56 protein-coding genes (2 of these 56 cut by a window edge) are annotated in these 55,834 nt (G+C 58.0%); 30 read left to right on the forward strand and 26 right to left on the reverse strand.

From position 1 onward, the window contains the following. The 4 genes from ACIOYV_RS03820 to ACIOYV_RS03835 all read right to left on the reverse strand — a co-directional run. Positions 1-284 carry the 5' portion of an acyl-CoA dehydrogenase C-terminal domain-containing protein gene (locus tag ACIOYV_RS03820; protein WP_401320949.1) on the reverse strand. Its footprint begins 1,489 nt before the window's first position, so 284 of the gene's 1,773 nt are visible here — the first part of the coding sequence; its start codon is at positions 282-284; its stop codon lies beyond the left edge, outside the window. A gap of 60 nt (positions 285-344) precedes the next feature. After that, entirely contained in the window at positions 345-2,015 is a 1,671-nt protein-coding gene (locus ACIOYV_RS03825) for a cation acetate symporter (protein WP_401320952.1), read from the reverse strand. Further along, positions 2,015-2,341 (reverse strand): DUF485 domain-containing protein, encoded by a 327-nt coding sequence (locus ACIOYV_RS03830; RefSeq protein ID WP_213939546.1) that lies wholly within the window; start codon positions 2,339-2,341, stop codon positions 2,015-2,017. Before ACIOYV_RS03830 ends, ACIOYV_RS03825 begins: the two co-directional genes overlap by 1 nt. A gap of 126 nt (positions 2,342-2,467) precedes the next feature. Then, positions 2,468-4,090, reverse strand: a complete 1,623-nt coding sequence (locus tag ACIOYV_RS03835) for an acyl-CoA synthetase (RefSeq protein ID WP_401320954.1) — start codon at positions 4,088-4,090, stop codon at positions 2,468-2,470. Positions 4,091-4,319: 229 nt separating this feature from the next. Here ACIOYV_RS03835 and ACIOYV_RS03840 point away from each other — a divergent pair, with 229 nt between their 5' ends. From ACIOYV_RS03840 to ACIOYV_RS03850, 3 genes are all read left to right on the forward strand, one after another. Next, positions 4,320-5,768 (forward strand): sensor histidine kinase, encoded by a 1,449-nt coding sequence (locus ACIOYV_RS03840; RefSeq protein WP_401320956.1) that lies wholly within the window; start codon positions 4,320-4,322, stop codon positions 5,766-5,768. A 4-nt stretch (positions 5,769-5,772) separates the two neighbouring features. After that, on the forward strand, positions 5,773-6,408 hold the full coding sequence (locus ACIOYV_RS03845) for a response regulator transcription factor (protein ID WP_401320959.1): 636 nt from the start codon (positions 5,773-5,775) through the stop codon (positions 6,406-6,408). Positions 6,409-6,577: 169 nt separating this feature from the next. Continuing rightward, positions 6,578-7,720, forward strand: a complete 1,143-nt coding sequence (locus ACIOYV_RS03850) for a patatin-like phospholipase family protein (RefSeq protein WP_401322591.1) — start codon at positions 6,578-6,580, stop codon at positions 7,718-7,720. 10 nt (positions 7,721-7,730) lie between these two features. Here ACIOYV_RS03850 and ACIOYV_RS03855 read toward each other — a convergent pair whose 3' ends face one another. Then, positions 7,731-8,600 (reverse strand): LysR substrate-binding domain-containing protein, encoded by an 870-nt coding sequence (locus ACIOYV_RS03855; protein WP_401320961.1) that lies wholly within the window; start codon positions 8,598-8,600, stop codon positions 7,731-7,733. Positions 8,601-8,731: 131 nt separating this feature from the next. Here ACIOYV_RS03855 and ACIOYV_RS03860 point away from each other — a divergent pair, with 131 nt between their 5' ends. Together ACIOYV_RS03860 and ACIOYV_RS03865 are read left to right on the forward strand one after the other, a co-directional pair. Next, a complete protein-coding gene (locus tag ACIOYV_RS03860; protein WP_401320964.1) occupies positions 8,732-9,346 on the forward strand; it encodes a DUF1989 domain-containing protein in 615 nt (204 codons plus the stop codon). A gap of 82 nt (positions 9,347-9,428) precedes the next feature. Beyond that, positions 9,429-10,370: a LysR family transcriptional regulator gene (locus ACIOYV_RS03865; RefSeq protein ID WP_401320967.1), complete on the forward strand. Its 942-nt coding sequence runs from the start codon at positions 9,429-9,431 to the stop codon at positions 10,368-10,370. Here the strand turns inward: ACIOYV_RS03865 and ACIOYV_RS03870 are convergent. Both ACIOYV_RS03870 and ACIOYV_RS03875 read right to left on the reverse strand, forming a co-directional pair. Then, positions 10,338-11,702 (reverse strand): amidase family protein, encoded by a 1,365-nt coding sequence (locus ACIOYV_RS03870; RefSeq protein WP_401320969.1) that lies wholly within the window; start codon positions 11,700-11,702, stop codon positions 10,338-10,340. The two genes, ACIOYV_RS03865 and ACIOYV_RS03870, sit on opposite strands and share 33 nt — an antisense overlap. A gap of 36 nt (positions 11,703-11,738) precedes the next feature. Further along, positions 11,739-12,407, reverse strand: a complete 669-nt coding sequence (locus tag ACIOYV_RS03875) for an FMN-dependent NADH-azoreductase (RefSeq protein WP_401320972.1) — start codon at positions 12,405-12,407, stop codon at positions 11,739-11,741. A 333-nt stretch (positions 12,408-12,740) separates the two neighbouring features. Here ACIOYV_RS03875 and ACIOYV_RS03880 point away from each other — a divergent pair, with 333 nt between their 5' ends. The 3 genes from ACIOYV_RS03880 to ACIOYV_RS03890 all read left to right on the forward strand — a co-directional run bounded on the left by ACIOYV_RS03880 (position 12,741) and on the right by ACIOYV_RS03890 (position 15,621). Beyond that, positions 12,741-14,171 carry a purine-cytosine permease family protein gene (locus ACIOYV_RS03880; RefSeq protein ID WP_401320974.1) on the forward strand — a complete coding sequence of 477 codons (1,431 nt, stop codon included), beginning with the start codon at positions 12,741-12,743 and terminating at the stop codon, positions 14,169-14,171. Between the two features lie 38 nt (positions 14,172-14,209). Beyond that, the gene (locus ACIOYV_RS03885) at positions 14,210-14,761 is read left to right on the forward strand and encodes a VOC family protein (RefSeq protein WP_265038560.1); all 552 of its coding nucleotides are present in this window, start codon (positions 14,210-14,212) and stop codon (positions 14,759-14,761) included. An 80-nt stretch (positions 14,762-14,841) separates the two neighbouring features. Next, on the forward strand, positions 14,842-15,621 hold the full coding sequence (locus tag ACIOYV_RS03890; RefSeq protein WP_401320978.1) for a creatininase: 780 nt from the start codon (positions 14,842-14,844) through the stop codon (positions 15,619-15,621). A 12-nt stretch (positions 15,622-15,633) separates the two neighbouring features. On the opposite strand, the gene ACIOYV_RS03895 is transcribed toward ACIOYV_RS03890, so the two are convergent. Continuing rightward, positions 15,634-16,479 (reverse strand): LysR family transcriptional regulator, encoded by an 846-nt coding sequence (locus tag ACIOYV_RS03895; protein WP_401320981.1) that lies wholly within the window; start codon positions 16,477-16,479, stop codon positions 15,634-15,636. A 126-nt stretch (positions 16,480-16,605) separates the two neighbouring features. On the opposite strand from ACIOYV_RS03895, the gene ACIOYV_RS03900 reads away from it, so the two are divergent. Further along, positions 16,606-17,529: a DMT family transporter gene (locus tag ACIOYV_RS03900; RefSeq protein ID WP_290024108.1), complete on the forward strand. Its 924-nt coding sequence runs from the start codon at positions 16,606-16,608 to the stop codon at positions 17,527-17,529. Here ACIOYV_RS03900 and ACIOYV_RS03905 read toward each other — a convergent pair. After that, complete coding sequence (locus tag ACIOYV_RS03905) at positions 17,502-17,918, reverse strand: ester cyclase (RefSeq protein ID WP_401320984.1); 417 nt, start codon at positions 17,916-17,918, stop codon at positions 17,502-17,504. The two genes, ACIOYV_RS03900 and ACIOYV_RS03905, sit on opposite strands and share 28 nt — an antisense overlap. A 100-nt stretch (positions 17,919-18,018) precedes the next feature. Here ACIOYV_RS03905 and ACIOYV_RS03910 point away from each other — a divergent pair, with 100 nt between their 5' ends. Continuing rightward, positions 18,019-18,897, forward strand: coding sequence for a LysR substrate-binding domain-containing protein (locus tag ACIOYV_RS03910; protein ID WP_401320987.1), 879 nt, complete (start codon positions 18,019-18,021; stop codon positions 18,895-18,897). 4 nt (positions 18,898-18,901) lie between these two features. On the opposite strand, the gene ACIOYV_RS03915 is transcribed toward ACIOYV_RS03910, so the two are convergent. Both ACIOYV_RS03915 and ACIOYV_RS03920 read right to left on the reverse strand, forming a co-directional pair. Continuing rightward, positions 18,902-19,477 carry a chorismate mutase gene (locus tag ACIOYV_RS03915; protein ID WP_401320990.1) on the reverse strand — a complete coding sequence of 192 codons (576 nt, stop codon included), beginning with the start codon at positions 19,475-19,477 and terminating at the stop codon, positions 18,902-18,904. A 25-nt stretch (positions 19,478-19,502) separates the two neighbouring features. Further along, a complete protein-coding gene (locus ACIOYV_RS03920; RefSeq protein WP_401320992.1) occupies positions 19,503-20,498 on the reverse strand; it encodes a zinc-dependent alcohol dehydrogenase family protein in 996 nt (331 codons plus the stop codon). A gap of 115 nt (positions 20,499-20,613) precedes the next feature. On the opposite strand from ACIOYV_RS03920, the gene ACIOYV_RS03925 reads away from it, so the two are divergent. After that, the gene (locus ACIOYV_RS03925) at positions 20,614-21,519 is read left to right on the forward strand and encodes a LysR family transcriptional regulator (protein ID WP_401320994.1); all 906 of its coding nucleotides are present in this window, start codon (positions 20,614-20,616) and stop codon (positions 21,517-21,519) included. A gap of 1 nt (position 21,520) precedes the next feature. Here ACIOYV_RS03925 and ACIOYV_RS03930 read toward each other — a convergent pair whose 3' ends face one another. Continuing rightward, complete coding sequence (locus ACIOYV_RS03930; RefSeq protein ID WP_401320997.1) at positions 21,521-22,417, reverse strand: LysR family transcriptional regulator; 897 nt, start codon at positions 22,415-22,417, stop codon at positions 21,521-21,523. Positions 22,418-22,526: 109 nt separating this feature from the next. Between ACIOYV_RS03930 and ACIOYV_RS03935 the strand changes: the two genes are divergently transcribed. Beyond that, positions 22,527-23,945: an aldehyde dehydrogenase family protein gene (locus ACIOYV_RS03935; protein WP_401321000.1), complete on the forward strand. Its 1,419-nt coding sequence runs from the start codon at positions 22,527-22,529 to the stop codon at positions 23,943-23,945. Between the two features lie 18 nt (positions 23,946-23,963). Here the strand turns inward: ACIOYV_RS03935 and ACIOYV_RS03940 are convergent, their stop codons facing one another. From ACIOYV_RS03940 to ACIOYV_RS03965, 6 genes are all read right to left on the reverse strand, one after another. Next, complete coding sequence (locus ACIOYV_RS03940; protein WP_401321003.1) at positions 23,964-24,614, reverse strand: MliC family protein; 651 nt, start codon at positions 24,612-24,614, stop codon at positions 23,964-23,966. Between the two features lie 180 nt (positions 24,615-24,794). Beyond that, positions 24,795-27,080: an Orn/Lys/Arg decarboxylase N-terminal domain-containing protein gene (locus tag ACIOYV_RS03945; RefSeq protein WP_401321005.1), complete on the reverse strand. Its 2,286-nt coding sequence runs from the start codon at positions 27,078-27,080 to the stop codon at positions 24,795-24,797. After that, positions 27,077-28,486, reverse strand: coding sequence for a putrescine-ornithine antiporter (gene potE, locus ACIOYV_RS03950; protein ID WP_401321008.1), 1,410 nt, complete (start codon positions 28,484-28,486; stop codon positions 27,077-27,079). The genes ACIOYV_RS03945 and potE overlap by 4 nt, the downstream gene beginning before the upstream one ends. Positions 28,487-28,787: 301 nt before the next feature. After that, on the reverse strand, positions 28,788-29,762 hold the full coding sequence (locus ACIOYV_RS03955) for an NAD(P)-dependent oxidoreductase (protein WP_401322593.1): 975 nt from the start codon (positions 29,760-29,762) through the stop codon (positions 28,788-28,790). Positions 29,763-29,792: 30 nt separating this feature from the next. After that, entirely contained in the window at positions 29,793-30,173 is a 381-nt protein-coding gene (locus ACIOYV_RS03960; protein WP_401321010.1) for a hypothetical protein, read from the reverse strand. 306 nt (positions 30,174-30,479) lie between these two features. Further along, a complete protein-coding gene (locus tag ACIOYV_RS03965) occupies positions 30,480-31,358 on the reverse strand; it encodes a LysR substrate-binding domain-containing protein (protein WP_401321012.1) in 879 nt (292 codons plus the stop codon). A gap of 205 nt (positions 31,359-31,563) precedes the next feature. Between ACIOYV_RS03965 and ACIOYV_RS03970 the strand changes: the two genes are divergently transcribed. The 8 genes from ACIOYV_RS03970 to ACIOYV_RS04005 all read left to right on the forward strand — a co-directional run bounded on the left by ACIOYV_RS03970 (position 31,564) and on the right by ACIOYV_RS04005 (position 37,497). Then, positions 31,564-31,989, forward strand: a complete 426-nt coding sequence (locus ACIOYV_RS03970) for a VOC family protein (RefSeq protein WP_046054868.1) — start codon at positions 31,564-31,566, stop codon at positions 31,987-31,989. Positions 31,990-32,102: 113 nt separating this feature from the next. After that, a complete protein-coding gene (locus ACIOYV_RS03975; protein WP_401321015.1) occupies positions 32,103-33,362 on the forward strand; it encodes a cation:dicarboxylate symporter family transporter in 1,260 nt (419 codons plus the stop codon). Positions 33,363-33,472: 110 nt separating this feature from the next. Then, entirely contained in the window at positions 33,473-34,054 is a 582-nt protein-coding gene (locus ACIOYV_RS03980; RefSeq protein WP_123508338.1) for a TetR/AcrR family transcriptional regulator, read from the forward strand. A gap of 57 nt (positions 34,055-34,111) precedes the next feature. Continuing rightward, complete coding sequence (locus tag ACIOYV_RS03985; RefSeq protein WP_401321019.1) at positions 34,112-35,218, forward strand: alkene reductase; 1,107 nt, start codon at positions 34,112-34,114, stop codon at positions 35,216-35,218. 79 nt (positions 35,219-35,297) lie between these two features. Continuing rightward, the gene (locus ACIOYV_RS03990; protein WP_265038605.1) at positions 35,298-36,041 is read left to right on the forward strand and encodes an SDR family oxidoreductase; all 744 of its coding nucleotides are present in this window, start codon (positions 35,298-35,300) and stop codon (positions 36,039-36,041) included. 70 nt (positions 36,042-36,111) lie between these two features. Then, complete coding sequence (locus tag ACIOYV_RS03995) at positions 36,112-36,492, forward strand: nuclear transport factor 2 family protein (protein ID WP_401321022.1); 381 nt, start codon at positions 36,112-36,114, stop codon at positions 36,490-36,492. Between the two features lie 59 nt (positions 36,493-36,551). Further along, positions 36,552-36,938: a nuclear transport factor 2 family protein gene (locus tag ACIOYV_RS04000; RefSeq protein WP_163910187.1), complete on the forward strand. Its 387-nt coding sequence runs from the start codon at positions 36,552-36,554 to the stop codon at positions 36,936-36,938. 118 nt (positions 36,939-37,056) lie between these two features. Beyond that, complete coding sequence (locus ACIOYV_RS04005) at positions 37,057-37,497, forward strand: SRPBCC family protein (RefSeq protein WP_401321025.1); 441 nt, start codon at positions 37,057-37,059, stop codon at positions 37,495-37,497. A gap of 113 nt (positions 37,498-37,610) precedes the next feature. Here the strand turns inward: ACIOYV_RS04005 and ACIOYV_RS04010 are convergent, their stop codons facing one another. The 4 genes from ACIOYV_RS04010 to ACIOYV_RS04025 all read right to left on the reverse strand — a co-directional run bounded on the left by ACIOYV_RS04010 (position 37,611) and on the right by ACIOYV_RS04025 (position 41,743). After that, a complete protein-coding gene (locus ACIOYV_RS04010; protein ID WP_401321028.1) occupies positions 37,611-38,423 on the reverse strand; it encodes an oxidoreductase in 813 nt (270 codons plus the stop codon). 282 nt (positions 38,424-38,705) lie between these two features. After that, entirely contained in the window at positions 38,706-39,704 is a 999-nt protein-coding gene (locus tag ACIOYV_RS04015) for an NADP-dependent oxidoreductase (RefSeq protein ID WP_401321031.1), read from the reverse strand. A 97-nt stretch (positions 39,705-39,801) separates the two neighbouring features. Next, entirely contained in the window at positions 39,802-40,590 is a 789-nt protein-coding gene (locus ACIOYV_RS04020; protein WP_401321033.1) for an SDR family NAD(P)-dependent oxidoreductase, read from the reverse strand. A 52-nt stretch (positions 40,591-40,642) separates the two neighbouring features. Beyond that, the gene (locus ACIOYV_RS04025) at positions 40,643-41,743 is read right to left on the reverse strand and encodes an alkene reductase (protein ID WP_401321035.1); all 1,101 of its coding nucleotides are present in this window, start codon (positions 41,741-41,743) and stop codon (positions 40,643-40,645) included. A gap of 168 nt (positions 41,744-41,911) precedes the next feature. Here ACIOYV_RS04025 and ACIOYV_RS04030 point away from each other — a divergent pair, with 168 nt between their 5' ends. From ACIOYV_RS04030 to ACIOYV_RS04045, 4 genes are all read left to right on the forward strand, one after another. After that, entirely contained in the window at positions 41,912-42,511 is a 600-nt protein-coding gene (locus ACIOYV_RS04030) for a TetR/AcrR family transcriptional regulator (protein WP_401321037.1), read from the forward strand. Positions 42,512-42,545: 34 nt separating this feature from the next. Next, complete coding sequence (locus ACIOYV_RS04035; protein WP_401322595.1) at positions 42,546-43,187, forward strand: dTMP kinase; 642 nt, start codon at positions 42,546-42,548, stop codon at positions 43,185-43,187. 194 nt (positions 43,188-43,381) lie between these two features. Beyond that, positions 43,382-44,809 carry a hypothetical protein gene (locus ACIOYV_RS04040; protein ID WP_401321040.1) on the forward strand — a complete coding sequence of 476 codons (1,428 nt, stop codon included), beginning with the start codon at positions 43,382-43,384 and terminating at the stop codon, positions 44,807-44,809. A 37-nt stretch (positions 44,810-44,846) separates the two neighbouring features. Further along, the gene (locus ACIOYV_RS04045; protein WP_401321043.1) at positions 44,847-45,797 is read left to right on the forward strand and encodes a hypothetical protein; all 951 of its coding nucleotides are present in this window, start codon (positions 44,847-44,849) and stop codon (positions 45,795-45,797) included. A gap of 308 nt (positions 45,798-46,105) precedes the next feature. Here the strand turns inward: ACIOYV_RS04045 and ACIOYV_RS04050 are convergent, their stop codons facing one another. The 4 genes from ACIOYV_RS04050 to ACIOYV_RS04065 form a co-directional block, all read right to left on the reverse strand. Further along, positions 46,106-46,612 carry a cupin domain-containing protein gene (locus ACIOYV_RS04050; protein ID WP_401321046.1) on the reverse strand — a complete coding sequence of 169 codons (507 nt, stop codon included), beginning with the start codon at positions 46,610-46,612 and terminating at the stop codon, positions 46,106-46,108. A 169-nt stretch (positions 46,613-46,781) separates the two neighbouring features. Then, entirely contained in the window at positions 46,782-47,825 is a 1,044-nt protein-coding gene (locus tag ACIOYV_RS04055) for an alpha-xenorhabdolysin family binary toxin subunit B (protein ID WP_401321049.1), read from the reverse strand. A gap of 27 nt (positions 47,826-47,852) precedes the next feature. Beyond that, positions 47,853-49,052 (reverse strand): alpha-xenorhabdolysin family binary toxin subunit A, encoded by a 1,200-nt coding sequence (locus ACIOYV_RS04060; protein WP_401321052.1) that lies wholly within the window; start codon positions 49,050-49,052, stop codon positions 47,853-47,855. A gap of 201 nt (positions 49,053-49,253) precedes the next feature. Continuing rightward, a complete protein-coding gene (locus ACIOYV_RS04065) occupies positions 49,254-50,162 on the reverse strand; it encodes a helix-turn-helix domain-containing protein (protein ID WP_054614654.1) in 909 nt (302 codons plus the stop codon). 162 nt (positions 50,163-50,324) lie between these two features. On the opposite strand from ACIOYV_RS04065, the gene ACIOYV_RS04070 reads away from it, so the two are divergent. The 6 genes from ACIOYV_RS04070 to ACIOYV_RS04095 form a co-directional block, all read left to right on the forward strand. Continuing rightward, a complete protein-coding gene (locus tag ACIOYV_RS04070) occupies positions 50,325-51,683 on the forward strand; it encodes a glutamine synthetase family protein (protein WP_290023916.1) in 1,359 nt (452 codons plus the stop codon). Positions 51,684-51,822: 139 nt separating this feature from the next. Beyond that, the gene (locus ACIOYV_RS04075; RefSeq protein WP_401321055.1) at positions 51,823-52,911 is read left to right on the forward strand and encodes a polyamine ABC transporter substrate-binding protein; all 1,089 of its coding nucleotides are present in this window, start codon (positions 51,823-51,825) and stop codon (positions 52,909-52,911) included. Further along, a complete protein-coding gene (locus ACIOYV_RS04080) occupies positions 52,908-54,209 on the forward strand; it encodes an NAD(P)/FAD-dependent oxidoreductase (protein ID WP_401321057.1) in 1,302 nt (433 codons plus the stop codon). The genes ACIOYV_RS04075 and ACIOYV_RS04080 overlap by 4 nt, the downstream gene beginning before the upstream one ends. A gap of 201 nt (positions 54,210-54,410) precedes the next feature. After that, on the forward strand, positions 54,411-55,007 hold the full coding sequence (locus ACIOYV_RS04085) for a paraquat-inducible protein A (protein WP_163910206.1): 597 nt from the start codon (positions 54,411-54,413) through the stop codon (positions 55,005-55,007). Continuing rightward, positions 55,004-55,660 carry a paraquat-inducible protein A gene (locus tag ACIOYV_RS04090; RefSeq protein WP_265038635.1) on the forward strand — a complete coding sequence of 219 codons (657 nt, stop codon included), beginning with the start codon at positions 55,004-55,006 and terminating at the stop codon, positions 55,658-55,660. The genes ACIOYV_RS04085 and ACIOYV_RS04090 overlap by 4 nt, the downstream gene beginning before the upstream one ends. Then, positions 55,641-55,834: the 5' portion of an intermembrane transport protein PqiB gene (locus ACIOYV_RS04095; protein ID WP_401321060.1), read on the forward strand. The gene runs 1,462 nt beyond the window's last position; the window shows 194 of its 1,656 coding nt (coding positions 1-194); the start codon lies at positions 55,641-55,643; its stop codon lies off the right edge, out of view. Before ACIOYV_RS04090 ends, ACIOYV_RS04095 begins: the two co-directional genes overlap by 20 nt.

A 55,834-nucleotide genomic window follows, 5' to 3' on the forward strand; every position in this document is an offset into this window, starting at 1 on the left:
AAACCGACCCAGCCACCTTCGATGTACGTGGTGTAAGCCTGCTTGAAGCCGATCGGCGTAGTGACCTGGCCGTAGACCCAATGCGCGCCTTCTTCATCGCCGCTGCGATTGAGCGGCGCAATCAGGTGCGAGGTGACTTTCGCCGCTTCCTCGAGAATCGCGTCGGCAGTGTCGGCATCGACGCTGTCGGCCAGGGCCGGCAGGCGTGCCCACAGGGTCGGGGCGTCGAACACTTCATGCAGCACGAAGCGCATGTCGCGCAGGGGAGCGTTGAATTCGGGCATAACGTGAACCTCTTTGGGACGGTGGGCACGGCGCCGCAACGGCGGGCCGTGCTTGCTCAATCAGTGACTGGAAGCGCTGGCGGCGCCGAGGCCGGTCTGGGCACGCACGAACTGATCGGCGTAGGCATCGCGTTCCTTGTCGGCGCGCACGCTGCGGTCGAGTCGGGACACCACGACGATCACCAGGAACGCCAGTGGCATGGAGAACAGCGCCGGGTGGTCATACGGGAAAATCGCGTGGGCATGGCCGAGCACGGTGACCCACACCGCAGGCGACAGAATCACCAGCACCAGCGCGCAGATCAGGCCGGCGAAACCGCCGAGGATCGCGCCTTTGGTGGTCAGGCCTTTCCAGTACATGGCCATGATCAGCACCGGGAAGTTGGTCGACGCGGCGATGCCGAAGGTCAGGCCCACGAGGAACGCGACGTTCATCTTCTCGAACAGAATGCCCAGCAGAATCGCGATGATGCCCAGGCCCACGGTGGCCATGCGCGTGACGCGCATTTCCTGTTTCTCGCTGGCCTTGCCTTGCTTGAACACCGTGGCGTAGAGGTCATGGGAAATCGCCGACGCACCGGCCAGGGCCAACCCGGAAACCACCGCCAGAATGGTGGCAAACGCGACCGCCGCAAGGAAACCGAAGAACAGGTTGCCGCCCACGGCTTTGGCCAAATGCATGGCGACCATGTTGCCGCCGCCGATCAAGGCACCGCCGACTTCACCGTTGACGTAGTACTGCGGGTCGGTGCCGATGATCACCATCGCCGCGAAGCCCAGGGTGCAGACCACGAGGAAGAAGAAACCGATAAAACCGGTGGCGTAGAACACCGATTTGCGCGCTTCCTTGGCATTCGGCACGGTGAAGAAACGCATCAGGATGTGCGGCAGGCCGGCGATCCCGAACACCAGACCGAGGGACATCGAAGCGGTGTTGATCGGGTCGGCGAGCATCGCGCCGGGCCCCATGATGTTCCAGCCGCTGGCGTGAGCCTGAACCGCTTTGGCCGCGAGGGTTTCGTAGCTGAACCCGAACTGCGACATGGCCATGACCGCCAGGGTCGTGCCGCCGGCCAGCAGCAACACAGCCTTGATGATCTGCACCCAGGTGGTGGCGATCATGCCGCCGAAGATCACGTACACCAGCATCAGCGCGCCGACGATGACCACGGCCACCGGGTAGTCGAGGCCGAACAGCAATTTGATCAACTGACCGGCACCGACCATCTGCACGATCAGGTAGCAGCACACCACCGTCAGCGAACCGAACGCGGCGAAGACCCGCACTTTGTTCTGGTCCAGTCGATAGGAAACGATGTCGGCGAAGGTGTAGCGCCCCAGGTTGCGCAAGCGCTCGGCCATCAGGAACGTGATGATCGGCCAGCCGACAAAGAAGCCGATGGTGTAGATGAAACCGTCGTAACCCTTGGCAAACACCAGGCTCGACAACCCCAGCAGCGTGGCGGCGGACATGTAGTCACCGGCAATCGCCAGACCGTTCTGAAACCCGGTGATGCCACCGCCAGCGGTGTAGAAATCCGAGGTGGATTTGGTTTGCCGCGCCGCCCACCAGGTGATGCAGAGCGTGCCGAGCACGAACACGAAGAACATGCTGATCGCGTTCAGGTTGAGCGGTTGTTTCTCGACTGCGCCCGTCAGCGGCGCGGCGAATACAACAGAGGCCGGTAATAGACCCAGACCGGCGAAGGTCAGTTTTCTGAAGAAAGTCATCACTTGCTCTCCTCAAGAATCGCGGCGCCGAGTGCGTCGAAACGGGTGTTGGCGCGGTACACGTACCAACCCGTCAGCAGCCAGGAAAAAATGATGATCGCCGCGCCCACCGGCATGCCCAGGGTCAACATCCGGTTCTCGCCCAGTGGTGCATGCAGCCATTTGGGGGCAAACGCCACCACCAACATGAACAGGTAATACGTGCCGAGCACCGTGGCACTCAACGTCCAGGCCAGACGCGAGCGGCTGCTGACCAGTTGAAGGAATTTCGGGTTGGTGCGAATCCGTTCGCAGCGCTGGGTGTCGGTTGAATGGATGTCGATCATCGGTAGCTCCACATTGTTTTTGTTGTCGGTGTGTGGGGGCAGGGCCCGGCAGCCGAATTGGGCGCGCACGAGCCCGAAACGGCAGGTTCGCGACCTGCCGCTTGAAGGGTTTAACGTCGGTGAGGGTTAGAGGGCCTGGGCCCGGTCGCGCAGCACGTACTTCTGGATCTTGCCGGTGGAGGTTTTCGGCAACAGGGTGAAGATCACCGTGCGCGGCACTTTGAACCCGGCCAGGTGCTCACGGCAGAAACTGATGATGTCCGCCTCGCGCACGTCCGGGTGATCGGCCTTCAAGGTGATAAACGCGCACGGGGTTTCACCCCATTTCTCATCCGGCCGCGCAACCACCGCAGCTTCCATTACGGCAGGATGGCGGTAGAGCACGCCTTCGAGTTCGATGGTGGAAATGTTCTCGCCGCCGGAAATGATGATGTCCTTGAGCCGATCCTTGATCTCGACATAACCGTCGGGATGACACACCGCCAGGTCGCCGGTGTGGAACCAGCCGCCTTCAAAGGCTTCGGCGGTGGCGGTCGGGTTCTTCAGATAGCCCTTCATCACGGTGTTGCCGCGCATGAAGATCTCGCCGATGGTCTTGCCGTCTCGCGGAGTGGGTTTGAGCGTTGTCGAATTGGCCACCATCACGCCTTCGAGTGTCGGGTAACGCACGCCCTGGCGGGACTTGATCTGCGCGCGCTCATCCAGCGGCAATTCATCCCACTCGGCGTGCCAGGCGCACAGCGTCACCGGGCCGTAGGTTTCGGTCAGGCCATAGACGTGGGTGACCTTGATGCCCATTTCTTCCACGGCGCCGATCACCTTGGCTGGCGGTGCGGCACCGGCGACCATGGCATTCACCGGGTGATCGATGGCGGCTTTCGCCGAGTCCGGCATGTTGACCAGCGCATTCAGCACGATCGGTGCGCCGCACAGGTGCGTGACCTGGTGTTCGCGGATCAGCGTGAGGATTTTCTGTGGATCGACCCGGCGCAGGAACACATGCACGCCGGCCAATGCGGTGATGGTCCACGGGTAGCACCAACCGTTGCAATGGAACATCGGCAAGGTCCAGAGGTACACCGGATGGTTGCCCATGGCCCAGGTCATCTGGTTGCCCAATGCGTTCAGGTAGGCGCCGCGATGGTGATAGACCACGCCTTTCGGATTGCCAGTGGTGCCCGAGGTGTAGTTCAGCGAGATGGCTTGCCACTCGTCATCCGGCCACTGCCAGGCGAACGCCGGATCGCCTTCGGCCAGCAGCGCTTCATAGTCCAGGTCGCTGACGGCCTGGCCTTCGCCGTATTCCGGGTCGTTGACGTCGATCACCAGCGGCGGGTGGTCGAGCATGCCGATGGCTGCGTGAATCACGCTGTGGAACTCGCGGTCAGTGATCAGCACCTTGGCTTCGCCGTGTTGCAACATGAACGCGATGGCTTCGGCGTCCAGGCGCACATTGAGCGGGTTAAGCACCGCGCCAATCATCGGCACGCCGAAGTGCACTTCCAGCATCTCCGGGATGTTGGGCAGCATCACCGCAACGGTGTCGTCCTTGCCGATCCCGCGACCAGCCAAAGCTGAAGCCAGGCGCCGGCAGCGGCTATAAGTCTGCGCCCAGGTACGTCGGATCGAGCCATGGATGACGGCAGGATAGTCGGGGTAAACGTGGGCGGTGCGCTCGAGGAAGCTGAGCGGCGACAAGGCAATATGATTCACAGCCGTAGGGCTAAGCCCTTGTTCGAAGATCGACATGACGGGTACTCGGTGGCTGATTGTTAGCTCTATAGCTGACCTTTCAGCGTAGCCGCTGAGGTCAACTTTTATGTCCGGTGTGCTTTATATAACAATCTGCCAGAGATATGGAAGTACAACCTACGTTGTATAGTATATCTACTATAGTTTATTCTTCTGTCGCTGAATGAATGCCGCCAAAGCTCCAAGGCCGGTATATCCTTGGTTTCCCCCACGTAGCGGACCCGTGATGACTCCTGACTCGCCCCTGTTGAGCTATGACCCACAGCCGAGTGTGCTGCTCGACACCCAAGGTCAGCCGCTGGAGTTGAATGCGGCGCTGCTGGCATTGCTGGCGCAGCATCCGCACAGCTACGTGCTGGGCTTTTTGCCGAAGAATCATCGGGACCTGGTGCGTGCTTGTCTGGCGCAGCAACGCGCCATCGAAGGGGTCGAGGCCGAGTTCCAGGCGCAGATTCTGATCTGGACGTTTATCCCGGACCCGCAGAACAAGCGCGTGCTCGGGCGTTGCCATGTGGCGACCACGCAAGTCTTGGCCGAACGCGAGGCGGCCACCGCGCGGCGCCTGTATCGGCTGATCATCGAGAACACTACTGACCTGATTTCCCGGCATACCCCGGACGGGCGTTTTCTCGATGCGTCGCCGGCGTCCTGGACCTTGCTCGGTTATTGGCCCGAACAGTTGCGTGGGCAAATGGCCCAGGGCCTGTTTCACGGCCAGGACCTCGCCAACCTCGTGCAAACCGCCCGCGATGCGCTGGAGCAGGACGGTTATCACACGATGACCTATCGCATCCGCCATCGCGACGGGCATTACTTGTGGTTCGAAACCGCCAGCCGGGCGATTCGTGAGACCTACACCGGGGCCGTGGTGGAAGTGGTCTGCGTCTCCCGCGACATCACCGCCCGCGTGCAGTCCGAAGAAAACCGGCGGCGTCTGGAAGATGAACTGGCGCACACCGCGCGCCTGGTGACGCTGGGGGAACTGGCGTCGGGCATCGCCCACGAAATCAACCAGCCACTGGCCGCCGTGGTCAATTATGCCAACGCCAGCCAACGTTATTTGCAGGCGCTGGGCACCAATCCGCAAGCCGCCGAACGCGTGGCCCAAGGCCTGGAACGCATCACGTTGCACGCCACTCACGCCTCGGAAGTGATCCGTCGCCTGCGTGGTTTTCTGCGAAAAGGCCAGCGGCGCATGCAGGCGCTGAACGTTGCCGATGTCGCCCGTGGCGCCGTGCGTTTGTGTGCCTGGGAGGCGACTCAGTGCCACGTGACAATCGACGATCGGCTGCCGGATAATCTGCCGCCCGTTTACGCCGACCGGGTGCAGCTGGAGCAAGTGCTGCTCAATCTGTTGCGCAACGCTATCGACGCCAACCGCGAACAACACCCGGGCCGACCGTCACTGATCGTGATGGCGGCGGGGCAGGTCAGTGGCGCAACGGTGGAAATCAGCGTGCACGATCAGGGTCCCGGCGTCAGTGAGTCGCAGCTCGAGCAAATCTTCACTCCGTTCTACACCAGCAAGCCCGATGGCTTGGGCCTTGGTTTGTCCATGAGCCGCAGCATCATCGAAGGTTTCGGTGGCGAACTGCAGGCGCGTCGGCAACCGGTCGGGCTGCTGCTGTATTGCCGTTTGCCGCTGGCCGGCCCAACAAAACAACAACAGGAATAACGCAATGGCAGTTGTGACGGAACACGTGGTGTACGTGGTCGATGATGATCAAGGCATGCTCGATTCGACGGTCTGGTTACTGGAATCGGTCGGGCTGAAAGCCTTGCCGTTCACCAGTGGCGTTGAATTTCTTGAAGCCTGTGATGCAAAGCTCAATGCCTGCGTGCTGCTGGATGTGCGCATGCCCGGCATGGGTGGTTTGAACGTGCAGGAAGCCATGCGCGAGCGCGAGCTGAAACTGCCAATCATCTTCGTCAGCGGCCACGCCGATGTGCCCATCGTGGTCCGTGCCTTCAAGGCCGGCGCCCATGATTTCATCGAAAAACCCTACAACGAACAACTGCTGCTCGACAGCGTGCAACAGGCCCTGAGCAACTGTGCGACCCATCGTTCAGGCAATGTTGGCCATGAAGAATTGCAGGCCCGTCTGCTGACGCTGACGCCACGGGAGCGCGATGTGTTGCTGCCGTTGGTGCAGGGTTACACCACGCGGGAAATCGCCGAGCAACTGGGTGTCAGCGCGAAAACCGTCGACCTGTATCGCTCGCGGGTGATGAAACGCATGCAGGCCAGTACCTTGCCGGATCTAGTGGGGATGGCGATTGCGGCGGGGATGGTTGATCCACTGAAGTTGCGCTAAGCCAGACCGGACGTCCCGCCGACGTCCTGACTGCCCGGGCTTGAGCTAAATTGGAAGGTGTGCGAGCCACTCACCACCCAATAGTCGAGCGCGTTCTCTGTCAATTGCAGGGACCGGAGGAGGCGTCTTGAAACCCTTTCTGCCCAGGCCCAGCGCCTCAACACTGAACATGTTGCGCCAAGGTTGCCTGCAACGCCGTGATGCGGTGCCACAACCGTTGACCGAAAAAGCGCTCATCCCCGGCATCCCGAATGCGCGCTATTGGCTGGATAATGACCTGACGGCATTTATCCGCGATGCCAGTGAAGCCAACCTTCAAGAGTACGAGGCCTTCGCCAGTGTCGATGAGCCGGATGACAGGCTGCCGCTGGCCGATATGCTCGCCGTTTCTGGTGGTGGCGACGCCGGCACCTTCGCGGCGGGGATCATTGCAGGATGGACCCTGAATGGCACGAGGCCGGTGTTCAAGGTTGTCACCGGCATCAGCGCGGGCGCACTGGTCGCGCCGTTCGCGTACCTGGGGCCCGAGTACGACGCGGTGATTCAACGGATCTGCAACGGCATCGGCCCAAAAGACGTGTTCCATTCGCGCAACGTGCTGACCCGCCTGGCGAGCGACGGCATTGCGGACAGCAAGCCATTGTCGCGGTTGATTGCCAAGTACGTCGACGCGGAGTTGCTGGCGGCCATCGCCGGGCAATACGCCAAGGGACGCCTGCTGATGATCGGCACCACTGACCTGGATGCAGGGCGCCCGGTCACCTGGAACATGGGCGCTATTGCCGCAAGCGAAGCACCGGGGGCGCTCGACCTGTTTCGCAACATCATGGTCGCGTCGATGAGCATTCCCGGCGCTGTCTCGCCGGTCATGATCGATGTGGAGGTCGACGGCAAACAGTTCCAGGAAATGCACGTGGACGGCGGTGTCCTCACGCAAGTGTTCCTTTACCCGCCGGCCACCGTCATGGAACTGAGCAAAGTGCCTGGCGCGCGCCTGCGTCGGGAGCGACATTTCTACGTCATTCGCAACGGCAAACTGGAACCGCAGTGGTCCGGCACCAAGCGCCGCACCTTGAGCATCGGCGGTCGCGCCATCAGCACACTGATCCAGACCCAGGGGATCAGCGACCTGGACCGTATCTACCGCATTGCGCAGCAGGACAGCGCGGACTTCAACCTGGCGTACATCGGCTCTGACTTTCTGTGCCCGCGTAATCATAAATTCGATGGCGAGTACATGAAGCGCCTGTTCGATTACGCCTTTGAAGTCAGCTCGAAAGGCTATCCATGGCACAAATCGCCGCATACCTGAACGCGCGGCGTTAAAGGTGTTGCCTGAGGAACCCGGCAAACTCTCGCGCCAGTTGCGAGGGCTCTTCCTGTGTAGGCAGCAGCAGGGCGATTTCATACTTGATCGCCGGTGAGAAGGGCCTCAGGACCAGATTTTTGCTGAATGGCCGGCTGACCACCGGGTCGATGATCCCGACACCTATGCCGGCGCCGACCAGTTCGCAGGCCGTGGAGAAGAACTCAGTCTCGGCCACCACGTTCCAGGCGGCCCCGTATGTCGAAAAAGCCATGGCCAACTGCTGGTAGATCGGATCGCCCTTGAACAGCGAAACGAACGGCACGCCATCCAGGTCTGCGGGCGTGATCACGTCCAGCGCTGCCAACGGGTGTCCCATCGGCAGCATGCACTGGCATTCGTATGAAATGACCTGCATGTTCGAGGTCGGATAATCGAGGGGCAGTTCCGCGATGGCCAGGTCGAATTGCTGGGTCGACATCAGCTCACGAACGGCCTGGGAGTTGCGGGTGATGATCTTGAGCTCAAGCCCCGGACGCTCTTGCGCGAATTCGGCCATCAAGCGTGGCAACAGGTTGATCGAGATACTGGCATAGGCGGCAATCGCCAAGTGGCCGCGCTTCCCGGTGCGGATTTCCTTGGCGATGCGCTGGGTTTTCTCCACGGCCTCCAGCGCTCGTTCAGCCTCGACAAAGAACAGCCGGGCTTCGGGAGTGGGTTGCAGGCGGCCACCTTTGCGTACGAAGAGTTTCAGGCCGGTCTCATGCTCCAGATTGGCGATGGTGCTGCTGATGGCCGGCTGAGAAATACCCAAAAGCTCCGCTGCACGGGTCATCGTGCCGTGGATCATCAAGGTTCTGAAGCATTCAAGTTGCCGGATCCGCATGGTCCACCCTATAGATTTCACTTATACCGGGCCGACTTTATATTATTGGTTTGAGGTTTTCCTGTGTGTTTTCCTTGATGGCAGGTACCCGGCCTCCGGGCCATCAGCGTGCGACAGGAGAACAACACAACATGACTGCCATTACGTCCGTTTATCCCGGTGAACTGGTCCGCTTGCCTGCCCGGCGCGGTGTTGCCATCCGCTTGAAGCGGGGGCAGACCCTCAAGCTCATCAACACCCATGGCCAGCAGGTCGTCGACACGTGGGCGTTCAACCCGGACGACCTCCGCGAGGCGATGTCGATGGAGCACAGTCGTCCCTACTGGCTGAAGCTCAACCCCCGGCAAGGCGACAGCCTGGTCACCAACAAACGCCGGAAAATCCTGACGCTGATCGAGGACACCTCACCGGGCGTCCACGACACACTGGTGGCTGCTTGCGACCCGACGCGCTATGAGCAGCTGGGCGTTATCGGCCATCATGACAGTTGCAACGAAAACCTGTTTCTGGCCCTGGCTGCCATTGGCCTGGTGACGCCTGACACACCGAGCCCGTTGAACCTGTTCATGAACGTGCCGGTGCATCAGGACGGGCGTATCGAGTTTGCGGCGCCGATCAGCGAACCCGGGCAATACGTGACCCTCAAGGCTGAAATGGATGCGATCGTGGTTTTATCCGCCTGTCCGCAGGACATTACCGCCGTGAATGGCATGCGCCCCCAAGACGTTCACTACAGCGTCATCTGACAGACAACCATTGCCGGCGGGCACTGTCTGCCGGCAATACACTGAACCTTTGGTTAGCGAAGACAGGTGCCCGGAGTAACCCATGCGCAAAATCCCCCCATTGAATTCCGTGCGAGCGTTTGAAGCGGTCGCACGTCACCAGAGTTTTTCCGCGGCGGCCAACGAACTCTCGGTCACGGTGGCGGCGGTCAGTCATCAGGTCCGTCAACTGGAAGACGGGTTGGGGCAGAAGCTGCTGGAGAGGGGCCGCACGGTGACCCTCACCCCGGCAGGCAAAACCCTCTATCCGCTGTTGCGCGACGGTTTTGACCAGATCGCCCAGGCGTTTGCCCTGATCAGTGCGCCCAAGGAAGGGGATGCGATCCAGGTTTCCACCACGCGCGCATTTGCCGAGCGCTGGCTGATGCCGCGCCTGGCAAAATTCAACGGGATTTATCCAGATATCATGGTGAACATTCATGCCTCGGAGAAGGTCGTGGACTTGCGTTCCGAGACTGTCGACCTGGCCATTCGGTACGGCCCGGGCGATACCGGTGAGCGGGGGCCGGTGTTGTTCCGCGATGAGTACATCGCCGTCGCGGATCAGAGCATTTGCCCTGTCGGTCGCCAACCCGTGATCAGCGACTTTCACAATCGCTCCTTGCTGGCGTTCAAATGGAAAAATCAGGCGCTGCAGGCGCCGTCCTGGTCCGCGTGGCTGGCCGAGGTCGAGCACGATACGAGCCGGGATTTCCGCATTTCCTGGTACAGCGAAGAAACACTCGCCCTGCATGCGGTCGAGCGAGGGTTGGGGCCGCTGCTGTGCAGCAACGTGCTGATGGACGATGAGCTGCGCTCCGGTCGCATGCGCCGAGTGACGGGACCGACCTTGCCAGGTTTTACCTATCACCTGATCGAGGACACAAGGACCGATCCACGCCGCAGCCTTTCGTTGTTTCGCGACTGGCTCCTGAACGAAGCCAAATCGTTCAGGGAAACCGCGCTGGATGGATCATCCGGCAGTCGGCGGGTGCTCACTTCCTGACAGGGCCGCCTCGATCGCCAGGCAGACACTGAGCAGTTGATCATCGCGGCCCCGCGTCGTGGAAAACAGGGTTGATGTGGCCAGTCCATCGCTGTCCGTGCCCGACGGAATGGCCACCCCCGGCATGTCCAGCAAACTGCCAACCATGGTGAGCGACAGGGTGGCGAGATTGACGGCAGCAAACAGTTCGTCATCGTTTTCCAGCGGGGCCAGTGGTGGCGCCACGTGTTTCACCGTGGGCATGACCAGGATCGCGCCCTCAAGCTCTTCCTCCATCGCAGACATCAACTCAAGGCGCAGACGCCGAATCTTGCCTTCGGCAGCCGCATCGATCTGCCGGGCAGAGAGAAGGCGCGCACGCACGCGTCTGTCCATGCGCAACCCCTGCGGGCCTTCCACAATCTCACCCAGGAGTCGCCAGGCTTCGATGGCGCCCAACCATCCCGTCTCGGCAATCAGCTCGCGGGTACGCGTGACGGCGGCGACCGGACGCCGCTCAACCTGCGCTCCCGCTGCATGCAACTGCGACATCATCGAGAGCAGGTTTTCGCGTACCGCTGGCTGTAACGCTGGATCGGACATCACACCGTCATCAACGACAAAGCGCAGACCGGCCAGGTCTGCAGGCTGGATCGCCACGTCCTTGAACCCGCGCATTGCCGCATCGAACGCCACGCAATCGGCCACGGTCAGGGCCAAAGGCCCCAGGCTGTCCAGCGACATGGCGAGCGGGTGCACGCCCGCCATGCTGTAGCGGTCGGTGGATGCCTTGTATCCCACCAAACCGTTGAATGCCGCCGGAATTCGAATGGAACCCGCCGTGTCAGTGCCGATGGCAACGCTAACGATGCCCCTTTGCACCGCGATGGCCGAGCCTGAGGAAGAACCGCCGGGAATACGGGCTTCTGCGACCTGAATGTCCGCAGTTGGTGTACCGAAATGCGGATTCAGCCCCAGACCCGAATACGCGAATTCGGTGAGATTGGTTTTACCGATCGGGATCATCCCCAGCGACGCCAGTGCGCCGACCACCTCGGCATCCGCAAGCGCAACGGGCGCATCAATGCGCGTGATGGAACCTGCGGTGGTGCGGCTGCCGGCCACGTCCAGCAGATCCTTGACGGCATAGGGTATGCCGTCAAAAGGACTGAGTGGCGTCCCTCGGCGCCAGCGCTCGGTCGAGGCTTTTGCGGCATCGATTGCCTGATGATCCAGCACGGCGATGAACACATGTTCCGCGCCCATGGACGCGGCCAGTGCGGCCTCGATCAAGGCATCCGGCGTGGTGAGGCCTTGTTCCAGGCGCTTGGCGGTTTCCAGCATCGTGATCATGGTTTCTCCAATTCGTTGGGCGGCTGTACCGGTCAATCAAGCAGGCAGCAGCTCACTTTGACGCGCTTCAATCATCTGTTTTACCAGCACTGGAACGGCATCGAACGCATCCGCGATGGAGGCCTCATGGCGAGCATCGCCAAATTCCTGGAAATCAATGGTGATGACGTGGGTTTCGTTCACGCCCAGATAGTGCGCACAGGTCTGGATGTGAGTCTCCAGGTGATTCATCTTTTCGCGAACACCGCCCGGGCCAAAGCCGAATTCGCCGCGAGAAGACAAAATCACCAGTTTCTTGCCGCTCATTATGGGTTCCAGAGGATAGTCGCCGCGCGCCAGGTCAAAGGTGAAGGTCTTGCCGATACGAATCACTTTATCGAACCACGATTTGAGCGAGGCGGGCATGCCGTAGTTGTACATCGGTGCGCCAATGACAATGACGTCGGCCTGATCGATTTCATCGATCAACTCGTCCGAGAGCCGGATCTCCTCACGCTTTTCAGGCGTCAACTGCGACTCGGGGGTAAACACTGCGGCGATCCATTCCTCGGTCACAAAGGGTGGAGGGTTATGGCCTACGTCGCGGGTAATGACTTGAGTCTTGGCATCTCGCTCAATCCAGGACTCGACAAAGGCTTTCGAGAGTTTGCGGCTCAGGGAGCGATCGGATCGTGCGCTGGCATCAATGTGCAGAAGAGTGGTCATGGTGAGTTTCCTGTTCAAGCCTGAGGCGGAATGACCTCGGCAACTGGAACAAGTGGGCCACGAGCATTGATGCTTCAGCTATTGATATTTATTTGAAGACGGTCAAGTAAAACTCAACCAGCGAGTTTTATTGGGGTGCGAGCTTTTAAAGTTGTCTTGTTTGGGGTTTTTGGTAGAAATTACATGTCTCGCCAACCTGCGCAATTGATGTTTCCTCAATCGCACAATATTTCTAAAGTGTCTTTTAGTTATTATCAATTACGTAAATTGGCATACCTCGCTTTAATGGTTTCGGGCGATACAAGTGGTCGCCGCACAGCGAGGAAAATAATAATGTCAACGCGTCGTGATTCTGAAAAAAGCGTAATGAACGAGGCCGATTATGATGCTCTGGGCATTGAACCTGTGCCTGACAGCCATCGTACTTCGAGCCCGCTGGACCAGTTCTGGATATGGGCGGGGGCGAATGTGGCGCCCATCAACTGGGTGCTTGGCGCCATTGGCATCCAGCTGGGCTTGAGCCTGATAGAAACCCTGCTGGTGATTGTGGTCGGCAATCTGTTGGGCGCCGCGTTGTTTGGCGGCATCTGCATCATGGGCCATCGCACCGGAGTGCCGCAGATGGTGCTCTCGCGGTTAGCGTTTGGCCGGCGCGGCGCCTATTTGCCCACCCTCATGCAAGTGTTGATGCCCATGGGATGGGTCGCCACCAATACCTGGATCGTCCTCGATCTTGCGGTGGCCGCCCTGGATAAAATCGGCATCAGCGGCGGAATGGAGCTCAAATACGGCGTCGCGTTGGTGGTGATGGTTCTCCAGGTGGGTATCGCGGCGTGGGGCTTTAATGCCATCAAGTGCTTCGAACGCTACACCATGCCGGTGATTCTGCTGATCATGGTGGTGATGACCGGGCTGGCCTTCACCCATGTGGACATTCAATGGCAAGCCTCGGCCACCGAGGGCATCGGCAAGCTCGCGGCGATGAGCAGCCTGATGACTGCGATCGGCATTGGCTGGGGGATTTCGTGGCTGGTATACGCCTCGGACTACACCCGCTTCACTCAAAGCAAACTGTCTGACGGCCAGGTATTTCGCTCGACCTTCCTCGGCATGTTCCTGCCCACCGTCTGGCTGGCATTCCTGGGCGCGGCCATTGCGTCCGCGGGCGGCGGCTCAGACCCTGCGCAACTGATCATCGCGGTGTTTGGCACGATGGCGCTGCCGGTACTGCTGGTGTTGTTGCATGGCCCGGTCGCGACCAACATCGTGGTCATCTACTCGGCGGCACTGGCCACGCTATCGCTGGATATCCGCGTTCCACGCTGGGTTGTTTCGATGATCTCGGGGGTGGTGGCGCTGTTCATGCTCTACCTGTTCCTGCAATCAGGGGAATTTGTGCACGCCTTTGAAAACCTGATGGTGTTCTTTGTGGTCTGGATCAGTCCGTGGGCCGGTATCACCCTGGTTGATTTCTTCCTGATCCGTCGTGGTCAAGTTGATCTGAAATCACTTTATTGCCATCACTCCGAAAGTGCCTGCAACGACGTCAATTGGCGAGGCGTGTTTGCACTTGCAACAGGTGTATTGGCGGCGTGGTTATTTCAAGTCGGCACGATTAAATCCTTGCAAGGACCACTTGCCATGGCACTGGGCGGAATTGATCTGTCGTGGTTGGCCGGATTCGTGGTGGGTGGTGGGATTTACTATCTGTTGCACCGTTCGCGGCGAACGGAAGTTGCCCAGTCATCCATCCTGGCAAAGTAATCCAATAACTTTTAATTGATTGTAAGAGGAGTAAACCGATGTCTCATCTTGAACAACTGAATGTCCTGACCGCATTGAATGCGGGTGCTGAAGTCGATGGGTTCCTGGGCAACGTCGTCGAGATCGCGATTGTGACGCGTGACCACAAACGGACCATGGATGGCTTGCTCAAGCTGGGCATCGGTCCATGGCGTGTCTACACCTTCAGCCCGGAAAACACCCGGAACCAGACCTATCGGGGCGAGCCGGCGGAGTTTGTCCTGAAAGTCTGCTTCGCGCAGTCGGGAAACATGGTCTGGGAGTTGATGGAGCCGGTTTCCGGGCCGACGATTTTCGCTGACTTCCTCGAAGAGCATGGCGAAGGCATCCAGCACGTCGCTTATGACTGCAACAACATCCCGTTTGAAGAGCGTATCGCCGAGCTGGAACGACGCGGCTACCAATGCGTGCAATCAGGTTCCTGGATGGGCGTGAATCATTTCGCGTTCTTTGGCACCGAGGCCGACACCACCACTGTGTTTGAGACCTATGCCTTTCCTGCGGATTGGGATTACCCGGAGCCGGAACAATGGTATCCGCCGCGAGCATAAGGCTACGGCGACACTGCCTCAGCGCGGACGCCCTGCGCTGAGGCTTTCACCACAGAGAACGACGCCCGGAGTACAGCCTCATGAACAGCGTTCGCATGGATAACATCAGTTGGGTCGACTACGAGCGCCGGGTGCAATCCGGCGCCGTGGTGTTTCTGCCAATCGGCGCGACTGAACAACACGGCCCTCACTTGCCCCTCGGCACCGACGCATTGCTGGCCAGCGCTATCAGTGAAGACGTGGCCAGGGAAATCGACGGGATCGTCGCGCCGGCGCTGTCCTATGGGTACAAATCCCAGCCGAAATGTGGAGGCGGGCAGCACTTTTGCGGAACCACCAGTGTGGATGGCGCCACGCTGATCGCCATGGTCCGGGACGCCGTACGTGAGTTTCACCGGCATGGCGTGAAGCGTCTGGTTCTGGTGATCGGTCACTACGAAAACCAATGGTTCGTGACCGAAGGCATCGAGCTGGCCATGCGTGATATCGGCGCGAATGCCGGTCTGGAGGTCATGCGCCTGGAGCATTGGGAGTTCGTCAAATCAACCACGCTGGACACAATCTTTCCCGACGGTTTTCCGGGTATCGCGCTGGAACATGCGGCGGTCATCGAGACGTCGATGATGCTGCACTATCACCCGCAGATGGTGGCCCTGGACCAGATTCCGGACCACGGTCCCGCCGAGTTTCCGGTGTACGACATGTACCCGACCCGCACGGAGTGGGTGCCGGAGAGCGGAGTGCTGTCCTCTGCGCTGGGCTCCAGCGCAGAGAAGGGCAAGCTGCTGATCAACGATGTCATCAGCGGAATCGTCCACTCCGTGCAGTTCGAGTTCAGGCTCGATCACACGGTGAAGTAGCCCACAGGTGATTCAGCGTTCAAAGCAGGACACCAGAAAACTCATCACCGCCTGGACCGCCGGGGTGTGCCGAATGTCGTTGTGCACCACCAGCCACACATCACGGGTCAAGTCCGCACCCACGGACGGCACCGCTTGCAGGCCGTAGCGTTCGCCAAGGAAACCGGGGAGTGCCGCGACACCGGCGCCGGCCTGGGCGGCAGTCGCCTGGATATTCAGGTCATTGCTGCGCAGCAGGATCGGTCGATCATTCGCTTGCTGCTTCAGCCAGGCCTGTTGCGGGGATTGCTCCATGGTTTCGTCGTAGGCGATGAAGACCAGGTCTTGCGCGGCGGTCGCGGTTAAGTAGTCCGCCGAGGCGTAGAGGTAAAAAGGTATCGTCGCGACCTTGCGGGCCACCAGGTCCGGTTCCGTGGGGCGGCTCAGGCGCACGGCAATATCGGCTTCGCGCCGCGACAACGACGCGCTGCCCAGACTGCCAATCAACTGCAACGACAACTGCGGATAGTTCGCCCGCAATTCATTCAGGTGCGGCGCAATCAGGGCGCAGGCCAGCGCGGGCGGGGCGCTGACCGTGACTTCGCCGACGTAGTTGTCCTGTCCGGCCAGCGCGGTGCGTTGTACCGCGAAGGACTCGTTTTCCATGCGCCGCCCCAATTGGGCAATGCGTTCGCCGTCCTCGGTGATGACATACGCGCGCGGGCGCCGGTCCACCAACTTGAGGTTCAGCGAACTCTCCAGTGCGCTGATGCGGCGCGCCACCGTGGCGTGGTCGACCTTGAGCGCGCGTGCTGCCCCCGATAGCGACCGTTCGTGGGCGAAGACGATGAAGTAGCGCAGATCCTCCCAATCGAACATGGGCGTTTTCTCACATTGAAGGTGAATGAATGGGGAATTTTGCCCCATCGGCAAGCCTGCAAGAATCCTTCAAAACCTGATGGGCAGGTTTGAATGTTCATCGCACGCTTTGCCGAGGAAACCACCATGTCTAAATCCACGCCGCTCGCGTATGCCGGCATTGTCGGTGCCACGTTTTTCTGGGGCACCAACTTCAATGCCGGCGCCTACATCATCAAGAGCATGGCACCGATCAGCGCCTCCATTGAACGCTTTGCTATCTCGACGTTGTTGCTGCTGCTGATTTTCAGTCTGGCCGGAAAGCTGCGGCTCAGCACACTGAAAAACAATCTGCTGGCCTTCATTGGCCTGGGCCTGCTGGGGTTTACTGCGTTCAGCCTCGCGACCTTCTTTGGCCTGCAAACCACCACGCCGATCAACGGCGCGCTGATCCTGGCGACTACGCCGCTGTGGACGATGATCTTTGCGGTGCTGCTTGAAGGAGAACGCATTGATCGCGGCCGTGCCATCGGGCTGATTTTGGGCCTGCTCGGTGTTGGGCTGGTGATCACTCGCGGGGATATTCAGGTGCTGCTGGGGCTGAAAGTCGCCAGCGGTGACGCGATGATCCTCGCCGGCAGCATGGCCTGGGCGGCAAACATGGTCGGCACCCGGCGCTTCGTCAAAGACTCCACGCCGCTGGAAACCACGAGTTTTTCCATGTTGTTCGGGGTCATCGGCCTGATCGTGCTGGGCTTCATCTATGAAGATCCGCTGGCCGACATCCGCAACGCTTCGCTGGCCATTCACGGCGCGGTGATCTATCTGGCAGTCTTCGGTTCGTTGATTGCGTACTTGCTGTGGTTCAAAGGCATCCACGCCATAGGCGCCGCACGCACTTCGATTTTCTTCAACCTGGCGCCGGTGTTCACCATGCTGGTGTCGTCGATCCTCGGTGTGTTGCCGAACGTCTGGCAATTGCTCGGTGCGGCTGGGGTCATCCTTGGGGTGGTGTTCGCGTCGGGGATGGTCTTCAGCCCGGCTCAACCCAAGCCGATCATGTCCCGGTGAACTTCCAGGGCATTACGCTCGACCCAGTTGTGCGCCAGCAAGCCGTCCGGGCGCACTTCCCAGACGGCGGTGCCGAGCATTTCAAACGGGCTGTTGCAGGAGCGGCCACCGATAAACCCCTGATTTTTTCCGGTCAACTTCCAGCGCGAGGCAACGCGTGTGCCTTGGGCATTCTGGAAGGTCTCGATGGCGCCGAATTCGAAGTCTTCGATGGTCGAGAGGAAGGCGCCAATCCAGCGAATGAAGGCTTCGCGGCCAACAATATCGACACCACCGGACGTGATCACGAAGTCTTCGGCAACGAAGCGCGCGGCGGCTTGCGGGTCTTTGGCCTGCCAAACCTCGCGCCAGAAGCTTTCAACGATTTTTACGGCTGTTGTATCGGTCATTTCAAACACCTCGTTTCAGATTGAGAACGATGTTCGGTGCTTGCTATCCAGAACTCAAACGCATAAATCTTATGGCATCCAGTTGAAAGGCGAATTGACCATGCAAGCCAGTGACCTTGAAATCGACCTGCTGCGGGCGTTTATCGCGGTGGCGGAGACGGGCAGTTTCACGGCGGCAGCGGACGTGATTGCGCGCTCGCAATCGGCGGTCAGCCAGAAGATTATTCGCCTGGAAGACATCCTCGGTTTGCGTGTGTTCGAACGCACCAGCCGCACACTGACCCTTACGGCCGACGGCGAACGTCTGTTGGTGGGCGCGCGAAAGTTGATGGTGCATTTCGATACCTTCATCCGCGAGATCAAGGCGCCCACCACCGTGAATCTGCTGCGCCTGGGGATCTCCGAGAACTTGGTGCTCACGCAACTGCCGACGTTGTTATCGCGCTTCAGCAAGGCGTATCCCGAGATTCAACTGGAACTCACCACCGGCCTGAGCCACGACCTGCTGGCCGACCACGAAGCAGGGTTGCTGGACGTGGTGATTGCCAAGCAGAAGGCCAGTGCCACCGCGCAACGGGGGCGGGTCATCTGGCGCGAGCCTTTGGTCTGGATCGCCGCGCAGGACTTCGACATGCAAGCCTCAAAACCCGTACGACTGGTGATGATGCGGCCGCCGTGCGCGTACCGGGCCATCATGATCGAGGCGCTGGCGTCGGTCCGGCGAGAGTGGGTGTCGGCCTGCCTGGCCAGCAACTTGATGGGGGTTCAGGCCGCCGTCGCCGGCGGATTGGGCATCACCGCGCTGGGAACCTCGTTCCTGCAAGAAGGGATGCGGATTCTGCAACCTTCGGAAAAGTTGCCGACCTTGCCCAGCACCGAAGTGGCGGTGATCGGCGACGACGTGCGCACTCAGCATCTGGTCCAGCCCTTGGTGTCGTTGCTGACCGAAGGGCTGATGTCAGGTGCTCGGCTGACCTGAGGATTTACCGGGGCAGAGCCGCCGTACACAACTCCCCGGTAGCACGAATCAGCGCCAGTTCATGCAACTTGTCCTTGGCCAGACGGGGGCGAGCCTGGGCAATCCAGCTCGCGCAGTGGGGATCATTTCGATAAGGCGCAAAGTCCGCGTATTGCTGCAACAGACGGTTTTGCAGCTCATCCAGGCGCGGACGAATTTGCTTGGCCAGATCCGGGCGTGGAGTGTCGGGTGCCTTGCCGGCGGTTTGCCATTTGGCCAGCAGGCCGTACTGCACCAGTTTGTTGGCTTCCATCTGCGCCGCAAGTAACTGGCCGACGTCTTCCGGGTCCAGTTTGCGGTCGGTGGCCAGTTGCCTGGCGTTGGCGATCACTTGCGCTTCGCGCGGGCTGTCCTGGATCGGTTTGCCGCTGTCCCATTTGGTCAGTGCAACCAGATCGCCAATGTTCAGGCGTTCATTCAAGGTCACCAGCAACGGTTGCAAGGCCTGGGGCGGGGAGGCGGGCGCGCTGGCCTGGGCGGTGAGGACGGCCAGGCCGAGGGCGGCGCAGCAAAGCAGTTGGAGTGTCGGTTTAACGCTCATTCATGAATATCCTGGGCGGGATCGGTCAGATGTCGATGACTACTTTACCGATTGCCTGCCCGGCGGCAACGATTGCGTGGGCGTCATTGACGTTTTCCAGGCTGAAGCGCCGATCATCCAGCAACACCCGCAGTTGTCCCGCTTCAGCCATGCGCGTGGCTTGGGCGAGGATTTCGCCGTGGTGCTTGCGTCCTTTGCCGGTGATCAGCGGCAGCAGGGTGAAGACTCCGGAGTAAGTAGCGCCTCGGAACGACAGCGGTGCGAGTTTGTGTTCGCCCCAACCGAGGCAGCTCACGACATGCCCGGTGTAGAGCTTCAACACGCCGAACGAGGCATCCAGTGTCGCGCCGCCGACGGTGTCGTACACGATGTCGAACCCTTCGCCGTCGGTGTATTGCGCAAGGTAATCGGCCGGCGCCTGACGGCGGTAATCAATCGCCGTGGCGCCGAAGCTTTCGATGATAGCCAGGCTATCGGCGCTCCCGGTCGCGAACACGTCGGCCCCGCGAGCCTTGGCGATCTGCACGGCAACATGCCCGACGCCACCGGCACCACCTTGCACCAATACCTTCTGCCCGGCCCGAACATTGGCCCGGTCTACCAGTCCTTCCCAGGCTGTGATGAAGATCAGCGGCAGGGCGGCGGCTTCGCGCATGCTCAGGTTATTCGGCTTGCGTGCCAGCAAGTCGGCATCGACGGCGATGTATTGCGCCAGCGAACCCTGATTGCCGCCAATCCCGCCGGCCATGCCGTAGACCTCGTCGCCAACGTTGAATGCGCTGACGTCCGCACTCACCGCTGCGACGACACCGGCCAGATCCATCCCCAAAACAGCGGGCAATGGTTGCCGGGCATGTCCACCCTGGCCGCTGCTGATCTTCGTATCCAGCGGGTTGACGCCACTGGCGATGATCTTGACCAGTACTTGGCCTGCCTTGAGTTCAGGCAACGGCAGGTCTTGCACTTGCAGTGCGGCGCCAGCGTTTACAGCGATGGCGGCGCGCATGGTGGTCTGGTTCATGGGGAACTCCTGAGGACGATGAGGTTGATGACCACAGTTTCACGCCGCCAATGGATTCCGATAAGACGATAAATGCCTATAGTATTCATTCCAAATCATCGCCAAGCAGGCAGCCATGGACACGTTGGACGCGATGTCGATTTTCACGCGAGTGGTGGAGCGGGGCAGCTTCTCAGCGGTTGCCCGAGAGCTCGGGCTCAGCCAGCCGACGATCAGCAAACAGATCGGCGCACTGGAAAAGCGTCTGGGCGGCCAACTGTTTGCTCGCAGCACGCGCAACCTGAGCCTGACAGACGAAGGCCAGCGCTATTACGACCATTGTCGGCAGATCCTCGCGGCGGTGGACAACGCCGAACACAGTTTCCAGACCGGCCAGGAACGGGTCGCCGGGCCGCTGCGCATCGCTTCTTCCGGCAGTTTCGGGCGGATACAGATCGCGCCGCGACTGCACGGCTTCCTTCAGCAGCACCCCGAGGTGACCATCGACTTGCAGTTGAGCGATGAGAACGTCGATCTGGTCAGTGAGGGGATCGATGTCGCGGTGCGCATTGGCGAGTTGAAGGACAGCAGTCTGGTTGCCCGTCAGGTCGGACTGACAAAACGTCGGGTTTTCGCGGCGCCCGGTTATCTCGAACAAAACGGTGTACCCGCCACACCGGATGAGCTGAGCGCGCATAACTGCCTGGTGTTCAATCAGCTGGAGCACTTCGACAGTTGGCGCTTCGAACACGCCGGCGAATGGCAGAGCGTGCAGGTCAAAGGCAATGTGCGCAGCAACAATAGCGAAGCTATTCGGCAAATGGTCCTGAGTGGTTTGGGCCTGTCACTGTCGCCTTCATGGTTGTTTCACGAGGATCTGCAGGCCGGGCGGGTGGTGGCGGTGCTGGACGGGTACACGCCATCGTCGCTGCCGATCCATGCCGTGTTCCCGCCGGATCGCCGGCAATCGGCACGGGTGCGGGCGTTTACCGACTATCTGCGGGATGCGTTTGCGGTGGATGGTGATGTTTGTATTGCTTGAGCTAAAGGTCGGCTACTTCATGAATCACGCCTATCAGCGCACGCAGCCCGGCAGGCAAGTGACGATGACCGGAGTAGTAAAGGGAAAGCCCGGGAGCCGGCGTAGTCCATTGCTGCAAAACCCTTGTCAGGCGTCCGCTTGCCAGATCATGCGTGACGTACCACTCGGGCAACTGCACCAGCCCCAAGCCTTGCCTCGCGGCCTCCAGCATCAGGATGGGACTGTCCAGAACCAAGGGGCCCAGCACTTCAACCTTCAGCAAATTGTCTTCGCGCACGAACTCCCACGGTGAGGCAATCCCGCTCGGAAGCCGGGCGCGGATGCAGGTGTGCGCCGCAAGGTCATCGAGCGTGTCTGGCGCGGGATGTCGGCTCAAATAGTCGGGCGAAGCCACTACGACCATTGAGATGTCTTCACTGATGGGCACGCGGATCATGTCCTGCGGGATGCGTGAACTGGCACGCAGGCCGGCGTCGAAACCCTCGGCAATAATGTCCACCATCCGCCCGTCAGTCGCGATGTCTACCGTCATGCCGGGATAGCGACTCAGGAACGTCAACAGGATGGGTTGGAGAATCATCAGCGCCGCGCCGAGGGAACTGTTGATGCGCAATGTGCCGGTAGGCAGGGCATTGTGTTCCGACAGCGTGGCCATCGCCTCTTGAATGGTGATGACCGATGGGCCGATTTGATTCACAAAGGTCTGGCCCGCCTCGGTCAACGAGACACTGCGGGTGGTGCGGTGAAACAGTCGCACACCCAGCCGGGCTTCCAATCCAGCCACGGCATTGCTGACGGCGGTGGTCGACATCTCCAGTTCTACCGCTGCCGCGCGAAAGCCGTTGCGCCTGGCCACGGCCAGTACCACTTCCAGTTCAGTCAGGCCACTTTTATACATAGTCCCGGTTTCCGAAATAACTCATCCGTGTTTGATCATATTATTAAAACAGTGAGGAGACCTTAGATTGTGGGGGACCGAACTCGGACACACTCAGGAATTCCTCATCATGTGGCACATCAATCAGGCTTATATCGACGGCAAGTTCGTTCCCGTGCAGGGACGTGAAATCGTGGAGTGCATCAATCCAACGACAGAAGCGCTCATGGGCACCGTCACACTGGCCAATCGTGACGATGCGAAACGCGCAATTGCGGCGGCCCATCGTGCTCAGGTCGCAATGGGGCGCACCACCAAGGCGGAACGTATCGACATGCTCAAGCGCCTTCAGGCGGCCGTGCTGGCCAGCACCGAGCAGATACGCGACACCGCCATCGAAGAATACGGCGCCCCGTTTGCCCGCGCTCAATGGGTCAGCCAGTATGCTTCGCAGTGTTTTGCCAACGCAGCGCAAACCCTGGAGGCCTACGAACTGGTTCGCCCGATGGGAGCCGCAAAGGTGTTTATGCAACCCGTCGGCGTTGCGGGCTTGATTGCCCCCTGGAACAGCACCGCCGGCACGATTTGCAGCAAATTGGCCTCCGCGATTGCTGCCGGTTGTGCTTCGGTCATCAAGCCAAGTGAGTTGAGTGCCCTGCAGGCCCACACGCTAGCCCAAGCCCTTGATCGCGCAGGTTTGCCTGACGGTGTTTTCAATATCCTGCTGGGTCGAGGCGGCGACGTGGGCGACGAAATCAGCACCAGTCCCCAGATTGCCAAAATCTCATTCACCGGATCGACACCGACGGGCAAGTTGATTGCTCACGCCGGTGTCGAGACCCTTAAACGGGTGAGCCTGGCGCTCACGGGGAAATCCGCCTCTATCGTCCTCGACGACGCAGACTTCGACACCGCCATACCCTTGGCTCTGAATGCCGCCTTCATGAACAACGGCCAGGCCTGCGTCGCCGGTACGCGCTTGTTGGTGCCGCGTGCACGCTTGAAGGAAGTCATAGAACGGGCCAAGACGTTAGTGGCTGCGTTGGTCGTGGGAAACCCTCAAAATCCGGCAACGGACATTGGGCCACTCGTCAGCCGGGCCCAATACGATCGGGTGCAAGGTTTCATCCGCCGGGGGCAAGAGCAAGGCGCGACGCTGATTGCAGGTGGGGAAGGCCGACCCTTCGGGCTGGAAAAGGGTTACTTCGTGCAGCCCACGGTATTTGCTGACGTTAGCAACGACATGGACATCGCGCGTGAAGAAATTTTCGGTCCGGTGCTGTCGATCCTTGCGTATGACAGCGAAGCGCACGCCATAGAAATCGCCAACGCCACAATTTACGGTTTACAGGCGTATGTGTTTTCGCAGCGACAGGAACGCGCGAACGGCATCGCGTCCCGATTGGAGGCCGGCACCGTACTGATCAACAGAATGACTCCGGATCTTCTCGCCCCGTTCGGCGGCGTCAAGCAGTCCGGGATCGGCAGGGAGTTTGGCATTCTTGGGCTTGAGGCATTTCTGGAAGCAAAGACGGTTGCATCGCAATAAAGGCTGCCGGTACCAACATCAGCCGACCGGCTCTGCCGTACAACTCATGGCCCCCGAGCCTGGCTTCTGGAACAGCACCCCATTGTCGGTTTGCCAGAAGCTGTAATCCCCCTGGCGATCCTTGCCGGTGTAGCGGGTGCCCGAATTGCTCGGTACCTGGTTCAGGGTGATCGAGGCGTTCGCCCATTTCAGGTACACGGCACCGGGTTGCGTGAGAAAGAACGTGGCGGCAATCAGCGCGTTCAATCCGGTACAGCGAAACGCCAGTGGGCCTTCGGTGAGGCGGTCGGGATCCTTGGTCCGCACAATGGCCGAGCCCTGGCGCAGTTGGTGGGCGCGCTCGGCATAACTGCGGATCACGCACGCCTTGGGCTCCGGATCGGTGCCGCACTGATTGCGCGCGGCCATCCAGAATCGCTGGTCGATGACGATTTTGTCCGGCCGCGGGACGGCACGTTCATCCGTGAGCGCCAGGCGATACAGGCGCATGAGTTCCATATCCATCTGCTTCAATTGCGGGTCGCGACAGATCAGCTTCTCGACAGAGGCCTTTGCCAAGGTGCAATCGAAGGTGGTCTTGATGGGCGTTGGGGGCTCGGCACTGGGAGGCGTCGCCGCGCAGACGTTGGCAGCGAGCAGACAGGTGAAAAGGGCCATGACCGTTTTCATGTGGGTTTCATCCAGTGTCAGCAACTGTGATTAAACGGGTTAGAGCTTGGCCGGTAGTTGACTCAATGTCTACTCCGCCCGGGCCATCGTCACCTGATCACGCAGATACAAAAACGCCCCGACATGTCGTCAGGGCGTTTTTATGTTCAGGCCCACAGGCAGCGGTGAACCCCACTTACCTCATTTCAACACCAGCAGACGATAAACCCCGGCCTCGCTTTCGATGCCGTGGGTGTCATGGGTGAAGCCCGGGAAGGATTTGTCGAACGCTTCCAGCGCCTTGAGATACGCCAGCAACGGCCCGTCCGCAGGCCCGGCGTTCTCGCCCGGCATCAACAATGGAATGCCCGGTGGATACGGCACGATGCCCGTCGCGACGATGCGGCCGGCGGCTTCTTCGAGGGTGACCAGTTCGATGTCGTTGCGCACCAGTTTCTCGTAGGCCTCCACCGGGCTGAATTCGGCTTTGGGCAGCATGCCGAACGCCTGGGCCATATTGGCGGTGGTCTTGTGTTTTTTCATGGCGGCGAAGATGTCGTCGGCCAGGTCCTTGAGGCCCATGCCTGTGTAGCGCGCCTGATTGGCGGCCAGCAGGTCCGGGAGGCACAGTTCCAGTTCGACGTTGGCGTCGTAGTCGCGCTTGAAGTCGAGGAGGGCGTTGACCAAGGTGCCCCATTTGCCTTTGGTGATGCCGATCGAGAACAGGAACAGGATGGTGAAGTCGGTGGTTTTCTCGACCACGATGCCCTGGCGACCGAGGTAGGCCGTCAGCACACAGGCCGGGATGCCGGATTCCAGCAAATTGCCGTCATCGCCCATGCCGGGGCTGAGCACCGAGACCTTGATCGGGTCCAGCATGCAGTAGCCTTCCTCGATGTCGCCGAAACCGTGCCACACCTCGTTCGGGTGCAGGACCCAGCAGTTCGGCTCGGTTTTCAGCAGTAGCGGATCGACTTCATGGAACGGCACCGTGGCGTTGCCCACTTGTACAGTCGGCGGCTGCCAGCAGGTGAAGAACCAGTCGTTCTTGCTCAGCATCTCGTTGTGCATGCGCGAGATGACCTGGCGGAACGCGACGGCTTCTTCGATGGATTCGCTGGTGAGGATCTGCCCGCTAGGGGCTTCCATCATCGCCGAGCTGACATCGCAGGAGGCCATGATCGCGTAGTTGGGCGAGGTCGAGGCGTGCATCATGAACGACTCGTTGAAGCGCCCGTGTTCGATGGGATTGCGCCCGTTACGCACGTGGATCATCGAGGCCTGGGACAGGGCGGCCAACAGTTTGTGGGTCGATTGGGTGGCAAAAACGGTTGGCTTCGACGCGTCGTGATCGTCCGGGCTGCCGTGCATCGCAAAGCGCTCGCGATACAACGGGTTGAACCGCGCGTAGCCGTACCAGGCTTCGTCGAAATGCAGACGGTCGACGCTCTGGCCCAACAGCTCTTCGACGCGGGTGACGTTGTAGGTCAGGCCATCGTAGGTGGAGTTAGTAATGATCGCGTGAATCGGCGTCGGGTCGATCCCGTCCTTGACCAGCGGGTTGTTGGCGATGGCGGCTTTGACGCCTTCGGCGCTCAGGGTTTGCGGCAGGATCGGGCCGATGATGCCGAAGCGGTTGCGGGTCGGCACCAGGTAGGTCGGGATCGCGCCGGACAAGGTCATCGCGTGTTCGGCGGATTTGTGGCAGTTGCGGTCGCACAGGGCAATCTGGTTGCGCGTGACGCTGGCCATGAGGATGACGCGGTTGGAGGTCGACGAGCCGTTGGTGACGTAATAAGTACGATGGGCGCCGAAGACCTTGGCGGCATAGCGCTCGCCCTGGCCGATCGGGCCGCTGTGATCAAGCAGCGAACCGAGTTCGCCGACCGAGATCGACAGGTCGGAGCGCAGCAGGTTTTCCCCGAAAAACTCGTAGAACGCCCGGCCCGCAGTACTTTTCAGGAACGCCGTGCCGCCGGCATGCCCCGGCGTGTGCCAGGAATATTCATAGGTCCGCGCAAACTTCACCAGCGCACCAAACATCGGTGGCAGCGCGGCTTGGCGATAGCGTTCGATGGCAGCCAGGATGCGGCCGCTGAGGAACCGACTGGTGTCCTCGGGCAACCAGATAAAGTCGTCGGCGTGTTGCATGACCACCAGCGGAATACTCGACGCGGTGCTGCGGTCGCTGATCAGGAACACCGGTACGCGAGTATTGCGTTCGCGCAGGCTGACCAGCAGCTGGATGCATTCCTCGTGGCCTTCACTTTTGTCCATTTCCCAGCTGAGCAGCACGCATTGCACGGCCGGATCCGAGCGCAGGATCGACGTGGCGTCGCTCAGGGTTTCCGACGCAATAACGTGCACCGCGCGTTCTTCCACATCATTGATCAACTGATCCAGGGCGCGACCGAATACGGTGCGTTTGTCCGGCGGGTTGCTCACCAACAGCGTGAGCATCCCGAGCGTGTGTCTATATTCCGTCATGATTGAGGCTCCAGAGTGGCGGATTGCAAGTGGTTGACCGGCACCGGCTCGCCCTTGATGTGCTGCGCACTGACAGTCTGGGTCGGTACGCTGTTATTCAGTGCTTCGAGACGGATCAGGCGGTTATTGACGAAGCCGAACAGCGTGTAGCCGAAGATCGTCGCCACGCCGCCGAGCATCAGCGCTTGCTCGCCCGAACTGTAGAGCGCGAGGTAGCTGTAGGCCGCCGCGACCCAGGCAATGATGTTGGTGGCCAGCGCTTTGCCGGCCGGTACGTTGGAGACTTTTTGCATGGTCGCCAGCGCCGCCATGGACAGGATGTACGGCACCAGGTTGGTCACCACCGCCAGGTTGACGAGGGTGTCGAATTGCTTGCTCAGGTCCGGACTGATGGTGAGCAGGCTCAGCGCGGTCTGGCCGGCGAGGAGGATCAACATGCCGACAATGGGCGTGCCAGCCTTGTTGGCCTTGGCGAAGATCGGCAGGAAATAGCCGGTGTCCGCCGAGCTTTTGAACACCTGGGCAATGGTGAACTGCCAACCGAGCAGCGAGCCGATGCAGGCCAGAATCATGGCCGCCATCACGATATCGCCGATCAGCGGCGTGAACATTTTGGCGAACACCAGCCCGAATGGGGCGGTGGAGGAGGCCAGTTCCGGGTTGGAGACGATACCGGCGATGACGTTTGTGGAAACGATGTAGATCACCGCCGCCCCCAAGGTGCCGCCGAGTACCGCAATCGGTACGTTCTTCTCGGGGTTTTCAACCGCGTCGGTGTTGGCGCACGCCGATTCCAGCCCGAGGAAGGCCCACAAGGTGATCGCCACCGAAGCCCCGGCGGCTTCGAACCAGCCCTTGTCGTGCGGGTTCCAGCCAGCGGCGTAGACACTGCTGTCGAACCAGAACCAGCCGACCGTCGACACCAGCACCACAGGCGCAATCACGCCCCAAACAGTCACCGCGCCGATCCGCCCGGTAATCCGCGCGCCGCCAAAGTTGGCGAACGTGGTGATCCACAGCAAGGCAATGGTCGCCAGGCCCACTTGCAGCGAGTCCAGCTTCACGTCGAACAGCACCTGGATGTAACCCACCGCAGTGATGCTGATCGCCACATTCGCAATCAACAGCGATACGCCATAGGTGTAGTTGGTCAGGTAGTTACCGGCCTTGCCGAAGGTGTATTCGGCATAGCCACCCATGCCGCCGGTCTTGCGACTGAGCATCCCGCACCGCGCAAAGGCATACGCCAGTGCCAGCGAACCGGTGGCCGTGATCAGCCAGGAAAGAATGGAAATAGCGCCGACCTCGGCGAGTTTGGTGGGTAACAACACAATGCCCGAGCCCAACATGTTGACGGCCGTCAACATCGTCAGTTGCCCCACACTCATTTTCTTCGCGACTGACATTCCGTTGCCTCATTAGATTGCGTGGTGGACTTTTAGATATAGCAAAGGATGGGGAGGGTGCAAGGAATGGAGGTGTTTAATCACGATTTGGAATAAGCCGAAGGTGCGGACATCAATGCTTTGGCCATTAGCTCAAGCTGGGAAGGCATAGACACAGGATAGCCGCCGGTCGGAACCTGACCTGAGAAAAACGTCTTCGTCCGGCAAATCGTGATCGCCGCCGATCATCTTTGAGCCAGTGTTGAAGCAAGAGGAGTGATGACACTTGGCTCCTCTTGCTTGATTGCCCCGTAGGTTCGGCTCAATCAGATACTGATTGTCCCGCCGCTGCCAATGTGCGCCTTTCCTCGACTTCGGCCAGTACGGCAAGATCCTTATCGCCTTCACCATGTGCGATGGCATCCAGCAGGTTGGCGCGGATCAGGTCCGCTGTCGGCAGCTGGATCGATACGTCGGCAGCGGCGGCGAGGATCAAGTCGACGTCTTTAAGCCCGAGGGACGCCTTGAAAGCGGCCGGCTCATATCGGCGCTCACCGATCAGGGCGCCGTAGCCTTGATACACCGGGCCGGTGAAGATAGTGGTCGATACCAGGTCGATCAGCGCGGCGGAGGGCAGATCGTGACGGGTTACCAACACCGCCGCTTCACTCATGGCTTGCACCGCCGACACCAGCAGGAAGTTGGTGGCCAACTTCATGGCGTTGGCGCTCGCGGCTTTATCACCCAGGCGCCACGTTTTTCGCCCGATCAGATCAAGAAGCGGCTGGACGCGATCGATAGCCGCCTCCGGTCCGGCGACCAGGATGTTGAGTTGAGCCGTGGCCGCGACGTTGGGGCGACCCATCACTGGCGCGGCGATGTAGTCGATGCCCTGCGCTTCGTGCAAGGCGGCCAGCTCCTCGGCGAAGGCGACGGCAATCGTCGCCAGGTTGACGTGGATCAGCGGGCCCTTGAGCTGGGCCAGCAACCCGGAATCCAGTAACACCGCACGCAGTGCCTTATCGTCAGCCAACATGCTGAACACGATATCTGCGTTAAAGGCCTGTGCCGGGGTCGTCGCGGTGTGGGCGCCAAGCTCGACCAGTTTCTGCGCCGGTTCCGGTGAGCGATTCCACACCCACACTTCGTGACCACTTTTCAAAAGATTGGCAGCAATCGCCTGGCCCATGCTGCCAAGCCCCAGGAAACCGATTTTCATAAGCTGTGCTCCTTGTCTGCGAGAGTCCAAATGAATCTGCCGAGGTGATCGTTCATAACTACAGAAGCTTCGCGCCACAGTGTCGGCTTTGCGGATATAAGCGGGCAATCAATACCGCTGATATTTCGAACCGAACTCAGGGCGGTTTTCGGCGACGACCACACCGGCTTGCACGGCATTGCCTGGGCTGAACAGCGCGACACGTTCGCGCAGTTCTTGCAGGCGATCGGCGCCGCCTTCGGCCACACGATTCTGGATCAGGCGATCCGAACCACCCTCGGCGACACGATTCTTTTGCAGGTTTTCAGAGCCATATTCCGCGACGCGATTCTGTTGCAGCCGATCCGAGCCGCCTTCCACCAGCAGTTGCTGGGCCGAGCTATGGGCGGCAGCGCTCAGGGTATTGGCCGAGGCCAGGTTCGACAGGCCGAGGCCGCCAATCAGTGCCAGACCGAGTGCCAGGGACGAGACTTTCGAGAAGTTGAACATGGGTGATGCTCCGTGCGTTTAGTTTGAGTGGGTCGGTAGCTGCTGCTATCCGGTGAACACAGTTAAACGTTCGGGTGTATCGGTGATGTGTGCGTGGACGCCGCGAAGTCGGGTGTTGCGTATCTAGCGCGGGGTTTTATACAGACGGATACAAATCCTTTACCCACACCTCAAAGCCAGCGGGGAGGGCAGGGTCATTAACTTCGCCTCGTTGGCCGGTGTGATCGGCTTGCAGGGATACGCCCCTTACAACATGGCGAAGGAGGCAGTACGCACCACCAAGTCAGGCCTTTTTCCTGTGTGGATTTATTCAGAACCGGTCCTGACTTGCTCATTGATAAGTTGGGCCAGTATCCGCACCGGTTCGGTAAGGCTCTGTCGAGACCTGTGCACGAGCCCGATATCACGGTGGAAGGTGTGCTGTCCGAGATCGATCGCTCGTACACCGGCGGGCCATTCCTGATCGGTTGCGGTCTGCGGCACCAGCGCTACACCGACGCCGTTCTCCACGAGCTTAATGATCGCCTCCAGTTCATCCAGCTCGCAAACTTCGCGCAAGGTGAAATGCATCTGCCGAAGGAAGCGATCCACCTGCCGGCCCCCGAAGGATGATCGGTCGTACCGAATGAATGGTTGGCTTGAAAGCAGTTTTGGCCAATCGTCTCCCGGCACGTCGCGCGGGACGATCAGCCGGTAGGGCTCAAGCGCCAGGGTCGTCCAGCGTAGATCGCTCTGGAGCGAGAAGGGTGGGCGAATGATTGCGGCCATGTCGATCTCGCCGGCATCCACGAGGTTCACCAACTCCATCGATAGCCCCGGGATTACGCGGGTTCGGCACTGCGGGCATTGTTGGTGAAACCTGGCCAGAGCATCTGGAAGATAGGATCGCTGTACGGAAGCGATGGCACCGATGTTCACCAGCACGCTCGCAGGAAGTCCGACCGTGGTGGAGCCCAGATTGTCGTAAAGCCGAAGCAGCTCTTGCGCTTGCAGGAGTATTTGATGGCCCATCCTGTTCAGGTGGGCCGAGCGTCCCTTCCTGTCGAATATCTCAAAGCCGAGCTCGGCCTCCAGACGCTGAATCTGGGCGCTCACCGCTGCCTGGGTGAGGCCGATTTTATTCCCGGCAGCGGCAAACGTACCTTCCCGTGCAACGGCGATGAGTGTTTTGAGTTCTTTGATCATTCACAAATATTAATTGTGTTTCTAAGAAATTTATATTGATTTTTTTGTTTTGTGGGGCGCCCTACGATGTGCCTGTCCCCCCGGCAACAGCCCGAACCCATGAGCCGATGTCGGCGGGATGACGGAACTTGAAGCGTCGCGAAAAACCAACGGCCAGCATTCATGCACTCCGTCCTTTACCAACAAAAACTGTATTGGAGTTCTGATGAGCCTATCGCCTTTCCACCTCGCAATCCCCGTTTACAACCTCGCTGGCGCACGCACGTTTTACGGCGAAGTGTTCGGCCTGGAAGAAGGTCGTTCCAGCAACCAGTGGGTCGACTTCAACTTTTATGGCCACCAGTTGGTTATTCACGAACACCCAAAAACCGCGTCCCAGGAAAGCGTCCATAGCAACCCGGTAGACGGCCACGACGTACCTGTTCCGCACTTCGGCATCATTCTGGGCTGGGAAGAATGGGAAGCGCTGGCCGAACGCCTGAAGTCGTTTGGCACTGAGTTTGTAATCGAACCCTACATTCGTTTCAAAGGGCAGGTCGGCGAGCAAGCCACCATGTTTTTGTTTGACCCTTGCGGTAATGCCCTTGAATTCAAGGCCTTCAAGGATATGAGCCAACTTTTCGCCAAATAAGAACCGTGTTGGCACAACAGCGTTGTGCCATTTGAACTCAAGTGAGCTGGAAGCTCATGAATCTAGCAACTGCCTATTAATGCAGTCCTTTCATTCCAACAAGAAGGCTAGACATGAAACGTATTCCCTTGGTGTGGCAAATCATTGCCGGGCTGTTGCTTGGCGTGCTCGTCGGTTGGTATTTCAATACCCATCCGCAGTATCAATTGTGGGTTAGCGCGGAAATCCTGAAACCGCTGGGCGATATCTTCATCAAGATGATGAAGATGGTCGTTGTTCCGATCGTGTTTTGTTGCATGATCCTGGGCATCGCAGGAGGCGGAGATAACAAGTCATTTGGTCGCATGGGCATCAAGTCGCTGGGGTACTTTTTTGCGATCACCGGCCTGGCGATTGTGATGGGGCTTTGCTTCGCGAATGTATTCGCGCCTGGCACAGGCACTGATATTTCCGGCATTACGCATAGCGCTGCGTCCATCACGATGGAGCCTTCGAAGGGCGCTCTCGTGATTGTGCAGAACATCGTTCCGGACAACGTCTTTGTGGCGATGTCGGAAGCGAAGTTGCTGTCGGTGCTGTTCTTCGCTGTCCTGTTCGGCATGGCCTTGAACTCGCTACCCAGAGAGAAAAGCGCGCCAGTGGTCGCGGTGGTTCAGGGTATATCCGATGCGATGTTCAAAGTTGTCTCAATCGTCATGGCTTACGCGCCAATAGGCGTGTTCGGCATGATCGGCGCTACCGTCGCAACCTTCGGCTTTGCCTCGCTATTGCCTTTGCTCAAGCTGATTGGCGTGGTCTACCTGGCACTGATTGTCTTTGCATTGGTGGTACTTGGCGGTATTTGCTATCTGATCGGCGAGAACATTTTCAAGCTGATCAAGTATTTCCGGAATGAGCTGATTCTTGCGTTCTCGAGTGCCGCATCGGCAGCAGTCATGCCGCAGTTGATGAGCAAGCTGGAGAGCTATGGAGTCCCGCGCCGAATCGTCAGTTTTGTGGTGCCGGTGGGGTATGCGTTCAATCTGGATGGCGCATCGATTTTCCTGGGCGTTGCGACGATTTTTGTCGCTCAGCTTTATGGCATTGATCTGTCGTTATCTCAGCAGATCTTGCTGGTGGTCACGATGGTGCTTACCTCCAAAGGTGCTGCAGGGGTGCCTGGATTCGCCATCATTATCTTGTCTGCGACGTTGGCTTCTGCCGGTCTTCCATTGGAAGGAGTGGCGCTTATCGCGGGGATCTTCAGGATTATCGATAGCGGAACCACCACGCTGAACGTGCTGGGTAATGCCATCGCACCCTTGGTGATCGCCAAGTGGGAGAGGGCGGTCCTTGAGCCTTCACGAATCAATCAGGTAGTGCAAAAAGCGTAGCGATCCGCGAGAAGACGTTCGACAGGAAACGCTAACGGCTGAGTCGGTTGATCAGGTGCAGGCAGGAGTTTCTAGACGACCGGTCTAGTTTTGTGTAGGCTGCCTTCCCTATGAAGAAACCTATCCAAGACATGCGACAGCACATCATCGATGTGGCCAAGTCGCTGATGACCAACAAGGGTTACACCGCCGTGGGGCTGTCGGAAGTGCTGACAACCGCTGGCGTACCCAAAGGGTCGTTCTATCACTACTTCCGCTCGAAAGAAGAATTCGGCCAGGCACTGCTCGAAGAATATTTTCAGGAGTACATCGGGCGCGTCGATATCGTCATGGCCGCAGAAGGAACCGGAGCGGAGCGGCTGCTGGGCTATCTGCACTACTGGGCGAAGACGCAAGCGTTCGATCATCCCGAGGAGAAATGCCTGGTGGTGAAGCTGGGCGCTGAAGTCTGCGACTTGTCAGAAGACATGCGCACGGTGCTGGAGGAAGGCACCGCGCTGATCATTCAGCGGATCATGCGTTGCGTCGAGCAGGGCATGGCCGATGGTTCCATCTCGCCGACTCAGGACGCGGCGATATTAGCCGAATCGCTTTATCAGCTATGGCTGGGCGCTTCGCTGTTGGTCAAGGTCAAGAAAACCATGGCCCCGTTTGAAACCGCACTGATCACAAGTAAACGCCTGCTGGCCTAGGGGCGTTTTTTTTAACCAAATTACTAGACGACCGGTCTAATATTTGAGGTATTCAACATGATTGATAACAGTCATAACACCGACCTTTTTTCGCCCACGCAGATGGGCGCCTTGCAACTGGCCAACCGTATTGTCATGGCTCCAGTGACACGCAGCCGGATGGCGGAGGACGGCGTGCCGAATGAGCTGCACGCCACTTACTACGCCCAACGTGCCGGCGCAGGCCTGATCATCGCCGAAGCCACGAACATTTCTGCCCAGGGCCGCGGCTATGCCATGACGCCGGGTATCTGGTCGGAAGAACAGGTGGCAGGCTGGAAAAAAGTCACTGACGCGGTACACGCGGCGGGCGGCAAGATCGTCAGTCAGCTATGGCACGTAGGCCGATTCTCCAGCGTCGAGTTACAGCCAAACGGCGAGGCACCGGTCGCTCCCTCGGCAATCAAGGCCGAAGGCACGACCTACACCAACAATGGCATGGTCGAAGTGTCCATGCCTCGGGCACTTGAGACTTCAGAGATCCCGGGGATCATCGAGCAGTACCGGCATGCGGCAGAAAATGCAAAGCGAGCCGGTTTTGATGGTGTGGAAGTCCATTCTGCCAACAGCTATCTGCTTGATCAGTTCCTGCGTGATTCCACCAACCAGCGTACTGACCAATACGGCGGCTCCATCGAGAACCGGACGCGGCTGACGCTTGAAGTCACCGAAGCCGTGGTCGCGATCTGGGGCAGTGACCGGGTCGGCATCCGTCTTTCGCCGGTGACACCTGACGCAGGTAATACGCCCCCTGACAGCAACGTCATGGCGACTTACGGCTACCTCATTCAGCAGCTGAACAGATTCAACCTGGCCTATCTGCACTTCGTCGAAGGCGCCACCGCCACTTCTCGCACCGTTCCGGAAGGGGTGGATCTGGACGCGCTGAGTGCGCAGTTCGAAGGGCCGTTCATTGGTAACAACAACTACGACCTGGATATGGCGCTCGAGCGCCGGGCGCAAGGCCGGATTGACGCGGTAGCGTTCGGTCGTTTGTTCATTGCCAATCCAGACCTTGTAGAGCGCCTGCGTCGTGGTGCCGAACTGACCATCGCGCCACGTGAGAGCTATTACGGCGGAGGCGCCAAGGGTTACACCGATTGGCCAACGGCCAACGCCAACTAATCACAGGTTCCCCCTGCGTCGACTCGGCACAGGGAGGCTCCGTCGCGAGCGCATTTCGCCGCACAAGAGGCACTCAAATATGAATTATCTGCAAAACAAGGTCGCCATCGTCACTGGCGCATCTTCCGGCATTGGCGCCGCCACCACTCGTGCACTCGTCGCACAGGGAGTCCGCGTAGTAGCGGCAGCACACGATCAGCAAGGGTTGGAAGCGTTTGTTGCAGAACTGCGTGAGTCAGGCAGCGATGTGGTTGCCTTCACCACCGACGTTACCCATCCGGATCAAACCAAAGCGTTGGCGAAGTTTGCACAAGACACCTACGGCGCCGTGGACATCTTGGTCAACAACGCCGGCCTGATGCTCTTTTCCAACTGGGTCGATCTGGCCGTGCAAGATTGGGAAAAGATGATCGATGTGAACATCAAGGGCTACCTCAACGCTATTGCTGCTGTATTGCCGTTCATGCTTGAACAGAAATCCGGGCAGATTCTCAACATGGACTCTGTTGCAGGTCACCAGGTCGGGCCGGCGGCGGGTGTTTACAGCGCAACCAAGTTTTTCGTCCAAGCCATGACCGAGTCCATGCGCAAGGAGTTGGGCGTGCAGCATGGCATTCGCGTCAACACCGTCAGCCCCGGCGTGATCAATACCGGCTGGGCGGACAAGGTCAGCGATCCTGAAGGGCGCAAGGCTGCTCAGGAGCTGAACCGGATTGCCATTGCGCCTGACGATATCGCCCGCGCTGTGATTTACGCGCTCAACCAACCGGAAAACGTCACCGTCAACGATCTGATCATCTCGCCGACACGCCAGGATTGGTGATTGTCGGCTGAGTTTCTTCCATCCGCTCAGCCAAACGGCTCACCGGAAACACCCAATCAGGAGTCACATCATGAGCCATCCAACTTACGTCCAGGAATACAACGCGATCGTCGACGTGCTTAGCCAATACAACGAAGGTGGGGCCAAGGCTGATAGCGCTTTGATGAAGCCCGCGTTCAACGAGCAGGCCACCATGTTTGGGGTCGACGGCGACAAGCTCGTCGGCGGTGCGATCCAGAATCTGTACGACGTCATCGACAACGCTTTCCGCCCATCTCCCGAAGCCAAAGCCGCGATCGTTCGCATCGACATCGTGGGCACTGCCGCCAGTGCTCGCGTCGATACCGACAACGTTTCGGGATTTCGTTTCACCGACTTCTTCAACCTGCTGAAGGTAGAAGGCAAGTGGACGATCGTCAGCAAGATTTACCACACCCATCCGAGCGTTTGAGCACTCGAGCGCCTGTGGCGAGGTGTGTTGTACCTCGCCCTTATTGAAAGGAAAGAACCATGTCCAAGAACATCAAGGCAGTACCGACTTCCGAGTACAACGCTGTCATCGCTACCGCCAATCAGTACGTTGAAGGTCTGCGTGTGGGCAGTGCAGAAGGCGTTGCGCAAGCTTTCCATAAAGACGCCGTGATGTACGGTTTCACAAACGGTGAGCTGCTTGGCGGCCCGATCAAGAATCTGTTTGATTTCGTTCAGAAGAACGGCAGTGCCCCAGAAATTACGACTCGCCTCGACATCCTGGCGATCACACCCACCACAGCCGTGGTGCGTGTCGATATGGAAAAGGATGCGATCGGCGCCGACTACAACGACTACCTGACCCTGATCAAAATCGACGGCATCTGGAAGGTCATCGCCAAGGTTTATCACCAGTTCGAAGGTTGAGCGTTCACCGATCCCGGTTGAATCAATGCCGGGATCGGAGTTCGTTCATCATCGACGGCGCGGGCAAAAGCCGAGGTTAGCCGTTTTCAAAAACAGATCGTTTGAAGAGAGATACACGATGCCGATGGTTGAGTTTTCCGCTGTCCTGGACAGCGATGCAGGACACGCCTGGGGCGTATTGAAGAAATTTGGTGAGATTCATAAATGGCATCCCTCGATTGTCGAAAGCAGCATTGAGGGCAACCAACCTGATGGATTGGTTGGCTGTATTCGCAAACTCACGTTGGCCGATGGCGCAGTTGTCAGGGAGCGCCTGTTATCGGTTGATGATCGCAATACAACGCTGTCCTACCGCTTCGAGGAAGCTCCATTGCCGCTGGATAACTATGTGGCCACGGTAAAATTGGCCTCGCTTACTGGACAGTCCAAGACGTTCATCCATTGGTCTGCAAGCTTTGACCTGCAAGATTTGAGTACCGCAGAACAGTACCAGGAACTTATTCGAGGACTGATCGTGGATGGCCACAACAGTCTTCAGTTATTTCTTACTCAGCACTGAACACTCAGGTGGGGCCGCGATAGCATCGAGTCCTGGCTGACCAAGTGATTTGATTTGAGTACAGAAGGGCCGTTGATGGCCCTTTTTTTAGTTCGACTTTTACTGCGCCGGCTTCAAACTGGCAGGCGAAATTGCTTGCGCAAGGCTTTGTCAAAAATCTTTGCGGGGGCAAAACGGCGCAGCATGCTGATTTGTCGCGCGGCCTTGCCCGCAGTGTAGCGATGCTGAGGGCGGACATCGGTCGCCGCTTTCACTACAACTGCCGCCACGACTTCTGGAAGATCGGCTATGGGCATCACCTCGCCTAATAGTGCCTTGAACCCGGCTCGAGCCTGATCGTATTCCTTCAACTTCGAGTCCGGCTCAATGCCGTTTTGATCGAAGACGGTGCGCACGAATGCCGGCTCGATGACCGATACTCGAATTTTGAAGGCACGGACCTCGTGATCAAGAGATTCCGAATAGCCCTCTAAAGCATGTTTGACCGCCGAATAATGAGCGGAGTAGGGCGCGGGCACCAACCCCAAAATAGATCCGATATTGATGATGCGCCCTTGCCCTCGTTGCCGCATCGACGGCAACACCGCATTGGTCATGCGGATAACTCCAAACAAATTCACATCGAACAGTGCCTGCACCTGCGGGATCGAGAATTCCTCTGCGCCCCCAAGTAAACCAACACCCGCATTATTGACCAAGAGATCGATCCGCCCGGTCTGCGCGAGTACGGTGGAAACGAGCGCACTGACAGATTCATCATCCGTCACATCGCAAGTGAGCATCGACACCTGCGTTGGACTGTCACCAGCCTTGCGACTTGTGCCAAACACCGTATACCCCGCACGCACCAGAGCCTCGGCAGTTGCTTGACCAATACCGGATGATGCACCGGTCACTATCGCGGTTCTTTCGGAAGATGTTTTCAATTGATACTCCAGTGTGTCCGTGAGTTGCTTTCGGCGATAGCAAGCAGCTGGTTCGACGCTATTGCTCCAGCATTAATTTTCGCCAGACTATTGTTGAAGGCGCTGGCGTAGCGGGTTGGGACTGCAACTCAATTTTTCCCGGTGGTGAAGTCGGGTTAATACAGGACACTTCTGATAAGTGACCTTCACGTATAACTGAACCAGGCGTCTCGTTCGGCTGGCTGGTCGAGTTACAGACCATTAAGTCGACGCAGCAGCGACCGTTATGGGGTACCTGCTTAGTCATATGAGCTTGATGACCACTTTACCTTTGGCTCTGCCCCGTTCGACGTAGCTCAATGCCTCAGCCGTTGACTCAAACGGGAAGGTTCGGTCGATCACAGGTGTGATAACTCCGGACTCGACAAGCGCAGTGATTTTCTTCAATTGAGCACCGCTCGCACGCATGAATACGAACGCATATCTGACGTCCTGTTTGCGCGCTTTTCTGCGGATGCCGCTGCTCAACAGACGCATTACCCAACCCAGTCCCCAGAACAGCTTTTGCTCTTGTGCGAACTCTGGTGTCGGTGGCCCCGAGATGGAGATAAGTTGGCCACCAGGTTTGAGAATGCTGAGTGATTTTTCCAGGTCGACAGGGCCGAGGCTGTTCAATACGACGTCGTAGTCGCGCAAGACGCTTTCGAAGTTTTGCTGCTTGTAGTCGATGACGACGTCCGCTCCCAACGCCTTGACCCAACCCACGTTACTTGTGCTGGTCGTCGTCGCAACAAAGGCGCCCAGATGCTTTGCAAGCTGGATGGCAATTGTGCCAACACCACCGGAACCCGCGTGGATAAAGACTTTTTGCCCCTTTTTCAACCGGGCTGTTTCAACCAGCACCTGCCAGGCGGTCAGCGCAACCAAGGGGAGGGCAGCAGCCTGTTCCATGGAGATGTTTTTGGGTTTCAGTGCAAGAGCACTTTCATCCACCGCAATCAGCTCGGCAAAGGCGCCAATGCGTGATTGAGGAGGACGGGCATAGACCTCGTCACCCGCCTTGAAGTTGTGCACGCCCGATCCCACGCGAACCACGACGCCGGCTAAGTCATTACCCATAATCAAAGGGAATGAGTACGGCAGGATCAGTTTGAATTCACCTTTGCGGATCTTCGAATCCAGCAGATTGACACTGCTGGCATGCACCTCAATCAGGACATCGTTGATTCCAAGTTCAGGTACCGGTACCTCGCCAATACGTCCATGACTCTTGCCGTAACGGTCGATCAAGAAGGCTTTCATGATTCAGTTCTCATGGTTTTAATGGGATGGCAGCCTGCCTGTGCCACGCATCCGCATAATGAAAAACCCGGCAGGATCAGCATCTGCTGCATGACAATCACGCCTCGGCTTGATAACGCTCGGCGACTTCAGACTGACGGATCTCTGAAATCAAACCTTGGCGGGCAGCCTGCAGAGCATCCCAACGACCGGCGTCTTTTAACGGTGGAATGGTCACCGGCTCGCGACGATCAAAACCGACCAGCGCAGCGTCGACCAGATCGCCCACGTCCATGATTTCGCTCAGGGTATTGATATCGATGCCCGCGCGTTCCCAGATTTCCGTGCGGGTGGCCGCTGGCAGAACAGCTTGCACGTATACGCCTTTGGGCGAGAGTTCAAGGCTCAGCCCTTGCGATAGGAACAGGACAAAGGCCTTGGTCGCGCCATAGACGGTCATGCCGAATTCCGGTGCCAGTCCGACGACGGAGCCGATGTTGATAATCGCGCCATTGCCGGCGTGTGCCAGGCGCGGGGCGATTGCGCTGGCGAGTCGTACCAGCGCGGTGGTGTTGAGCGCGACCAGGTTGGTAACGCTGTCGGTGGATTGTTCGATGAAGCTGCCGGATTGGGCGGCTCCCGCATTATTCACAAGGATGCCAATGCTGGCGTCATCGCGCAGACGAGCTTCGACGGTCGCCAAATCAGTGATTTGAGTCAGGTCAGCTTGAATAACATCAATGGCCACACCGTATTTCTCACGTAGCCGGGAGGACAGTGCGTCTAACCGGTTTTTGTCGCGGGCAACCAACACCAGATTGTGCCCGCGTTGGGCAAAGCGCTCGGCGTAAGTGGCGCCAATGCCAGTCGAGGCGCCGGTGATGAGTACGGTTTCATTGATGCTCATAAATGGATTCTCTTGAATGGATGTCGATAAGCGATTCAGTCACTGTGACTGTTCAGCCTTGTGCGGAGCGGGACTCGGCAAGCGTCGGGTAGTCGATGTAGCCCGCTGCGCCACCGCCATACAGGGTTGCAGGATCGAGTGCTGATAAAGAGGCAGCGGTTTTGAGTCGCTCAACCAGATCAGGGTTGCCAATAAACGGACGCCCGAAAGCAATGAGGTCCGCCTTGTCATCGTTGATTGTCGAGGTGGCCAGATTCAGGTCGTAGCCATTGTTGGCGATGTAGGTATTTTTGAAGCGTTGACGCAGGGAGCCAAAGTCGAAGGGCGCAACATCACGCGGGCCGCCGGTTGCACCTTCGACCACATGAAGGTAAACGAGGCCCATGGCGTCGAGTTGATCGACAACGTAGTTGAATTGGGCTTGCGGATCGGTGCTGGAAACACCGTTGGCAGGCGAGACGGGTGAAAGTCGGATACCCGTTCGCCCAGCACCGATCTCGTTCACCACAGCCGCAGTGACTTCAAGCAACAAGCGAGCGCGATTTTCGACCGAGCCACCGTAGGCATCAGTGCGAACATTGGCACCGTCCTTGAGGAACTGATCCAGCAAATACCCGTTTGCCCCGTGGATCTCTACGCCGTCAAACCCCGCAGCGATGGCGTTCGACGCCGCCTGGCGAAAGTCGTTAACGATCCCGGGAAGTTCGCTGATATCGAGGGCTCGCGGTTCCGAAACGTCCACGAAGTGATTGTTGACGAATACTTTTGTGGCGGGACGCAGAGCAGAGGGCGCTACCGGAGCGGCACCGTTTTCCTGCAGGTCGATGTGGGAAACGCGCCCGACATGCCAAAGTTGCAGGAAAATTCGTCCACCTTTTTCATGAACCGCCTCAGTGACTTTTCGCCACCCATCTATCTGTGCCTGGGTATAAATTCCGGGCGTATCTTGATAGCCCTGTCCTTGCTGCGAGATCTGCGAAGCCTCGGAAATCAGCAGGCCTGCGGACGCTCTCTGGCTGTAATAGGTCGCAGCGAACTCACTCGGTACAAAACCCTCGCCAGCTCGGTTACGGGTCAACGGCGCCATTACGATTTTGTTGGAAAGTGTTAGCGAGCCGAGCGTGTATGGCTCAAACAACGTCTTATCGTTCATATCGTTTCCATAATCGTTGATCAATGACGGCGACGTGCGCCGTGCCCGCGAAAATTCGCGATGACGAGATTTATGATGTCGCTCATGCTCAAAACTGTCAACGCTTTTGATTACGACCAACATCAGAGTATGATGCGGACATTGCTTTGAGATGCAGAGGCGCACGAAATGAAGATCACCAAGACGCAATCACTCGCTAACCGAGCGCATATCGTCGAGACGGCTTCCGAGCTTTTTCGTGACCGTGGCTACGATGGCGTGGGGGTGGCGGAACTGATGGCTGCAGCCGGTTTTACGCAAGGTGGTTTCTACAAGCATTTCGGCTCCAAAGCCGATTTGATGGCAGAAGCGGCTGAAAATAGCCTGTCAAAATCCCTATCGAGTGCCAGCGATCTCGACGTTACGGGATTTGTAAACCTTTACGTGTCGAGGGATCACAGAGATGGCAGGGGAGTGGGTTGTACGATGGCAGCACTGTGTGGCGACGCTGCTCGTCAGTCGAGTGAGTTGAAGGCGACCTTTGCCGACGGAATAGAAAACACACTGGCGGCGCTCGAAGAAAAGTACAAAGATGGTCAGGACACGCTGCAGGAAGGAGTGCGAGCAAAGATGATCGACCTGCTGGCGCATGCAATCGGTGCCGTCATGTTGTCGCGCGCTTGCCCGGATGACTCTTCACTCGCTGATGAAATACTCGAAGTTTGCCGCGCTGAGATAATTGCGTCATTGCCGTCGCGTCCAGCTAATGAGTCGCAGGAGAACACCTGACGACGGGCTCATAACAGAGCGTTTCTCAGTCTGAATTCGAAGAAGGAATCGTCCGCTGTTTGTATCTCTAGATGGGCCCAAGGGAACTGGCAAAACCACACTGTTGGAAGCCATTACGAAAGTACTGAGGGCCGACAACAAAAAGGTGATCCGACTCTGCGAGAGTAAAAGCGATCCCTTCAGGGGTGAAACAATGGCTCTCGTTAACCAACTCGTCAGAAATCCCTCCCGGGATTTGGAGTTGAGGGTTTGTGAGCGCTTTGCCGATAGCCGTGCCTGGATTTCCCGGCACGTCCTGCCTAAGCAGCCGCCCGGCAGCATCATCCTGATCGATCGCTGGTACCCGTCAGATGCCGCGTTTCGCCGCATGGTCCCGTTTGCAGAAATTTTGCAGATGAACATTGATCGAAACGTGCGAGTGCCGGACCTGCATGTCGGGGTTGTCACCGACCCCGATATTTCATGGGCCAGGGCTGCGGCACGATCGCGTGGGCTGAGCAGTACGGTGATGCATAAGCTGGAAGAACAGGTCGCCACTACCAAGGCATTCGAGCACGCGATTGCGGATCACGGCTGGGTTTTGTGCCGGAATGAAGGAACGATCGAAGACGCAACGATGCAGGTGGTTGCTGAGATCTCCAGAGTTCTTGGATGCACTGTAGGCGAAGCCGGTTAAGGCTTCGGTCAACCTCAGCTGAATTGCTTTGGATTCACTGGACACCTTTTCAAGCTCCTTTGGACTGTCTCTGGGAAGTTTCCTACAGGCTGCTAAACGACTTGGTAGCATATGGCCATACTCTCGCTTAAAATCCCCCTCCAAAACCCTAAGGGCGCAGGGCCCTAGGGCGTTAGGACGGATCCAACACCTTCATGAGCTATGACTTACTGTCTGTACCGGACGGCTATCGCACGGAAGTAGCGTTAGTCGTCGCCCCCTACGTTGACGCGGTGTTTTTAAATCACTTGGTAACTAAGTTGAAGCCTGGCCGGTTCTGCCTTTTGGTGGATGATGGAATACAAATCGAGGCCCTATTGAAAATCCGCGACTGCCAGCGCAAAGGGCTCAAAATCGAGATCCGGGTTGCTCGCGCGGTTGGCCTCATGCATATGAAGGCCTTTTACTTCGAGTTTGTGCGCAAGGAAGCCCCTCGAAGGCGAAAGCGCCGCCTGCTTTTTGGCTCTGCAAACGCCACAAACGCGGCGTTTAGTGGCGGTATCAACGCCGAGTTGATCGCGGAATCTGAGCTAATGATTAATGAAGACTCGGAGATTGCAGCGTATTTCTCTCATATTTTGTCGACATTCGACTCGCCAGAGGAGCAGAGCGTCCCAGGGCTTTCAACGTGGATGAGCCAATTACCTTTCATCCGCTTCCCTGCACTCAGAAGTGCACGCCCAGGTGAGTTGCCATCGGGATTTGATGCATGGTTACAGCAAGGAATGCTAGCGGCTCAATATCGGAATGCACCCCAATTTGCGACGCTCAATATCCAGCTGAAGAAGAGTTTGCCTCAGGATCTGGTTGCACGGATCTTCGCCAGAAGTAGTTTCACGGAGAAGGGTGAACGTAACGTTGTGCGGTACAGCTACCTGGATGGTCCTGACGCTCAGGAAGCCGAGGCAGCAGAGAGTGAACAACCCCTCTGGAAATCTCGCCTTGCAGTGTGGACCCATTTGGGAGATTGGATTTCGAATGACTGCCATCGCAAGCGCAGCAAAATCATGAAATCCAAGGCGTTCGCTGCTCGAAATAGAAACATCTCCCGCATTCTGGAGAATGGGTGCGACGAAAAGTGGATAGAGAGTCGGATTGAACAGCTTATGGCGGGGCTCAATCAGGTATGGAGAGAACTCGAGGCCGCTGGCGTGGCGCCGGAGCAATACATCGAGGGTTGGAATGGCAAAGTGAATCCAACCTCATATCGACTTCGTTTTCTCAAAAAACTTGATCAGGATCTTCAGCTTGCGCGGGATGGGGATTTCAGAAATCGGTATGTACACGGATACGAATTCCCAGCAATGCCGCGGTTCAGACAAGACACGATGGCCTGGGAAGCGTTTGTCCGATCTTGGTGTGAGTCCATCGCTGTCGAAACAGCGAAAAACCGGACGCTCTCGCTCGTAGCCAGGCGAATCAAGGATGTCATGAAATATCTGCAGAAGGATCTGTCGGAATTGTCTTGGTCGGAAATCGCCGAACTCCTCCGACAGTATTGGGAAACGGAGTGGGAGGGCATATCTCTGGGAGACAGGATCATGAGATATCACGAGGGCTTGGACGTTGAATTTGAATTCTAGCGCTGAGACCTCCGATAAATTTCTTTAGGAATGACTAATGGATCGAGATGCTTTTTTGCAGCAACCCGACGTACAAGGCTTTGTGAGATGGATAGGGGGAAATCTGCCAAACCTGACCATCGATCTGCGTTTTGCGCGCAGTAATCACGTACGAAAACCGCTAAAGGAAAAGGTCATTGGCATTCAGGGCGCGCAGCAGGCCTACCACTGGGATGGGAGCTGGGACGATGTAAGCAAGGTCCTTAAAGCATTCCGTGAACGCCTGCGCGATGCCGCGCTGGGTGACAACGTGGCGGCGGCATACACCGTATGCGAAGAGATTCTCGAATGGGGAGGGGTGTTGAATCCCGCTTCCGTCACATTCCTTCAAGGCCTGGCGGCAAGCGGCAAGCTGCCTGGTTATCTGATCGACGTTGAGGCATTGCTGCGCCTGGATAGCAATAATCGGATATCACATATCACTCTCAAGTCTGTACCGGTGTTCAACTCCGGAATGACGAAGATACACGCGATCTTCGATGAGTCAGGCTCTCCCATTCTGGATGGAAGAGTCGCTGGCGCTGCGGCGACCCTGTATCACTTATATCGTTCGGGTGTTTGCCATCAGACCGCGCCTGCAGCTAACCATCTGATGTTCGCCTGGGAGGAAGGCCCGGGAATTCAGGTGAGGAACCCTCAAATGCTCGGCCCACAATATATGGGGACCCAGCGTTTGAATCGCGGTAAACCACACGAATGGGCAGCGCGCCAGCTTCAGCTAGGCTGGATTATCCGGCACTTGCTGGAAACCCATGTTGAGATTTTTCCGGCGCTGGCAATTGAGGAGCGCTGCCATCGGTTCGAGGCTGGGCTTTTCATGATGGGATATGACCTAAGGTCAATTGTCCCAAATGGTTGGGATATTCCTGAACCACCGGCTCTGGCCAGGAAGCGTAAGACACAAGCTGATTGGAGAAAAAGTAAGCGAGCAGCGAAAGCAGATTGCTGAGTAGCTTCAGGAGTGATGAACATATCTGACATAGCACATGATTTAACTTGTGGGCGATGACCTATGTTCATAAGCGGCTGGGTTGGGTGTTATGCCGTAATGAAGGAACGATCGAAGACGCGACAGAGGCTGTGGGGGAAGTTCCACCCATACACACCATTTAACATAATATACATTACACGTAACAAAGTATTACAGGATCAGCCTGGTTGCCCACAGATTGCAGCTGTCCACGCCAGGCCCTTCACGTACAAATGCAACTGCGCTCACCGCAACGATTTCTCGTCACGACCATCACCTGCAGCTAATCACCCCCGCGTCATTTTTCCAATCAGCGCTGCATGCTGTGGAAACTCTGCCGTGAGTTTCTGTCGGTCGCTCATTTCCATATCCGCGTAATCAAACCCTGGCGAAACCGCTTCACTGATCAGACCGTAACCCGCAGGCCCATCGATAATCTGCGAAGCTTTCCAGATGCCGCCTGGTACGTGAAGCTGTAGACACTGACCGGCAACAACGTCGCTGCCCATCACCACGGTTTGCAATGTGCCGTCCGGGAATATCAGGCTGTACTCGATTGCATCGCCCAGATGGTAGTAATGCACGATGTCGGACTGGTTGAAATGAAAGTAGCCAATGGGTGAATCCTGGGTCAGCAGGTAATAAATGGACGTCATCAAATAGCGTTGGCCACGGTCGGTCTCTACCAGAGGGTGGCGATCCGATTGGAAGGTTCTGCGGAAATAACCGCCTTCTACGTGTTGTTCCAGATCGAGGGCTGTGATCAGTTCTCGGGCATTCGATAAGCTATGCATCGTCCTGTGTCCTTCTTCCAAAATTAAGCTGATTCAGAACTATCTTTTATAACTAAACTAAACGGTCATTTAGTGTAGTTATTATTATTTTGCATATTAAGCCTCGACTCCATACTCGGCTGCGACACTTAAAGTGCGGTCAATCGCTATGATCAACCGCACTTTGGCATCAATGAATCATGATGCTGTTGTAGTCAGCACTCAACGTCTCCAGATGGATTTTGTACCGATTCAGCAATCTCGATAACTCCGCCTGGGTGTAATCCGTACGTTTCAGATTATCCAGATTCAATGAAAACCCCAGCCACACGCCTGCCACCGTAATGATTTCCTCACCGACCACGCGACGTTGGCGGCTTATGTCGACGACCGCGGTAATATCGGATAACGCATCTTCGGCAATCTGAAGCTCATGGTTCAGCCCTTCCATCAATAAAGTCAGGCTCTGGATTTCCTTGTCCAGATTGTTCCGAGAGGTCGCGAGTTCGCTGTATTTAATGCCTTCGGAGACTACGCCCAGCACCTTCCTGACCAGTTCAATCCCCTGCTTCACCGCCTCTTTTTTCGGGTTCTGCATGTCGAGGCTGTCGAGTTCCTTGCCTTCGGGAATGTAGTTTTTATACAGGTCAGCTAGGTTGAATTCACGAATCACGTCCTGAGCCTTGATCAGTGCGTCTCGCTGTTCCGAGCGTTTCGCTTTGGTCAGGGTGTGATCGTTCAAGTCCAGCAGGATTCTGGCTTTGCGCGACCTAGCCACTTTCAGTGGCTCATCGGCCCGCTCGCCGATTTCGACTCTATATAAGCTGCGAACTTCGTTCTCAAGAAACCGCGAGCGGTCGGTAAACTTCGCTTCGACGCCTTCGAGCATCGACTCGATATTACGTTTGATGCTCGAGACCTCTGCACTGACCATTTCTCGATCCTGTGCGGTCAGGTCATTCCTGGCCAGGGCGTCGTTGAGTTCTGCTAGCGCATCGAAATAGCTTTGCCCAGAGGCGCTGTTCAATGCGGTGAGCAGCACCGGCAAGGATTCGCGCAGGGTTTTATCCAGGTTGTTCAGGTACGCGGAAACCCGCTGCGCCCTCTCCTGCAATACATCGGATCGCTCCTGCCTAAAACTGGCCAGCCTCGTAATGTCGCGAATGGTTTGAATGATTTTTTTAACGTCAATCGCCGGAATAAGTTGGGTGTCGATCGTTGTCACGTTGTTCATGGCAGTCATCCTTTGGTCGCCGGGCAATCAGTTAAAGCTCTTTTTGTATTCTTCCAGGGCTTCATTAAATACAGCCACCAAATCACTGGCGGTATTTTTCACATCGCGCCACGGGTCAATCACCATCGCAAACTCGGCGACAAAGGAGGTCAGGCGCAAGGCATTGTTGATACTCCCGAACTGTTCGGCCGAAGCATCAATCTTGCTCAGGATCGTCTGCCACATGGTGTTCAAGATATTAAGAGCGGCTTCTGCGCCGGCCATTCGGATGCCGATATCGCCAAAGTTCGACAGGGAACTTTCCATGGCGCTCTGCAAGCCTTCCTTTCCACTGACGGACAGTTCCAGCTCATCGACTTCAGTCTTCAGTGCATTGCGTTCTTTGCGGGCTGTCTCTGCTTTTGGGCCAAAGATCGAACCCGAAATCGGCCAGAAGATCGGCAGGCCACCGGAAAACGACATGCCGACGTAATAGTCGTATTCCTTGTCCAACTGCGTGATTCGGTCTTTCTTGGTGCGGATGGTTTCCCTGGTACTGGCGATGGATTCGAGCAAGCTGTTGCGCTCCATCAAGTCATACTTGCTCTTGACCTCGGATTGCAAACCAAAGACCCGTTTACCGCTCGACAATTCGCCGCCAGCCAGCTCGGTCTTGAAGTTGGAAATGCGGTCCTTGAGCTCTTGCGTCGCGCTTTGCTGGCGTTTGATATCGACCTTCATCAGCTCGATGATTTCAGTTACGGCAGATGCCACTTCACCATCGTCAGAGGTGTATCGGATGCCCTCCAGATCACTGTTGCTTAACTGACCCAGCGTGGTTCTGACCCGGTCCATGATCGGCATTTCCTTGATCACGGAAATGATTTCGCCACCGCTGCTGACAATGGTTTTGGCCGCTGAACTCAAGTCGATGCTTTGCTGGACGATCTTGTTTTCTACCGCATCCCAACTGGACGCATGAATCCGGATTTTCTTGAATAAGACCTGTACATCACTGGGCTCCAGCCCCGGAATATCCAACTTGGTGTATTTCAGGTACGACTCGACTTCCGGCAGTTCGCTCGGCAGCGAGAGACCCTTCTTCACATATTGTTTGATCTTGATGACATCTTCTTTGGTAAAGACCCCGGCACAGCGTGCTACACCGGGATATTCACCCGAAATCAGATGGAGTACTGCCTTGGGAAGATCATTACTGACTTCTGCATCTTTCAACTCAACAGCCATAACGTTTGCCTCGGTTCATTATGTTCGATACACCTGTTGTATCGATGAACAGAAGCTAGATGAGCATCATGAAGCGTCAAACATCCTGAATGCCTGCGGAAATCCTAAGCCATTGATTGATAAGTAATACTTCCAAAGATGGAAACATCGAGCTACATATGCAGGACACGTCCTACAGACAAGTATTAATAGCTGTCTTAGTTACACTCGGCTTCCACGCTTAAGCGTTTCACTCGGCAACTCTTTGAACAATGCGTGGTAACTACTGGAAAACCGCCCCAAGTGCCAGAATGACCAGTGCATCGCCACTTCGGCAACCGTCGTGTCCATTGTTGTCCGGCTGAGCAGTTCTCGGTGTGCGCTATTAAGCCGACGCAAGCGCAACCAATGCGTCGGTGTCATGCCAGTAAAGGCCTTGAACGCATGCTGCAACTGACGCAGTGAAACCCCGGCGACCTGGGAAAGCTCCAGCAGATTGAGGGTTTCTTCCGGCGCATCGGCGGCCCACTCCCCTACCCGCTTCATGATCATTCGCTCTTCGGAACGTCGCTGCAGGCCGCCGCGGTCCAGGCGCACACAAGCGTTGTCGAGGATGTACAGGCAGTCCTCCAGCAGTTGCAGGGTCAGCGCCTCGCGGCTGGGCGGATCGAACGTCTGCGCCAGTCGCGTCAGTGTTGTGCTAAGCCAACGGCTGAACAGCGCGTTCTGCTGGCAATTGAGCGGTGACATGAACAAGCCTTCCAGCCGTGCCACGTTCAAACCATGGCGCTGGACGAACTCCGGGCCGAACACCACTGCGATCTCCTGGTAGTTCTCCGGGGTGATCCAGATATTGCGACTTTCGCCATTCAACACGTACAGCGAGTTGTCGCTGCGATCGAAACAGAACGCCAGCGAGCCTTGTGGCGCACTGAAATTCTGCTCGACCCGAGTGTTCATGTGCTCTTCGTAAATCTCCACGCCTTGCAAGTCCAGGTAGCGCACCAGCCCGGCGAAATGCCCCGGCGACATCTGCTGATAATGCTGCACCCAACCCGGTGTGGCGCGGATTTGCTCGGCGACATCGGCGGTGTTGAAAGCTTGGACTTGTAACGGATTGCACACTGTCATGGGGTGACCTTACGCACTCGTTTGGTGCGTTTTGGTGCTGCTTAAAGTGGATAGATGGAACTGCAAGGCTCGCCCAAGATAGTCGTCAACGCGCTTCAGGGGAAGTGTCTGTCGGATGCGACCACCCTCCCTGGCGTTACTAAAACCAATAACGAGGTCTTTATGAATGTCCCTTTCGATCAGCTGTTCACGTGGCTGAAAGATCACAAGATTACTGAGGTCGAGTGTGTGGTCAGTGATTTGACCGGCATCGCTCGCGGCAAGATTGCACCCACTAACAAGTTCCTGCATGAGCGAGGCATGCGCCTGCCGGAAAGTGTGCTTCTGCAAACAGTAACCGGGGATTTTGTCGACGACGACATCTACTACGACCTGCTCGACCCGGCGGATATCGACATGATTTGCCGCCCGGTCGCCGACGCGGTCTACGTGATTCCATGGGCCATCGAGCCGACCGCCATCGTCATTCACGACACCTTCGACAAGTTCGGCAACCCGATCGAACTGTCGCCGCGCAACGTGCTGAAAAAAGTCCTGCAGCTCTACACCGACAAGGGCTGGAAGCCGATTGTCGCGCCGGAAATGGAGTTCTACCTGACCCAGCGCTGCGAAGACCCGGACTTGCCGCTCAAGGCACCGCTGGGCCGTTCGGGTCGCGCGGAAAGCGGTCGGCAGTCATTCTCCATCGACGCCGCCAACGAATTCGATCCGCTGTTCGAAGACGTCTACGACTGGTGTGAACTCCAGGGCCTGGACCTTGACACGCTGATCCACGAAGACGGCCCGGCGCAGATGGAAATCAACTTCCGTCACGGCGATGCCCTCGACCTCGCGGACCAGATCACCGTGTTCAAACGCACCCTGCGCGAAGCAGCGCTCAAGCACAACGTGACCGCGACGTTCATGGCCAAGCCGATCGGCGACGAGCCGGGCAGCGCCATGCACCTGCACCAGAGCGTGGTCGATATCGCCACCGGCCAGCCGATCTTCGCGGATGCCGAGGGCAAGATGAGCGAGCTGTTCCTGCACCACATCGGCGGCCTGCAAAAATACATCCCGAAAGTGCTGCCGATGTTCGCGCCGAACGTGAACTCGTTCCGCCGCTTCCTGCCGGACACCTCGGCGCCGGTGAACGTCGAATGGGGCGAAGAAAACCGCACCGTCGGCCTGCGTGTGCCGACCTCGACTCCGGACGCCATGCGCGTGGAAAACCGTTTGCCCGGCGCCGACGCCAACCCGTACCTGGCGATTGCCGCGAGCCTGTTGTGCGGTTACCTGGGCATGGTCGAGAAGGTCGAGCCGAGCGCTGCTGTGCAGGGTCGCGCCTACGAGCGTCGCAACCTGCGCCTGCCGATCACCATCGAAGACGCCCTGACCCAGATGGAAGAATGCGAAACCGTCGGCCGTTACCTGGGCAGCAAATTCGTGCGCGGGTATGTCGCGGTGAAACGCGCCGAGCATGAAAACTTCAAGCGCGTGATCAGCTCTTGGGAGCGGGAGTTCCTGTTGCTCAGCGTTTAGTCCGTCAAGTCCCCATCGCGAGCAAGCTCGCTCCCACAGGGGAACGCATTTCAAATGTGGGAGCGAGCCTGCTCGCGAAGGCGGTCTCCAGAACACCAAAGAAACGCCTGAAAACCCAACAACCAAAAAGAGGTGTCGAATGCGTCTATTGAAATCCGTGGTTCCGGTCGCGCTGGCGATCATGTTCAGTGCCGGTGCCCAGGCTCAGCCACAGGTCAGCGTTTACAACTGGACCGATTACATCGGCGAAACCACCCTCGCTGACTTCCAGGCTAAAACCGGGATCAAGGTGATCTACGACGTCTTCGATTCCAACGAAACCCTCGAAGGCAAATTGCTCGCCGGGCGCACCGGGTATGACGTGGTGGTGCCGTCCAACCACTTCCTCGCTCGCCAGGTAAAGGCCGGCGCGTTCCTCAAACTGGACCGCTCGCAACTGCCGAACTTCAAGAACCTCGACCCGAAACTGCTCGCGCTGCTTGAGAAAAACGATCCCGAGAACGCGCACTCGGTGCCTTACCTGTGGGGCACCAACGGCATCGGCTACAACGTCGACAAGGTCAAGCAAGTGCTGGGCATCGACCATATCGATTCCTGGGCCGTGCTGTTCGAACCGGAGAACATCAAGAAACTCAGCCAGTGCGGCGTGTCGATGATGGACTCGGCGGATGAAGTGTTCCCGGCGATCCTCAACTACATGGGCATGGACCCACGCAGCGAAAACCCGGAAGACTTCAAGAAAGCCGAAGCCAAGCTGTTGAGCATCCGCCCGTACATCACCTATTTCCACTCTTCGAAGTACGTGTCGGACTTGGCCAACGGCGATATCTGCGTGGCCTTCGGTTATTCCGGCGACGTGTTCCAGGCCGCGAACCGCGCCAAGGAAGCGAAGAATGGCGTGAACATCGCCTACGCAATCCCGAAGGAAGGCAGCAACTTGTGGTTTGACCTGTTGGCCGTGCCCGCCGACGCCGCCAACCCGAAAGAAGCCCACGCCTTCATCAATTACCTGCTCGGTCCGCAAGTGATCGCCAAGGTCAGCGCCTCGGTGGGTTACGCCAACCCGAACCCGGCCGCCAAGCAATACATGGACGAGGCGCTGGTGAACAATCCTGAGGTTTACCCGCCACAGGCCGTGCTCGACAAACTCTACATTTCGACCACCCCGCCCCAGGCGATCATGCGTCTGATGACCCGTTCCTGGAGCAAAGTGAAGTCCAACAAATGAATCAGTACAGCAATCAACACGCCCAGTCCTACTACGCCGCCACGGCGAAAAGTCTGGCGCCCTACCCCACGCTGGCCTCGGATCTGGATGCCGATGTCTGCGTGATCGGTGGCGGATTTACCGGCGTCAACACCGCCATTGAACTGGCGCAGCGCGGGCTCTCGGTGATTCTGCTGGAAGCACGGCGAATTGGCTGGGGCGCCAGCGGGCGCAACGGCGGGCAATTGATCCGTGGCATCGGCCATGACGTCAGCGGGTTTGCCCGTTATGTCGGCGAAGAAGGTGTGCGTTATATGGAGCGCGCCGGGGTTGAGTCCGTGGCGCTGGTGGGTGATCGCATCCGCGAGCACGGGATCGACTGCGACCTGCGTTGGGGCTTCTGCGAACTGGCCAACACCAAGGCGCAATTCGCCGCGTTCAAGGCTGAGCAAGTTGACTTGATTGAGTCTGGATACGCCCATGAAACCCGACTCGTCGGCCCGGAGCAGATCCGTCAGCAAGTGGTGAACTCCGGTGTGTATGCCGGCGGTTTGATCGACATGGGTTCGGGCCATTTACACCCGCTCAACCTGGTCCTCGGCGAAGCGCGCTTGGCCGAGTCCCTTGGGGTGCGTATCTTCGAACAAAGTCCGGTGCTGGAGATCATCCATGGCAGCACCGTGCAGGTTCGCTGTGCAGGCGGCACCGTACGCGCCGGCAGTGTGGTGCTGGGCTGCAACGCGCATCTCGAAGAACTGGAACCGAAACTCAGCGGCAAAGTGCTGCCCGCTGGCAGCTACATTATCGCCACCGAACCGTTGTCCGCCGAGGTCGCGGCGCAGTTGATCCCGCAAAACCTCGCTTTGTGCGACCAGAAGGTCGGCCTAGATTACTACCGGCTCTCGGCGGATCGGCGCTTGCTGTTCGGCGGTGCCTGCCACTATTCCGGGCGTGATCCATCGGACATCGCCGCCTATATGCGCCCCGCGATGCTCAAGGTGTTTCCGCAACTGGCCAACGTGCGCATCGATTATCAATGGGGCGGCAAGATCGGCATCTCGGCCAATCGCTTCCCTCAGATCGGCCGCTTGAGCCAGCACCCGAATGTGTTCTACGCACAGGGTTATTCGGGCCATGGCCTGAACGTGACGCACTGGTGCGCGAAGTTGCTGGGAGAAGCGATTCATACAGGACACAGCAAAGGTTTCGACGTGTTCAGCGCCGTGCCGCACATGACCTTCCCCGGTGGCCGCGCCCTGCGTTCACCGCTGCTGGCGCTCGGCATGTTCTGGTATCGCCTGCGCGAAATGCTCGGCTAACACTCCCTCCCCGTTTGAAACCCGCCCCTGTAGGAGCAAGGCTTGCCCGCGAAGGCGTCCTTGAGATCGCCTTCGCGGGCAAGCCTCGCTCCTACATGAGGACAGTGCATCCCATTGAACAGCCTTTTAATTTGCTCTATCGCGAGGCACTTCTATATTGAGGAGGTGCTCTGACTTTCTGCCTCCTTGCGAATGCGACCCATGGCCACCACTGACCAGTTGATCATCTGCGAGCACTGCGACTGCGTGTATGAAAAAGTCACGCTCGCTAAACATCAGAAAACCCTGTGCACCCGCTGCGGCGGCGTGCTCCAGCGTTATAACGGCCTGACGATCGAGCAGCGCCTGGCCTTGACCTTCACCGCGTTGATGTTGTGGGTTTTTGCCAACTTCTACCCGGTCATGAGCATCAGCCTCAAAGGCTTGAAAAACAGCGCCACACTTTGGGATTCGGTGCTGGCCCTGAGCCTGGGGCCGATCACGTTCATCGCGCTGGTGGCGGCGATTTCGATGATCATCGCGCCGATCTTCCAGTTATTACTGCTGATCTGGGTCTTGAGCTTCGCCCTCAAGGGCCAGCGCTCGCCGGGGTTCCGGTTCTGCATGCGCTGGCTGGAAACACTGCGGCCCTGGAGCATGCTGGAAGTGTGCCTTTTGGGAGCGATGGTCGCCGTGATCAAACTCGCGGGGTTGCTGGATGTGCTGCCCGGCATCGGTCTGTTCGCCCTCGCCGTGCTGAGTCTGATGATGATCCGCATCGCCGGGCGCGATATCCGTGATCTGTGGGACATCCTATGACAACCCCTCCGGTCGCCAGTGAACTAGGCCTGTGCCTGTGCCATAGCTGCGGAATGGCCTGCGACATGACCAACGAACCGCATGAATGCGAGCGTTGCGGTGCGCCACTGCATCGGCGCAAAACCAACGCCCTCGCCCGGACCTGGGCCTATATGTTCACCGCCCTGGCGTTCTACGTGCCGGCCAATCTGTTGCCGGTGATGAACACCAAAATGGTCGGCAACGGCGCCGACAGCACCATCATGAGCGGCGTGCTGGAATTCTGGGAGGCCGGTGCCTGGGACATTGCCCTGATCATCTTTATCGCCAGCATCGCGGTGCCTGGGATCAAGTTCGTCGCGCTGACGCTGCTGCTGGTGACCGTCCAGCGCGACAGCCTGTGGGCGCGCAAAGAGCGCTCGAAGCTGTACCGCTTTGTCGAGGTCATCGGCTACTGGTCGATGCTCGATGTGATCGTGGTGGCTTTGGTCGCCTCTTTGGTGAAGTTCCAGGCCCTGGCGGATATCGAACCGCGCCCGGGCATTCTGTTTTTCGGCCTGGTGGTGGTGTTCACCATGCTCTCGGCGATGAGCTTCGATCCACGGATGATTTGGGATCAGACGCCGGACCCATTACACAACGAGGAGGACATGGATGAAGTCGCAAGCCACTGACGGGCCTCAGGCCCCAGGCCAGGCCAGTATCAAGACTCGTCGTTTCAGCGTTTCGCTGGTGTGGATCGTGCCGATTGTGGCGGTACTGGTGGGGATTTCCCTGGTGGTGCACAGCTTGATGCAGGAAGGCCCGACCATTACCGTGACGTTCAAGACCGGCGACGGCCTGACCGC

Source organism: Pseudomonas sp. NPDC087342, from assembly GCF_044744265.1.
Classification (GTDB): Bacteria; Pseudomonadota; Gammaproteobacteria; order Pseudomonadales; family Pseudomonadaceae; genus Aquipseudomonas; species Aquipseudomonas nunensis.

Coding starts and splice junctions, on each gene's coding strand:
- ACIOYV_RS03825 (WP_401320952.1), bottom strand. CDS start 2,015: ATGACTTTCTTCAGAAAACTGACCTTCGCCGGTCTGGGTCTATTACCG.
- ACIOYV_RS03830 (WP_213939546.1), bottom strand. CDS start 2,341: ATGATCGACATCCATTCAACCGACACCCAGCGCTGCGAACGGATTCGC.
- ACIOYV_RS03835 (WP_401320954.1), bottom strand. CDS start 4,090: ATGTCGATCTTCGAACAAGGGCTTAGCCCTACGGCTGTGAATCATATT.
- ACIOYV_RS03840 (WP_401320956.1), top strand. CDS start 4,320: ATGACTCCTGACTCGCCCCTGTTGAGCTATGACCCACAGCCGAGTGTG.
- ACIOYV_RS03845 (WP_401320959.1), top strand. CDS start 5,773: ATGGCAGTTGTGACGGAACACGTGGTGTACGTGGTCGATGATGATCAA.
- ACIOYV_RS03850 (WP_401322591.1), top strand. CDS start 6,578: ATGTTGCGCCAAGGTTGCCTGCAACGCCGTGATGCGGTGCCACAACCG.
- ACIOYV_RS03855 (WP_401320961.1), bottom strand. CDS start 8,600: ATGCGGATCCGGCAACTTGAATGCTTCAGAACCTTGATGATCCACGGC.
- ACIOYV_RS03860 (WP_401320964.1), top strand. CDS start 8,732: ATGACTGCCATTACGTCCGTTTATCCCGGTGAACTGGTCCGCTTGCCT.
- ACIOYV_RS03865 (WP_401320967.1), top strand. CDS start 9,429: ATGCGCAAAATCCCCCCATTGAATTCCGTGCGAGCGTTTGAAGCGGTC.
- ACIOYV_RS03870 (WP_401320969.1), bottom strand. CDS start 11,702: ATGATCACGATGCTGGAAACCGCCAAGCGCCTGGAACAAGGCCTCACC.
- ACIOYV_RS03875 (WP_401320972.1), bottom strand. CDS start 12,407: ATGACCACTCTTCTGCACATTGATGCCAGCGCACGATCCGATCGCTCC.
- ACIOYV_RS03880 (WP_401320974.1), top strand. CDS start 12,741: ATGTCAACGCGTCGTGATTCTGAAAAAAGCGTAATGAACGAGGCCGAT.
- ACIOYV_RS03885 (WP_265038560.1), top strand. CDS start 14,210: ATGTCTCATCTTGAACAACTGAATGTCCTGACCGCATTGAATGCGGGT.
- ACIOYV_RS03890 (WP_401320978.1), top strand. CDS start 14,842: ATGAACAGCGTTCGCATGGATAACATCAGTTGGGTCGACTACGAGCGC.
- ACIOYV_RS03895 (WP_401320981.1), bottom strand. CDS start 16,479: ATGTTCGATTGGGAGGATCTGCGCTACTTCATCGTCTTCGCCCACGAA.
- ACIOYV_RS03900 (WP_290024108.1), top strand. CDS start 16,606: ATGTCTAAATCCACGCCGCTCGCGTATGCCGGCATTGTCGGTGCCACG.
- ACIOYV_RS03905 (WP_401320984.1), bottom strand. CDS start 17,918: ATGACCGATACAACAGCCGTAAAAATCGTTGAAAGCTTCTGGCGCGAG.
- ACIOYV_RS03910 (WP_401320987.1), top strand. CDS start 18,019: ATGCAAGCCAGTGACCTTGAAATCGACCTGCTGCGGGCGTTTATCGCG.
- ACIOYV_RS03915 (WP_401320990.1), bottom strand. CDS start 19,477: ATGAGCGTTAAACCGACACTCCAACTGCTTTGCTGCGCCGCCCTCGGC.
- ACIOYV_RS03920 (WP_401320992.1), bottom strand. CDS start 20,498: ATGAACCAGACCACCATGCGCGCCGCCATCGCTGTAAACGCTGGCGCC.
- ACIOYV_RS03925 (WP_401320994.1), top strand. CDS start 20,614: ATGGACACGTTGGACGCGATGTCGATTTTCACGCGAGTGGTGGAGCGG.
- ACIOYV_RS03930 (WP_401320997.1), bottom strand. CDS start 22,417: ATGTATAAAAGTGGCCTGACTGAACTGGAAGTGGTACTGGCCGTGGCC.
- ACIOYV_RS03935 (WP_401321000.1), top strand. CDS start 22,527: ATGTGGCACATCAATCAGGCTTATATCGACGGCAAGTTCGTTCCCGTG.
- ACIOYV_RS03940 (WP_401321003.1), bottom strand. CDS start 24,614: ATGAAAACGGTCATGGCCCTTTTCACCTGTCTGCTCGCTGCCAACGTC.
- ACIOYV_RS03945 (WP_401321005.1), bottom strand. CDS start 27,080: ATGACGGAATATAGACACACGCTCGGGATGCTCACGCTGTTGGTGAGC.
- potE (WP_401321008.1), bottom strand. CDS start 28,486: ATGTCAGTCGCGAAGAAAATGAGTGTGGGGCAACTGACGATGTTGACG.
- ACIOYV_RS03960 (WP_401321010.1), bottom strand. CDS start 30,173: ATGTTCAACTTCTCGAAAGTCTCGTCCCTGGCACTCGGTCTGGCACTG.
- ACIOYV_RS03965 (WP_401321012.1), bottom strand. CDS start 31,358: ATGATCAAAGAACTCAAAACACTCATCGCCGTTGCACGGGAAGGTACG.
- ACIOYV_RS03970 (WP_046054868.1), top strand. CDS start 31,564: ATGAGCCTATCGCCTTTCCACCTCGCAATCCCCGTTTACAACCTCGCT.
- ACIOYV_RS03975 (WP_401321015.1), top strand. CDS start 32,103: ATGAAACGTATTCCCTTGGTGTGGCAAATCATTGCCGGGCTGTTGCTT.
- ACIOYV_RS03980 (WP_123508338.1), top strand. CDS start 33,473: ATGAAGAAACCTATCCAAGACATGCGACAGCACATCATCGATGTGGCC.
- ACIOYV_RS03985 (WP_401321019.1), top strand. CDS start 34,112: ATGATTGATAACAGTCATAACACCGACCTTTTTTCGCCCACGCAGATG.
- ACIOYV_RS03990 (WP_265038605.1), top strand. CDS start 35,298: ATGAATTATCTGCAAAACAAGGTCGCCATCGTCACTGGCGCATCTTCC.
- ACIOYV_RS03995 (WP_401321022.1), top strand. CDS start 36,112: ATGAGCCATCCAACTTACGTCCAGGAATACAACGCGATCGTCGACGTG.
- ACIOYV_RS04000 (WP_163910187.1), top strand. CDS start 36,552: ATGTCCAAGAACATCAAGGCAGTACCGACTTCCGAGTACAACGCTGTC.
- ACIOYV_RS04005 (WP_401321025.1), top strand. CDS start 37,057: ATGCCGATGGTTGAGTTTTCCGCTGTCCTGGACAGCGATGCAGGACAC.
- ACIOYV_RS04015 (WP_401321031.1), bottom strand. CDS start 39,704: ATGAAAGCCTTCTTGATCGACCGTTACGGCAAGAGTCATGGACGTATT.
- ACIOYV_RS04020 (WP_401321033.1), bottom strand. CDS start 40,590: ATGAGCATCAATGAAACCGTACTCATCACCGGCGCCTCGACTGGCATT.
- ACIOYV_RS04025 (WP_401321035.1), bottom strand. CDS start 41,743: ATGAACGATAAGACGTTGTTTGAGCCATACACGCTCGGCTCGCTAACA.
- ACIOYV_RS04030 (WP_401321037.1), top strand. CDS start 41,912: ATGAAGATCACCAAGACGCAATCACTCGCTAACCGAGCGCATATCGTC.
- ACIOYV_RS04040 (WP_401321040.1), top strand. CDS start 43,382: ATGAGCTATGACTTACTGTCTGTACCGGACGGCTATCGCACGGAAGTA.
- ACIOYV_RS04045 (WP_401321043.1), top strand. CDS start 44,847: ATGGATCGAGATGCTTTTTTGCAGCAACCCGACGTACAAGGCTTTGTG.
- ACIOYV_RS04050 (WP_401321046.1), bottom strand. CDS start 46,612: ATGCATAGCTTATCGAATGCCCGAGAACTGATCACAGCCCTCGATCTG.
- ACIOYV_RS04055 (WP_401321049.1), bottom strand. CDS start 47,825: ATGAACAACGTGACAACGATCGACACCCAACTTATTCCGGCGATTGAC.
- ACIOYV_RS04060 (WP_401321052.1), bottom strand. CDS start 49,052: ATGGCTGTTGAGTTGAAAGATGCAGAAGTCAGTAATGATCTTCCCAAG.
- ACIOYV_RS04065 (WP_054614654.1), bottom strand. CDS start 50,162: ATGACAGTGTGCAATCCGTTACAAGTCCAAGCTTTCAACACCGCCGAT.
- ACIOYV_RS04070 (WP_290023916.1), top strand. CDS start 50,325: ATGAATGTCCCTTTCGATCAGCTGTTCACGTGGCTGAAAGATCACAAG.
- ACIOYV_RS04075 (WP_401321055.1), top strand. CDS start 51,823: ATGCGTCTATTGAAATCCGTGGTTCCGGTCGCGCTGGCGATCATGTTC.
- ACIOYV_RS04080 (WP_401321057.1), top strand. CDS start 52,908: ATGAATCAGTACAGCAATCAACACGCCCAGTCCTACTACGCCGCCACG.
- ACIOYV_RS04085 (WP_163910206.1), top strand. CDS start 54,411: ATGGCCACCACTGACCAGTTGATCATCTGCGAGCACTGCGACTGCGTG.
- ACIOYV_RS04090 (WP_265038635.1), top strand. CDS start 55,004: ATGACAACCCCTCCGGTCGCCAGTGAACTAGGCCTGTGCCTGTGCCAT.